This window comes from Cupriavidus sp. GA3-3 (genome assembly GCF_000389805.1).
GTDB classification, from domain to species: Bacteria; Pseudomonadota; Gammaproteobacteria; order Burkholderiales; family Burkholderiaceae; genus Cupriavidus; species Cupriavidus necator_D.
This window is the reverse complement of record NZ_KB944460.1, coordinates 339,087-395,274: the sequence shown is the minus strand read 5'-3', so window position 1 is coordinate 395,274 and position 56,188 is coordinate 339,087. Positions and strand designations below refer to the sequence as shown.

Annotated in this window: 52 protein-coding genes (1 of these 52 running past the window's edge); 26 read left to right on the top strand and 26 right to left on the bottom strand. The window is 67.3% G+C overall.

Annotated features, from left to right (window positions below; translation table 11 throughout):
- The first annotated feature begins 48 nt into the window (after positions 1 to 48).
- Both C265_RS01785 and C265_RS01780 read left to right on the top strand, forming a co-directional pair.
- The gene (locus C265_RS01785) at positions 49 to 666 is read left to right on the top strand and encodes a cysteine dioxygenase (protein WP_010810343.1); all 618 of its coding nucleotides are present in this window, start codon (positions 49 to 51) and stop codon (positions 664 to 666) included.
- Positions 663 to 2,285 (top strand): rhodanese-related sulfurtransferase, encoded by a 1,623-nt coding sequence (locus C265_RS01780; RefSeq protein WP_010810342.1) that lies wholly within the window; start codon positions 663 to 665, stop codon positions 2,283 to 2,285. Before C265_RS01785 ends, C265_RS01780 begins: the two co-directional genes overlap by 4 nt.
- Positions 2,286 to 2,299: 14 nt before the next feature.
- On the opposite strand, the gene C265_RS01775 is transcribed toward C265_RS01780, so the two are convergent.
- The 4 genes from C265_RS01775 to C265_RS01760 form a co-directional block, all read right to left on the bottom strand.
- Positions 2,300 to 2,761 (bottom strand): hypothetical protein, encoded by a 462-nt coding sequence (locus C265_RS01775; RefSeq protein ID WP_010810341.1) that lies wholly within the window; start codon positions 2,759 to 2,761, stop codon positions 2,300 to 2,302.
- Entirely contained in the window at positions 2,724 to 3,329 is a 606-nt protein-coding gene (locus tag C265_RS01770) for a nucleotidyltransferase domain-containing protein (RefSeq protein WP_168163301.1), read from the bottom strand. The genes C265_RS01775 and C265_RS01770 overlap by 38 nt, the downstream gene beginning before the upstream one ends.
- A 119-nt stretch (positions 3,330 to 3,448) precedes the next feature.
- Complete coding sequence (locus tag C265_RS01765) at positions 3,449 to 3,808, bottom strand: type II toxin-antitoxin system PemK/MazF family toxin (protein WP_010810339.1); 360 nt, start codon at positions 3,806 to 3,808, stop codon at positions 3,449 to 3,451.
- The gene (locus C265_RS01760) at positions 3,801 to 4,031 is read right to left on the bottom strand and encodes an antitoxin (protein WP_037023349.1); all 231 of its coding nucleotides are present in this window, start codon (positions 4,029 to 4,031) and stop codon (positions 3,801 to 3,803) included. The genes C265_RS01765 and C265_RS01760 overlap by 8 nt, the downstream gene beginning before the upstream one ends.
- 156 nt (positions 4,032 to 4,187) lie before the next feature.
- On the opposite strand from C265_RS01760, the gene C265_RS01755 reads away from it, so the two are divergent.
- From C265_RS01755 to C265_RS01740, 4 genes are all read left to right on the top strand, one after another.
- Positions 4,188 to 4,592 (top strand): hypothetical protein, encoded by a 405-nt coding sequence (locus C265_RS01755; protein WP_010810337.1) that lies wholly within the window; start codon positions 4,188 to 4,190, stop codon positions 4,590 to 4,592.
- 215 nt (positions 4,593 to 4,807) lie between these two features.
- Positions 4,808 to 6,262 (top strand): TolC family protein, encoded by a 1,455-nt coding sequence (locus C265_RS01750; protein ID WP_010810336.1) that lies wholly within the window; start codon positions 4,808 to 4,810, stop codon positions 6,260 to 6,262.
- 2 nt (positions 6,263 to 6,264) lie between these two features.
- Positions 6,265 to 7,425: an efflux RND transporter periplasmic adaptor subunit gene (locus C265_RS01745; RefSeq protein ID WP_010810335.1), complete on the top strand. Its 1,161-nt coding sequence runs from the start codon at positions 6,265 to 6,267 to the stop codon at positions 7,423 to 7,425.
- Between the two features lie 6 nt (positions 7,426 to 7,431).
- Complete coding sequence (locus tag C265_RS01740) at positions 7,432 to 10,548, top strand: efflux RND transporter permease subunit (RefSeq protein WP_010810334.1); 3,117 nt, start codon at positions 7,432 to 7,434, stop codon at positions 10,546 to 10,548.
- 160 nt (positions 10,549 to 10,708) lie between these two features.
- On the opposite strand, the gene C265_RS01735 is transcribed toward C265_RS01740, so the two are convergent.
- Both C265_RS01735 and C265_RS01730 read right to left on the bottom strand, forming a co-directional pair.
- Positions 10,709 to 11,062, bottom strand: coding sequence for a hypothetical protein (locus tag C265_RS01735; protein WP_037023445.1), 354 nt, complete (start codon positions 11,060 to 11,062; stop codon positions 10,709 to 10,711).
- A 115-nt stretch (positions 11,063 to 11,177) separates the two neighbouring features.
- Entirely contained in the window at positions 11,178 to 13,631 is a 2,454-nt protein-coding gene (locus tag C265_RS01730) for a DUF3772 domain-containing protein (protein WP_010810332.1), read from the bottom strand.
- Between the two features lie 446 nt (positions 13,632 to 14,077).
- On the opposite strand from C265_RS01730, the gene C265_RS01725 reads away from it, so the two are divergent.
- Positions 14,078 to 14,746, top strand: coding sequence for an alpha/beta hydrolase (locus tag C265_RS01725; protein ID WP_010810331.1), 669 nt, complete (start codon positions 14,078 to 14,080; stop codon positions 14,744 to 14,746).
- Positions 14,747 to 14,767: 21 nt separating this feature from the next.
- Here C265_RS01725 and C265_RS01720 read toward each other — a convergent pair whose 3' ends face one another.
- The 3 genes from C265_RS01720 to C265_RS01710 all read right to left on the bottom strand — a co-directional run bounded on the left by C265_RS01720 (position 14,768) and on the right by C265_RS01710 (position 18,675).
- The gene (locus C265_RS01720) at positions 14,768 to 15,493 is read right to left on the bottom strand and encodes a GntR family transcriptional regulator (RefSeq protein ID WP_010810330.1); all 726 of its coding nucleotides are present in this window, start codon (positions 15,491 to 15,493) and stop codon (positions 14,768 to 14,770) included.
- Between the two features lie 68 nt (positions 15,494 to 15,561).
- Positions 15,562 to 16,890 (bottom strand): MFS transporter, encoded by a 1,329-nt coding sequence (locus C265_RS01715; RefSeq protein ID WP_010810329.1) that lies wholly within the window; start codon positions 16,888 to 16,890, stop codon positions 15,562 to 15,564.
- 129 nt (positions 16,891 to 17,019) lie between these two features.
- Positions 17,020 to 18,675: a GMC family oxidoreductase gene (locus C265_RS01710; protein ID WP_010810328.1), complete on the bottom strand. Its 1,656-nt coding sequence runs from the start codon at positions 18,673 to 18,675 to the stop codon at positions 17,020 to 17,022.
- A 130-nt stretch (positions 18,676 to 18,805) separates the two neighbouring features.
- Here C265_RS01710 and C265_RS01705 point away from each other — a divergent pair, with 130 nt between their 5' ends.
- Positions 18,806 to 19,630, top strand: a complete 825-nt coding sequence (locus tag C265_RS01705) for an IclR family transcriptional regulator (protein WP_010810327.1) — start codon at positions 18,806 to 18,808, stop codon at positions 19,628 to 19,630.
- Positions 19,631 to 19,648: 18 nt separating this feature from the next.
- Here C265_RS01705 and C265_RS01700 read toward each other — a convergent pair whose 3' ends face one another.
- Positions 19,649 to 20,656: a LysR family transcriptional regulator gene (locus C265_RS01700; RefSeq protein ID WP_010810326.1), complete on the bottom strand. Its 1,008-nt coding sequence runs from the start codon at positions 20,654 to 20,656 to the stop codon at positions 19,649 to 19,651.
- 172 nt (positions 20,657 to 20,828) lie between these two features.
- Between C265_RS01700 and C265_RS01695 the strand changes: the two genes are divergently transcribed.
- The 3 genes from C265_RS01695 to C265_RS01685 are packed head-to-tail and all read left to right on the top strand — an operon-like array spanning position 20,829 to position 24,370.
- Positions 20,829 to 21,818 carry a tripartite tricarboxylate transporter substrate binding protein gene (locus C265_RS01695; RefSeq protein WP_010810325.1) on the top strand — a complete coding sequence of 330 codons (990 nt, stop codon included), beginning with the start codon at positions 20,829 to 20,831 and terminating at the stop codon, positions 21,816 to 21,818.
- Positions 21,819 to 21,844: 26 nt separating this feature from the next.
- Positions 21,845 to 23,344 (top strand): M81 family metallopeptidase, encoded by a 1,500-nt coding sequence (locus C265_RS01690; RefSeq protein WP_010810324.1) that lies wholly within the window; start codon positions 21,845 to 21,847, stop codon positions 23,342 to 23,344.
- A 33-nt stretch (positions 23,345 to 23,377) separates the two neighbouring features.
- Positions 23,378 to 24,370, top strand: a complete 993-nt coding sequence (locus C265_RS01685; protein ID WP_010810323.1) for a tripartite tricarboxylate transporter substrate-binding protein — start codon at positions 23,378 to 23,380, stop codon at positions 24,368 to 24,370.
- A 43-nt stretch (positions 24,371 to 24,413) separates the two neighbouring features.
- Here the strand turns inward: C265_RS01685 and C265_RS01680 are convergent, their stop codons facing one another.
- Together C265_RS01680 and C265_RS01675 are read right to left on the bottom strand one after the other, a co-directional pair.
- Positions 24,414 to 25,031, bottom strand: a complete 618-nt coding sequence (locus C265_RS01680) for a uracil-DNA glycosylase family protein (protein WP_010810322.1) — start codon at positions 25,029 to 25,031, stop codon at positions 24,414 to 24,416.
- Positions 25,032 to 25,044: 13 nt separating this feature from the next.
- Positions 25,045 to 25,803 carry an IclR family transcriptional regulator gene (locus C265_RS01675; protein ID WP_010810321.1) on the bottom strand — a complete coding sequence of 253 codons (759 nt, stop codon included), beginning with the start codon at positions 25,801 to 25,803 and terminating at the stop codon, positions 25,045 to 25,047.
- 178 nt (positions 25,804 to 25,981) lie between these two features.
- Here C265_RS01675 and C265_RS01670 point away from each other — a divergent pair, with 178 nt between their 5' ends.
- The 10 genes from C265_RS01670 (at position 25,982) to C265_RS01625 (ending at position 35,971) form a co-directional block, all read left to right on the top strand.
- Positions 25,982 to 26,761 (top strand): enoyl-CoA hydratase/isomerase family protein, encoded by a 780-nt coding sequence (locus C265_RS01670; RefSeq protein ID WP_011617503.1) that lies wholly within the window; start codon positions 25,982 to 25,984, stop codon positions 26,759 to 26,761.
- Positions 26,758 to 28,383, top strand: a complete 1,626-nt coding sequence (locus C265_RS01665) for a methylmalonyl-CoA mutase (protein WP_010810319.1) — start codon at positions 26,758 to 26,760, stop codon at positions 28,381 to 28,383. The genes C265_RS01670 and C265_RS01665 overlap by 4 nt, the downstream gene beginning before the upstream one ends.
- On the top strand, positions 28,380 to 28,796 hold the full coding sequence (locus C265_RS01660) for a cobalamin B12-binding domain-containing protein (RefSeq protein ID WP_010810318.1): 417 nt from the start codon (positions 28,380 to 28,382) through the stop codon (positions 28,794 to 28,796). The genes C265_RS01665 and C265_RS01660 overlap by 4 nt, the downstream gene beginning before the upstream one ends.
- A complete protein-coding gene (locus C265_RS01655; protein ID WP_010810317.1) occupies positions 28,793 to 29,920 on the top strand; it encodes a CaiB/BaiF CoA-transferase family protein in 1,128 nt (375 codons plus the stop codon). The genes C265_RS01660 and C265_RS01655 overlap by 4 nt, the downstream gene beginning before the upstream one ends.
- Positions 29,917 to 30,819 carry a methylmalonyl Co-A mutase-associated GTPase MeaB gene (gene meaB, locus C265_RS01650; protein WP_010810316.1) on the top strand — a complete coding sequence of 301 codons (903 nt, stop codon included), beginning with the start codon at positions 29,917 to 29,919 and terminating at the stop codon, positions 30,817 to 30,819. Before C265_RS01655 ends, meaB begins: the two co-directional genes overlap by 4 nt.
- Positions 30,820 to 30,856: 37 nt before the next feature.
- The gene (locus tag C265_RS01645) at positions 30,857 to 31,192 is read left to right on the top strand and encodes a hypothetical protein (RefSeq protein WP_010810315.1); all 336 of its coding nucleotides are present in this window, start codon (positions 30,857 to 30,859) and stop codon (positions 31,190 to 31,192) included.
- Positions 31,193 to 31,298: 106 nt separating this feature from the next.
- On the top strand, positions 31,299 to 32,471 hold the full coding sequence (locus C265_RS01640; RefSeq protein WP_037023437.1) for an ABC transporter substrate-binding protein: 1,173 nt from the start codon (positions 31,299 to 31,301) through the stop codon (positions 32,469 to 32,471).
- A 96-nt stretch (positions 32,472 to 32,567) separates the two neighbouring features.
- Entirely contained in the window at positions 32,568 to 33,668 is a 1,101-nt protein-coding gene (locus C265_RS01635; RefSeq protein WP_011617500.1) for an isopenicillin N synthase family oxygenase, read from the top strand.
- Positions 33,669 to 33,775: 107 nt separating this feature from the next.
- Positions 33,776 to 35,209: an aldehyde dehydrogenase family protein gene (locus C265_RS01630; RefSeq protein ID WP_010810312.1), complete on the top strand. Its 1,434-nt coding sequence runs from the start codon at positions 33,776 to 33,778 to the stop codon at positions 35,207 to 35,209.
- 9 nt (positions 35,210 to 35,218) lie between these two features.
- Entirely contained in the window at positions 35,219 to 35,971 is a 753-nt protein-coding gene (locus C265_RS01625; protein WP_010810311.1) for an SDR family oxidoreductase, read from the top strand.
- A 28-nt stretch (positions 35,972 to 35,999) separates the two neighbouring features.
- On the opposite strand, the gene C265_RS01620 is transcribed toward C265_RS01625, so the two are convergent.
- Genes C265_RS01620 through C265_RS01590 form a run of 7 tightly spaced genes read right to left on the bottom strand, consistent with a single transcriptional unit; the run spans position 36,000 to position 44,393 of the window.
- Positions 36,000 to 36,824, bottom strand: coding sequence for an IclR family transcriptional regulator (locus tag C265_RS01620; protein ID WP_010810310.1), 825 nt, complete (start codon positions 36,822 to 36,824; stop codon positions 36,000 to 36,002).
- A 37-nt stretch (positions 36,825 to 36,861) separates the two neighbouring features.
- Complete coding sequence (locus tag C265_RS01615; RefSeq protein ID WP_010810309.1) at positions 36,862 to 38,019, bottom strand: alpha-hydroxy acid oxidase; 1,158 nt, start codon at positions 38,017 to 38,019, stop codon at positions 36,862 to 36,864.
- 13 nt (positions 38,020 to 38,032) lie between these two features.
- Entirely contained in the window at positions 38,033 to 38,947 is a 915-nt protein-coding gene (dapA, locus tag C265_RS01610) for a 4-hydroxy-tetrahydrodipicolinate synthase (RefSeq protein ID WP_010810308.1), read from the bottom strand.
- Positions 38,948 to 38,958: 11 nt separating this feature from the next.
- Positions 38,959 to 40,728, bottom strand: coding sequence for an ABC transporter permease subunit (locus C265_RS01605; protein WP_010810307.1), 1,770 nt, complete (start codon positions 40,726 to 40,728; stop codon positions 38,959 to 38,961).
- Positions 40,725 to 41,816 carry an ABC transporter ATP-binding protein gene (locus tag C265_RS01600; protein WP_010810306.1) on the bottom strand — a complete coding sequence of 364 codons (1,092 nt, stop codon included), beginning with the start codon at positions 41,814 to 41,816 and terminating at the stop codon, positions 40,725 to 40,727. The genes C265_RS01605 and C265_RS01600 overlap by 4 nt, the downstream gene beginning before the upstream one ends.
- A 38-nt stretch (positions 41,817 to 41,854) precedes the next feature.
- Positions 41,855 to 42,940, bottom strand: a complete 1,086-nt coding sequence (locus C265_RS01595) for an ABC transporter substrate-binding protein (RefSeq protein ID WP_010810305.1) — start codon at positions 42,938 to 42,940, stop codon at positions 41,855 to 41,857.
- A 19-nt stretch (positions 42,941 to 42,959) separates the two neighbouring features.
- The gene (locus C265_RS01590) at positions 42,960 to 44,393 is read right to left on the bottom strand and encodes an FAD-binding oxidoreductase (RefSeq protein WP_010810304.1); all 1,434 of its coding nucleotides are present in this window, start codon (positions 44,391 to 44,393) and stop codon (positions 42,960 to 42,962) included.
- A 227-nt stretch (positions 44,394 to 44,620) separates the two neighbouring features.
- On the opposite strand from C265_RS01590, the gene C265_RS01585 reads away from it, so the two are divergent.
- Both C265_RS01585 and C265_RS01580 read left to right on the top strand, forming a co-directional pair.
- A complete protein-coding gene (locus C265_RS01585) occupies positions 44,621 to 45,814 on the top strand; it encodes an acyl-CoA dehydrogenase family protein (protein WP_010810303.1) in 1,194 nt (397 codons plus the stop codon).
- 41 nt (positions 45,815 to 45,855) lie between these two features.
- Positions 45,856 to 46,674: an IclR family transcriptional regulator gene (locus C265_RS01580; protein ID WP_010810302.1), complete on the top strand. Its 819-nt coding sequence runs from the start codon at positions 45,856 to 45,858 to the stop codon at positions 46,672 to 46,674.
- 17 nt (positions 46,675 to 46,691) lie between these two features.
- On the opposite strand, the gene C265_RS01575 is transcribed toward C265_RS01580, so the two are convergent.
- The 3 genes from C265_RS01575 to C265_RS01565 are packed head-to-tail and all read right to left on the bottom strand — an operon-like array spanning position 46,692 to position 49,441.
- Entirely contained in the window at positions 46,692 to 47,042 is a 351-nt protein-coding gene (locus tag C265_RS01575; RefSeq protein WP_010810301.1) for a hypothetical protein, read from the bottom strand.
- A gap of 9 nt (positions 47,043 to 47,051) precedes the next feature.
- Positions 47,052 to 48,407: an acyclic terpene utilization AtuA family protein gene (locus C265_RS01570; RefSeq protein WP_010810300.1), complete on the bottom strand. Its 1,356-nt coding sequence runs from the start codon at positions 48,405 to 48,407 to the stop codon at positions 47,052 to 47,054.
- A 38-nt stretch (positions 48,408 to 48,445) separates the two neighbouring features.
- Positions 48,446 to 49,441: a tripartite tricarboxylate transporter substrate binding protein gene (locus C265_RS01565; protein WP_010810299.1), complete on the bottom strand. Its 996-nt coding sequence runs from the start codon at positions 49,439 to 49,441 to the stop codon at positions 48,446 to 48,448.
- 187 nt (positions 49,442 to 49,628) lie between these two features.
- Here C265_RS01565 and C265_RS01560 point away from each other — a divergent pair, with 187 nt between their 5' ends.
- Positions 49,629 to 49,871: a hypothetical protein gene (locus C265_RS01560; RefSeq protein ID WP_010810298.1), complete on the top strand. Its 243-nt coding sequence runs from the start codon at positions 49,629 to 49,631 to the stop codon at positions 49,869 to 49,871.
- Between the two features lie 52 nt (positions 49,872 to 49,923).
- The gene (locus tag C265_RS01555) at positions 49,924 to 50,928 is read left to right on the top strand and encodes a tripartite tricarboxylate transporter substrate-binding protein (protein WP_010810297.1); all 1,005 of its coding nucleotides are present in this window, start codon (positions 49,924 to 49,926) and stop codon (positions 50,926 to 50,928) included.
- Between the two features lie 517 nt (positions 50,929 to 51,445).
- Here C265_RS01555 and C265_RS01550 read toward each other — a convergent pair.
- The 4 genes from C265_RS01550 to C265_RS01535 form a co-directional block, all read right to left on the bottom strand.
- Positions 51,446 to 52,450: a tripartite tricarboxylate transporter substrate binding protein gene (locus C265_RS01550; RefSeq protein WP_010810296.1), complete on the bottom strand. Its 1,005-nt coding sequence runs from the start codon at positions 52,448 to 52,450 to the stop codon at positions 51,446 to 51,448.
- A 70-nt stretch (positions 52,451 to 52,520) separates the two neighbouring features.
- Positions 52,521 to 53,603 (bottom strand): hydroxyacid dehydrogenase, encoded by a 1,083-nt coding sequence (locus tag C265_RS01545; protein WP_010810295.1) that lies wholly within the window; start codon positions 53,601 to 53,603, stop codon positions 52,521 to 52,523.
- A complete protein-coding gene (locus C265_RS01540) occupies positions 53,600 to 54,280 on the bottom strand; it encodes an RraA family protein (RefSeq protein WP_010810294.1) in 681 nt (226 codons plus the stop codon). Before C265_RS01540 ends, C265_RS01545 begins: the two co-directional genes overlap by 4 nt.
- Positions 54,277 to 55,452, bottom strand: coding sequence for an alpha-hydroxy acid oxidase (locus C265_RS01535; RefSeq protein WP_011617489.1), 1,176 nt, complete (start codon positions 55,450 to 55,452; stop codon positions 54,277 to 54,279). The genes C265_RS01540 and C265_RS01535 overlap by 4 nt, the downstream gene beginning before the upstream one ends.
- A 257-nt stretch (positions 55,453 to 55,709) precedes the next feature.
- On the opposite strand from C265_RS01535, the gene C265_RS01530 reads away from it, so the two are divergent.
- Positions 55,710 to 56,188, top strand: partial view of a LysR family transcriptional regulator gene (locus C265_RS01530; protein WP_010810292.1) — the 5' portion only. It continues 424 nt past the right edge of the window; 479 of the gene's 903 nt are visible here — the first part of the coding sequence; its start codon is at positions 55,710 to 55,712; its stop codon lies off the right edge, out of view.

The window sequence follows — 56,188 nt, the reverse complement described above, 5'->3', positions numbered from 1 at the left end:
CGCCCGCCGCGCCGGCAAACCAGAACGAGACACTCCGGAGTCATTCCCATGGGCAGCACCCCCACCCCCAACCCGCTCGCGCCGCTGCGCGACTTCATCACCGGCCTGGCCGCGCTGCTGGACCAGCAGCCGGACGAGCCCCGCATCCTGCGCGAAGGCGGGGCGCTGCTGGCAAGGCTGGTTGCGCGCGACGACTGGCTGCCCGATGCCTGGGCCCAGCCGCATCCCGAGTACTACCAGCAGCACCTGCTGCATTGCGATTCCGCCGAACGCTTCTCGGTCGTCAGCTTTGTCTGGGGACCGGGCCAGCGCACGCCCATCCACGACCACACCGTATGGGGCCTGATCGGCATGCTGCGCGGCGCGGAAGACTCGCAGCCATTCGTGCTCGACGCCGGCGGCCGGCCCGTGCCGCATGGCGACGCCGTGCGCCTGCTGCCCGGGCAGGTCGAGGCCGTGTCGCCCACGGTCGGCGATATCCACCGTGTCAACAACGTGCATGACGACCGCGTCTCGGTCAGCATCCACGTCTACGGCGCCAATATCGGCGCGGTGCGCCGTTCGGTCTATGCCGAGGATGGCACGCGCAAGCCCTTTATCTCCGGCTATTCCAACCAGACCCTGCCCAACCTGTGGGACCGCTCCCGCGAGGTTGCCCAGTCATGACCAAGATTACTGCTACGCAAGCTGCATCGGTTTTCCCGACCTATTCGCCCGAGGACGTGCGCAAGGCCCTGCTCAACCACGACGAAGTCGCACTGATCGATGTGCGCGAGGAAGACCCCTTCGCGCAGGAACACCCGCTGTGGGCGGCCAACTTCCCGCTGTCGAAGCTTGAGATCGAAGCGTGGGCGCGTATCCCGCGCCGCGACACGCTGATCGTCGTCTACGGCGAATACGCCGGCACCGACCTGGCGCCGCGCGCCGCGGCCGTGCTGCGCGAGCTGGGCTATACGCGCGTGCATCTGCTGGAAGGCGGACTGCGTGCCTGGATCGACGGCGGCGGCGAGGTGTTCCGCGACGTCAACGTGCCGAGCAAGTCGTTCGGCGAAGTCGTCGAAGCCAGGCGCCACACGCCGTCGCTTGCCGCCGAGGAAGTGCAGGCATTGATCGACACCAAGGCCGATGTGGTGATCGTCGATGCGCGCCGCTTCGACGAGTACCAGACCATGAGCATTCCCACGGCGACCAGCGTGCCGGGCGCCGAACTGGTGCTGCGCGTGCGCGAGCTGGCGCCCGATCCGAACACGCGTGTGATCGTCAACTGCGCCGGGCGCACGCGCAGCATCATCGGCACCCAGTCGCTGGTCAACGCGGGCATTCCCAACCCGGTGGCGGCGCTGCGCAACGGCACCATCGGCTGGACCCTGGCTGGCCAGCAACTGGACCATGGCGCCAGCCGCCGCGCGCCCGCCGCGGTCAGCGATGCCAACCGCGACAGTGCCCGCCGTGGCGCGCGCGAGATCGCCGACCGGGCCGGCGTTCGCCGCATTGCGCTGGCCCAGATCGAAACGCTGCAGCAGCCCGGGCGCACTGTGTACCGCTTCGACGTGCGCACGCCTGAGGAATTCGCAGACAGCCACCTGCCGGGCTTTGTCAACGCGCCGGGCGGCCAGCTGGTGCAGGAGACCGATCATTCCGCTCCGGTGCGCGGTGCGCGCATCGTGCTGGCGGATGATGACGACGTGCGCGCCAGCATGACCGGCTCATGGCTGGCGCAGATGGGCTGGGACGTCTGGGTGGTGGAACCGGCGACAGCGGCGGAACGTAGCGAAACCGGCGCGGTCAGCGCACCGGTGCCTGCGTCAGCGCCGGTATCGACCGTCACTGCAGCCGAACTGGCCAAATGGATTGACGCAGGCGATGGCAGCACCGCTGTCCTCGACTTCACCACCAGCGCCAACTACGTCAAGCGCCATATTCCCGGCGCCTACTTCGTCATTCGCGCGCAGCTTGCGGACGCGCTGCCGCGCATCCCGCAGCCCAGGCGCTACGTGCTCACCTGCGGATCGAGCCTGCTGGCGCGCTTTGCCGCGGCCGACCTGCAGCGCCTGACGGATGCGGAAGTGTTGGTGCTGGAAGGCGGCACCCAGGCGTGGATTGCAGCGGGGCTGCCGCTGGAAAGCGGGGAAACGCGCCTGGCCTCGGAACGCACTGACCGCTACCGCCGGCCGTATGAGGGCACTGACAACCCGCGCGAGGCGATGCAGGGCTACCTGGACTGGGAGTTCGGCCTGATCGCGCAACTGGAGCGCGACGGGACGCATGGGTTCAGGGTGGTGTAGGGCGCGGTGGCAGGTTATGTTTTGAGCATGCCCGGGTAGTGCTCTTGCAGCCAGTGGGAAGTGTCATCGAGGATGCGCCTGGCGTGATCCAATGCCAGGCGCATGTCGGGTGCTCTGACGGTGACGAACCCGGTGTATTTCTCATTGCGGATCGACAGCAGGCCGTCGAGTTCATCCAGCAGGAGCTGGCTGCCACCCAGGGATCCCACCAGGCCTTCCAGCGCCACACGGTGGTGCCCGTGCGCCGCGGTAATGCGGTAGCCTTGCGCGGCAAAGACGGCCAGCGCCGCAAACAGGATTGCATCGTAAGCGGCTTCGAACTTCGTCGGGTCTGAAACGCCCTGGACCGTTGTGTCCTGGAACTTCTGCACGGCGGCGCGCAGCAGTTCCTGCACCATTACCTTGTTCTGCATCCGCTCCAGGCGGACGACCTGCGGCTCATCGAGTGCCAGTTGTACCGGCTTGCGCGCTGCCATAGGCAAAGTCTCCTTTCAAGCCAATGATCGGCTGGCGCACCACGCCGAGCGCGAAGCCGTTCCCGTCTGCCAGCATTTGCTCGAACTCGGACCTGGAAAACACTGACGCATGGATTTCCCGGCCGTGCTCGCGTCCCACCGACTTCAGTGCCGCATTGATGCGGATGGCACTGAGTTCCTCGCCCAGCACCAACACGTCCAGGTCTGAGGCCGCCTTTTCCTCGCCGCGGGCAACCGAGCCAAATACGACAGCGATCTCTACGGATTCGGGTAGCGCATTTTTCACATCCTCGAGCAATGCGTCGCTGCGCCGCACGATATCCGTCAGGCCTGCGAGCAAGGGCGAATCAGAGGCGCGATACAGGACGTTCCGGCCATCCTGCGTCCGGACAGCCAGCCCAACGTCAGTCCAGCGCTTGAGCCAGTGCGTCACATTGCCCGTGTTGGATCCGGCCATCCGGGCCAGTTCGCTTGGGGCGAATTGCTTCCCGGGGGTGAGGTAAAGCGCGCGAAGCAGCGCGAGGCGCTTTTCGCCCCCGAACAGCTCGCCCAAAAGTACGTTGTGCATGGCTGCCTCCCCATCCATCGCTGCATGATGTGCAGTGTCGCTGCATATTATGCAGCAGCGCTGCATATCATGCACTGTCACTGCATGGTATGCAGTGGTGCATGGAGGCGAAAGGGAGCTCAAAGCTTAAGGAGGAGTCGCAATGCCTCCTCCACTTCACTCATGTAATCAGTCCCCAATCTCGCGACCGGCCGGCCGCCGATGAACTGGCGATTGGACACCGCTCGGACCTGATCGATCAGCAGGTCCGTCTCATAGGCCAGGCCAGGCAGCTTGCCCAGCGCGACCCGCAACGGAAAGCAATCCTCGCGCTCGATTTGTGATGTGCCCGGCACGATGATCGTGGTCGGGTGGCCGGCGTCGTTGAGCAAATCCGTCTGGATGACCAGCGCCGGCCGGTTGCGCTTGGCCGGCTCTTCCCGATGGGTCTGTGGGTTGAGGTCGACCTCCCAGATCTGCCCGCGCTTCAGCTCAGTCAAGCCCGTCTCCGGCCGATGCGTCCATTTCCTCGCTGGCGGCCAGGTGCTTTGCCGAGAGCTTGCGGGAAAGCACGGCGATACGGGAGGCCATTTCCCGTTCGTTCTTCTCGCGCACGGCGTCGCGGATGTAGTCGGAGGTTTTTTGTCCCGATGCCTTTGCCAGCGCGCGAGTCTGGTCGGCCAGTTCTTCGCCGGCGCGGAAGGACAAGGTCGTTCCTTGCAAGCCCTTTCAGGCGCCCGATCTCTCTACAGCAAGGGAACGAACGTAACGATTCCCTGTCAATCGTAATCGTTCAGTTACAATGCTGTCCTGCAGCATCCTGCCGGCCACGCCCCCGACTGGGGACGGCCGGCGGATGCCGTCAATGCCCCCGATTCAATGCGACTGTTGTTCCTGCTGCTGACTGCCATGTGCCTGTCGCTGCTCTCCTTCGGAGCAGTGGCGGACGCGCGCGCGGCGCTGCAGGCGCAGGCCAGCGTTGACCTGGTGGACCTGGCGGCGGCACAGCCTGTCGACGACCTGGGCCGCATCATCGTGCCCGGCGACGACGGCTTGCATGACGACGATATCTGCGACGACCCGCCCCCCGGGTATTGCAATATCTGGTCGGCGGACCTGCTCGACCCCCTCGACCTGCTCGACGAGATCGAGGAATCCAGTGCCCTGATTGCCTTGCCGCCAGTGAAGCTGCTGCTGCCCTCCGGCGATGTCGCCCAGCATCCGCCTGGCCGCGCCGAGCCGCCGCCTTCGGCCTTCTTCCGGCCACCCATTTCCCGCGCCTGAGCGTTTCCTGCGCCCGCACCGCACGCGCTGCAGCATGCCGCCTCCGTGCCGCGGGCCGCGCCCCCTTGCCTGATATCGCCAGCCTGCCTGTTGCCTGACCGCGCGGGCAAGCCGCTGCCGTTGTGCGTCCTGCCGTGATCGCGTCCAAGCGACCGCTCGCCCGGGGCGGGCGGCAGCATGGCGACAGGCAGCCGTATTGCTTGCTTTCCCGACTCATGACAACAACCAAGCTGACCCTGATCGCGTCGCTTTCGCTGATCGCGCTCGCCGCTGCACCGGCCCATGCCGGCGCACAAGGCGGGGTGTCCCCGAAGCCAACGGACGCGGCCGGTGCCGCGCCAGCCGCCCCCGCGCCCCTGACCAAACCTGCTGCCGCACCCATGCCGGGCTCCGCCATCCTGGCGGCTGCGGCGGTGCCGAAGCCCGCATCCGCCGCAGCGGCCGGCGCCCAGGCGGGACCCGCCTACTCGCTGCCCCAACTGCTCGAGCTGGCCCAGTCCACCAACAAGGGCGTGGCCGCTGCCGAGGCCGGTGTCGATGCCGCCAGCGCGGCAATCAGCAGCGCACGTGCCTATCCCAACCCGCAGGTGGAAGTGATGTACGGCCGCTTGTCCGGCAAGCAGCCGGGCGTGACCAGCGGCAATGCGCCCAGCTACGCCGTGGTGCAGAAGCTGGACTACCCGCACCAGCGCAGCCTGCGCGAGGCCATGGCCACCCGCGGGCTGGAGTCGTCGCAGGCCATGCGGCAAGGCTTCCGGGCCGACCTGGCCGCCCGCGTGAAGACTGCCTACTACGACGTGCTGCGCCGCGAGAGCGAGCTGCATGCCGCCGAGGAAGACCTGGCGATGATGCGCCAGATCCATTCGCGGGCGCGCCTGCGCGTGGAGGTGGGCGAGGCGCCGCGCTATGAACTGATCAAGGCCGAGACCGAACTGCTGGCCTCGCAGAAGAGCCAGCAGACTGCCGGGCTGCGTGTCAACCAGGCCAAGGCAGCGCTGCGCCAGCAGGTGGGCGGTGCCATGCCGGGCCAGTTTGCGCTGGCCGGCACCCTGGGCCAGTCGCCCGACGTGCCGCCGCTGCCGGTGCTGCGCGACACCATGACCGCCAGCAATGCCGAGCTGGTCCAGCGCCGCATGGAGCTGGAGCGCGCGCAGCTGGGCGTGAACTACCAGAAGTCGCTGCGCTGGCCCGAGGTAGCGGTGCGCGCCAGCACCGACCGCCAGCCTGACAACAACGTCTCGCAGATCGGGCTGGTCCTGACCATCCCGCTGTGGGACCGCCGCAGCGGCCCGGTGGGCGAGGCCACGGCGCAGGCCACGCAGGCGCGCAGCGCCCTGGAAGCGCGCGAGTTCGAGCTGACGCAGGAGCTGGAAGCCGCCTACCGCCAGTACGAGATCAACCAGGCCCAGGTGACGGCGCTCGAGTCCGGCATCGTGCGCGAGGCCGAGTCGGCGCTGGGCGTGGCCGAGTCCGCCTACCGCTTCGGCGAGCGCGGCATCCTGGACTACCTCGATGCCCAGCGCGTGCTGCGCGGTGCGCGCAATGACCTGATTGCCGCCCAGTACGACCTCCAGGTGGCCGCCATCCAGATCGAAAAGCTTATGTCGACCGCCCCGGGCGCTACCGCAGCGCCGGGCCTGCAGCCGACCTCCACCATCGAACAGAAATAACCATGCGCCCCAATTTCCTGCTTTCTCTGACGGCCGCTGCCGTCCTGACGCTCAGCCTGGCGGCCTGCTCCGACAAACCTGAGCCCGTCGCCGAAGCGCCCAAGCTGCCGCCGGGCGTGATCCAGCCCGAGGGCAACCTGCAGAAGGGGCTGAAGGTGGCGCCGGTGGCTACTTCCCCGTTCAGCGAGATGCTGCGCGTGGCCGGCCGCGTCGACTTCGACGAGCAACGCGTGGCCCGCATCGGCGCCAGCGTGACCGGCCGCGTGACCGACCTCTATGCCACCCTGGGCCAGGAAGTGAAGGCCGGCCAGGTGCTGGCGCGCCTGCACAGCAGCGAGCTGGGCGCGGCGCAGATGGCCTTCCTGAAGAGCGAGGCCCAGACCGAGCTGCAGGGGCGCAACGCCGAGCGCGCGCGCCAGCTGTTTGCCGCCGACGTGATCGGCCGCGGCGAGCTGCAGCGCCGCGAGAGCGAACTGGCGATTGCCTCGGCCGAGATGCGCGCCTACCGCGACCAGTTGCGCGTGCTGGGCATGTCGCAGGCATCGATCGCCGAGCTGGCCAGGAGCGGCAGCATCAACTCGCATTCGCCGGTGTTTTCCAGCATCAGCGGCACCGTGGTCGAGCGCAACGTGGCGCAAGGACAGGTGGTGCAGCCGGCCGATGCGCTCTACACCGTGGCCGACCTGTCGCGCGTGTGGGTGGTGGCCGAGGTACCCGAGCAGCAGGCCGCCCAGGTGGCCGAAGGGCAGAGCGTCGACATCGAGGTGCCTTCGCTTGGCAACGGTGCGGGCAGCAAGAGCATCACCGGCAAGCTGATCTACGTCGGCCGCACGGTCAACCCGCAGTCGCGCACGGTGCTGGTCCGCACCGAGCTGGAGAACCGCGAAGGCCGCCTCAAGCCTGCCATGCTGGCCAGCATGCTGATCGCCGGCAAGCCGGTCGACCAGCTGGTGATCCCGGCCGCCTCGGTGGTTCGCGACGGCAACGACGAGCTGGTCTATGTCGAGATGCCGGGCAACAAGTACCGCCTCACCAAGGTCAAGCTGGGCGCCGAGAGCGACGGCATGCGCGTGGTGCAGAACGGTGTGAAGGCCGGCGACCGCATCGTGGTCGATGGTGCCTTCCATCTCGACAACGAGCGCAAGCGCCTCGAGCAAGGGTAATCGGCCATGATGAAATCCCTAGTCGAAGCCGCCATCAAGCAGCGGCTGGTGGTGTGCGTGATTGCCGTGGTGCTGTTCTTCTTCGGCCTGCGCGCTGCCACCAAGCTGTCGGTGGATGCTTTCCCCGATGTCACCAACGTGCAGGTGCAGATCGCCACCGAAGCCGCGGGCCGCTCGCCCGAGGAAGTCGAGCGTTTTGTCACCGTGCCGGTGGAAATGGCCATGACCGGCCTGCCCGGCCTGGAAGAGATGCGCTCGCTGAACAAGGCGGGCCTGTCGCTGATCACGCTGGTGTTTACCGACGCCACTGACGTGTACTTTGCCCGCCAGCTGGTGATGGAGCGCCTGATCGAAGTGGGCGGGCGCATGCCGGAAGGCGTGTCGCCTGTGCTGGGCCCGGTTTCCACCGGCCTGGGCGAGGTCTACCAGTACACGCTGGACCGTGCCGACGACGGCAACCGCGAACTGACGCAGGAAGAGCTGGCCGAGCGCCGCATCGCCCAGGACTGGGTGGTGCGCCCGCTGCTGCGCTCGATTCCGGGCGTGGCCGAGATCAACTCGCAGGGCGGCTACGTGCGCCAGTACCAGGCGCTGGTCAACCCGGAACGCATGCGCCACTACCAGATCTCGACCCAGCAGGTGTATGAGGCGCTGGCGCGCAACAACGCCAACTCCGGCGGCGGCGTGCTGCCGCATTATGCCGAGCAGTACCTGATCCGCGGCGTGGGCCTGGCCCGCGGCGTGGATGACCTGGGCAGCATCGTGCTCAAGGAGATCAACGGCACGCCGGTGTACCTGCGCGACGTGGCCAACGTCACCATCGGGCATGAGGTGCGCCAGGGCGCGCTGGTCAAGAACGGCCAGACCGAGGCGGTCGGCGGCATCGTCATGATGATGCGCGGCGGCAATGCCAAGGAGGTGGTCAGCCGCGTGAAGGCGCGCGTGGCCGAGATCAACGAGCGCGGCATGCTGCCGGGCAAGCTGCAGATCGTGCCGTACTACGACCGCAGCGAACTGGTCGACTCCGCACTGTGGACCGTGACCAAGGTGCTGCTGGAAGGCGTGGTGCTGGTGGTGATCGTGCTGTTCCTGTTCCTGGGCGACGTGCGCTCGTCGGTGATCGTGCTGGCCACGCTGGTATTGACGCCCTTGCTGACCTTCATGGTGATGAACGAGGTGGGCCTGTCGGCCAACCTGATGTCGCTGGGGGGGCTGGCCATCGCCATCGGCCTGATGGTGGACGGCTCGGTGGTGGTGGTCGAGAACGCGTTCGAGCGGCTCGGCCACAAGGAGCCGGGCCTCACCAAGACCGAGATCCTGGTCAAGGCCGTGCAGGAGGTGGCCACGCCGGTGATCGTGGGCGTGGGCATCATCATCCTGGTGTTCCTGCCGCTGATGACGCTGTCGGGCATGGAAGGCAAGATGTTCGCGCCGCTGGCGTTCACCATCTCGATCGCGCTGGCGATCTCGCTGTTCCTGTCGCTGACGCTGTCGCCGGTGCTGTCGTCGTACCTGCTCAAGGGCGGCGCCGAGCACGACACGCATGTGATCGCCTTCATGAAGCGCCACTACCTGCGCCTGCTGCACTGGGCGCTGGGCAACAGCCGCAAGACGGTGATCTGCGCGGTGGCGGCCTTCGTTGCCACGGTGGCGATCGTGCCGCTGCTGGGCACCTCGTTCATTCCGGAGATGAAGGAAGGCTCGATCGTGCCCGCGCTCGACCGCGTGCCCAACATCTCGCTGGAAGAGTCGATCAAGCTGGAGAAGGAAGCCAACAAGCTGGTGCTGAGCGTGCCGGGCGTGAAGTCGGTGGTGTCCGGCGTGGGCCGCGGCGAAAGTCCGGCCGACCCGCAGGGCCAGAACGAGTCGACTCCGATCGCCAGCCTGAAGGACCGCGGCGAGTGGCCCGACGGCTGGACCCAGGACGATATCGCCAACGCCATCCGCGAAAAGCTCAAGGCCATTCCCGGCGTGCAGATCGTGATGGCGCAGCCGATCTCGGACCGTGTCGACGAAATGGTCAGCGGCGTGCGTTCTGACGTGGCGGTGAAGGTGTTCGGCGACGACCTGGACAAGCTGCGCGAGCTGGCGGGCGAGATTTCGCGCGTGGCCGGCGGCATCCAGGGCTCGCAGGATATCCGCATCGAGCGCGTGTCGGGGCAGCAGTACCTGTCGATCGAGATCGACCGCCAGGCGATTGCGCGCTACGGGCTGAACGTGTCCGACATCCATGACGTGATCGAGATTGCCATCGGCGGCAAGCGTGCCACGGACATTTTCGAAGGCGAGCGCCGCTTTGCCGCGGCGGTGCGCCTGCCGGAGGAGTTCCGCAACAACGAGCAGGCCATCCGCCAGCTGCTGGTGTCCACCCCCAACGGCACCCAGGTGCCGCTGCAGAGCGTGGCCAAGATCGAGGTCAACGACGGTCCGGCCCAGATCAGCCGCGAAATGGCCAAGCGCCGCGTGGTGGTGATGATCAACGTGAAGGACCGCGACCTCGGCGGCTTCGTGGCCGAGCTGCAGCAGGCCACCGACGCCAAGGTGAAGTTGCCCGAAGGCTACTACCTGGAGTGGGGCGGCCAGTTCCAGAACATGGAACGCGCCATGGGCCACCTGAAGATCATCGTGCCGGTGACCATCGCCGCGATCTTCTTCCTGCTGTTCCTGCTGTTCAACTCGCTGCGCTTTGCCACGCTGATCATCACGGTGCTGCCGTTTGCCTCCATCGGCGGCATCATCGGGCTGTTCGTCACCGGCGAATACCTGTCGGTGCCGGCCTCGGTGGGCTTTATCGCGCTGTGGGGCATGGCGGTGCTGAACGGGGTGGTGCTGGTGTCGTATATCCGCACGCTGCGCGACTCGGGTTTGTCGCTCGATGAAGCGGTGGTGCAGGGCGCGACCCAGCGTTTCCGCCCGGTGATGATGACCGCGACCATTGCGATGCTGGGCCTGGTGCCGTTCCTGTTCTCGACGGGGCCGGGCTCGGAAGTGCAGCGTCCGCTGGCGGTGGTGGTGATCGGCGGGCTGATTACGTCGACGCTGCTGACGCTGGTGATGGTGCCTACGCTGTATCGCTGGTTTGACGATCGCAAGCCGGATCCGACCAGGGATGTGCCGGTGTAAGCCAGCACAGACCTTCAAGTCCCGCTGGTTTGCTCCCTCTCCCGCAAGCGGGAGAGGGAGCACGCAAGTGGTCATTCAGAACCCTGCGCGCTTGCCAGCCGTTACAGACAAACGCCCCATGCTTGGCATGGGGCGTTTCTTTTTTGCACAGCCGCCTTATTCAATAGCCGTAATACGGCTGCTGCTGTTCGTAATACCCCGACGGCTGCGGGCCGCAAGGCACATAGGCACGGTCGTAGTCGCGGTAGCAATACCCCGGCGGCGCTGCCGGCGGTGCGTATGAGACGGGAGCCGGTGCGTACGTGACGGGGGGCGGTGCCGCCATGACCGGCGTCGAGGCCAGGGCCGCGCCAAAGGCCAGGCCGACCAGCGCGCCGACAGCCAGCACCGCTCCGGCATTCGAGCCGCCGCCGTGGTGGTGGTGGTGGTGGCGGCCGCGCGCGGACGCCGGGCCGGCTGCCACCAGCGCCACGCTCAGGGCAACCGCTGCAACGATTCGGGTGGAGGGGCGCATATCGGACTCCTTCTGATGCAGCTTGTGTGCATTCATGATGCACGCAAAGCGCCCCTCAAGGTGTTTCTGCGCGGCCGGCGACTTGTTAGGGTTGTAACGGCTGCTTTAATGCCGGTCAGCCGGCGGCCAGCGCGCGCTCGGGCTCCTGCCCGAATGGCGGCATGTTTTCCAGCCGCAGCGATTGCGGCACCGACAGCGAGATGTCCGCGGCGCGCAGGCGCTTGAGGATTTCGAACAACAGGTCGCTGCGCGTGTTGGCGGCGATGCGCGGGCTGCCGACATAGCCCGTCACCGACAGCGTGATGCCGTTGGGCGCCAGCTGGCTGAACATGACCGAGGGTGCCGGCACGTCCAGGATGCTCTCGTTCTCGCGGTAGACGTCCAGCAGCAGGTCGCGCAGCTGTTCGGGGTCGGTATTCAGGGGGAAGGTAAGTTGCAGCGCCGCCACTCCCTGGGTGCTGTTGCTCATGGTCACGTTGCGCAGGTTCTGCGAGATCAGCTGCGAGTTGGGCACGATCACGGTGGAGCGGTCGCCCAGCTGGATTTCGGTAGCGCGCACGTTGATGCGGCGGATATCGCCCTCCACGCCGGCAATGCTGACCATGTCGCCCACCTTGACCGGACGCTCGGTCAGCAGGATCAGGCCGGAGACGAAGTTCTTCACGATCTCCTGCAGGCCGAAGCCGATACCCACCGACAGCGCGCTGACGATCCACGCCAGGTTGTCCCAGCGCACGCCCAGCAGCGACAGCACCAGCAGCACCAGCAACACGTAGCCGACATTGCTGTACAGCGTAATCAGCGAGGCGCGCAGGCCCGGCTCCTTGCAGACCTTGGGCAGCAGTTCTCCATCGAGCCAGCGCCGCACCGAGCGCAGCAGCCAGATGCCGACCCCGAGAGCGACCAGCGCATTCAGGATGCGGTCGGGCATGATGTTGAGGCTGTGCAGCTTCTCGCCGCCCAGCACCATTACCAGGCTGTTGAGCAGGTCCGCGGGTGTGGTGCCGAAGCCGCCGGTCAGCAGCGCCAGCACCGCCACCAGCAGCAGCACGCTGGCGCCGATGCCTGACAGGATGGTGGAGGCCTGCTCCAGGTGCGAATCGTCCACGCCGAACAGCTGCTTGATGACACGGCCGCTGGCGTAGTTGGTCGAGAGCAGGCTTTCGCAGACGTCGCGCGTGACCTGGGTCAGCAGGTACAGGCTGCACAGCACGATGTCGAACCAGACCAGCTCGTAGGTCAGGAAGCGCGCAAAGCTGATGTAGCCGGCCAGCAGCGCCACCACCGACACCAGCACGATGACCGACACGCCGGCGTGGATCATGCCCGCCAGCGTGGCGCGCGCCTCGGGCCGCTCGCCGGCGGCCGCCAGCAGGTTGCGCACGCGGTTGGCGCGCAGCAGCGCGGCGCCGATGGTCAGCACCACCACCAGCGAGACCAGCCCGCGTCCCAGCAGCGTGACCTGCACGCTGGTATCGGCAATGCGGTTCAGCTGCTCGAGCGTGCCGGCCAGCAGCAACAGGCCGGCCAGCACGGCGGGGAACGGCTTCATCGCCAGCGCCACCGGATCGGCCAGCGCCGGCAGGCGCCAGGAGGGATGGCGCGTGCACAGCAGCGCGCGCCCCAGGCCCGCGATCAGCGCGCTGGTCAGCGTCAGCTTGAGCAGCTGGCCGTACAGCTCGACCAGGTCCGGCGGCAGTTCATAGCTGCGCGTGAAGGCGTTGTAGACCAGCTGCACCGCCAGCCCGGTGGTGCACACGGTGGCCAGCGTGGTGGACAGTGCCAGGGCGCTGCGGCGCAGGCGCGTCTCCGGCAGCTTGTGCAGGCAGAACCACGCCAGTGCCCGTTCCGCCAGGCGCCGGCCCAGGGTCCATACCGCCAGGGCCAGCAACAGCAAGGCGATGGTGGCGGCGCGCTGTGACGGCTGCCAGGCCAGTTGCGCCATCGGCACCACCTGGTCGGTAAAGGTGGCCAGGCGCGCCTGGTCTTCCTGTGTCGGGCTGACCAGCGGCTTCCAGAACTGCGGGTTCAGGATGCTCTCGGAGCGCAGCGCGAGCTGGTCCTTCATCTGGCCGCGCTGCAGCCGCGCCAGCTGGTCGCTCAGGTTGGCGATGTTCGCCTTGCTCTCTCCTGCCTGCTTGAGTTGTGCGTCAAGCTGGGCACGGCGCGCATTCAGATCGGCGCGCTGCCTGACCACCGCCGGCGCTTCCTTGGTGGTGGCGGCCGCCGGTGGCGGGCCCAGCACGTCCAGCTGCGCCTGCAGCTGCGCCCGCTGCGGCGTCAGCGCCGAAGACAGCTTGTCGACGTCGGCATCGAGCTTCTGCAGCGTTTCTTCGAGTTCATGCAGCCTGGTGTTGCCTTCCGGGTCGGAGGCCTGCTGCTTGATGCGGTCCTGCTCGGTCTGCAGGCGCTTGAGTTCGGCGGCGGCCTCGCCGTGGCTGATGGCGGGCGCCTGCTGGGCGCCGGCCTCGGAAGCCGCTTCTGATGCCGGGGCGGCCAGTGCTGCCGGCGTCAGGTGGCATAGCGCAGCGAGCGCAAGGCCCAGTGCGAGCCGTGAAACTTTGCTCATGGCGGAATCTCGTCGGATGGTGACTTGCGGCGGCCCCGGCATCGGCAACGGCATCGCGCTGGCACGCGTCGGGTGCGGCGGCGATGGGATGCGGGAACGGCCGGAGCACCGGCAATGAACACGGGAAGGGAGCCGCTCGCTGGCGCTCCCTTCAGCGAAGTCTGGTCAGGGCACGAAGCGCGGCGGGCTGCCTGGCAGGCCGGTGTGCGGGACACGGGACGTGCTGACCGATGGCGGCGGGACCAGAGGACACGAAAAACGGCCTTGCCGCGGTTCGCGAAATTATACGAAAGCGGATACGCCACCCAGCCGTTCCTTGTGTCGGATAGCGCACGGGGTGACATTTTGATACGGATACGCGCGCGGTGGCGCGTGGTCTGCGGGAATCGCATTACCATCACGGTCTTTCGGGCCGCAGGCGGCCCATTTCATTACCAGGAGATGGCATGGCTGTTCCGTCAGGCACGGAAAAGGCGCAGCTCGGCGGCGAGGCCGGGCAGATCGAAATGTTGGTGGACCGTCCCGCCGGCGCGCCGCGAGGCATCGCCGTGGTCGCGCATCCGCATCCGCTGCTGGGCGGCTCGGCCACGCACAAGGTGCCGCACCAGTTGGCCAAGGCGCTGGTGGCACGCAGCTTCCTGACCGTGCGGCCGAATTTCCGCGGGGTCGAGGGGTCCGCGGGGCAGCATGACCAGGGCAGCGGCGAGGCGCAGGACATGCTCGCCGTGGTCGCCCATCTGCGCGAGGCCCATCCCGGCCTGCCGCTGGCACTGGCCGGCTTTTCCTTTGGTGCGTTCGTCATGGCCAATGCCGCCGCCACGCTGGCGGCGCTGTCCGTGCCGATCCGCCACCTGGTGCTTGCCGGCACGCCTTACGGCACCGTCAAGGCGCACCGCAGCTATGACACGCCGGCCGTTCCCGCCGATTGCCTGGTGGTCCACGGCGAGCGTGACGAGCGCGCGGAACTCGGCGCGCTGTTCGACTGGGCGCGCCCGCAGGGGCTGCCCGTGGTAGTGGTGCCGGGGGCGGACCACTTCTTTACCGGCAAGCTGCCGCTGCTGGTCCGTATCGTCGGCGGCTACCTGGATCGTCCCGAGGCCGGGGCGGCCGCCTGACGGCTTAAGGGCGCCAGGCCCTCAGGCGATCGGCATCGCCGGTGCGCCGCCGATCGGGTCGGGATGGATCTGCATCAGCGCGGCGCGCTTCTCCAGCAAGTGCTGGCGCAGGATGGCCGCCAGCCGCTTGCCGTCGCGGGCTTCCAGCGCGTGGATCATCTCTTCGTGATCGTGCACGGCGCGGTCCCATTTGTCGGTCTGGTGGTTGGAGCGGAAACGCATCGCCTTGAGCCGCCGGTTGAGCGTCAGGTAGGTCTGCTGCAGCGTCTGGTTGCGCGCGGCACCGGCGATGCGGTCGTGGATCTCCTGGTTGCGGGCGTAGTAGCCGGGCAGGTCGTTCTGCGCGCGGCAGGCCAGCATGGCGTAGTGCAGCGCCTTGATCTCGGCCAGCTCCGGCGGCGTGATGCGCTCGCACGCCAGCTCCCCGGCAAACGCCTCCAGGCCGCTCATCAGCTCGAAGGCTTCCCAGGCCTCGGCCTCGCTCATCCGTGACACGCTCGCGCCGCGGTTGGGCGAGATCTCGATCAGCCCCTCGGCGGCCAGCACCTTCAGCGCCTCGCGCAGCGGCGTGCGCGAGATGCCCAGCGTTTCACACAGCTCGCGCTCATTGAGCTTCATGCCCGGCGGCAGCACCCCCTCGACGATAAAGTTGCGCAGGTGGTCGACCACGGTGTCGTGCAGCCGCTGGCGCACAACCCTGGGCAGGAGCGGGGCGGCGGCTGCACCGGTGCCGTCCGGAGTTTGCATGCAATGTCCCTGTTATTGGCGTTGCGCCATTCTAAGACATTGCCGGCGGGCGGCGGCCCGCTCCTCGCCTATCGCGCCGGACCGCGCAGCGGCATGCCGTTTTCACGCGGCGCCTGGGAGCCTTCGCCCCGTCCGATCAGCGCCACCGACAACGCCGACACCACCCCCGCAAAGGCAACGTAGGCGCAGATCTGCCAGGGCTTGCCGCCGCCCGACTTGAGCAGTGCCGTGGCGATGATGGGCGTGATGCCGGAGGCGAAGATTCCCGAGAACTGGTAGACGAACGAGATCCCGGTGTATCGCACCCTGGCATCGAACAGCTCGCAGAACAGCGCAGCTTCCGGGCCGTAGACCGCGGCGTAGAGGATGCCGAACGGCACCACGATGGACAGCCACAGCAGCATGGTGTTGCCGCCGCTGTTCAGCATCAGCCAGAACGCCGGGAAGGCGGACAGCGCCGTGATCAGCGAGCCCCAGAAATACACGCGGGTGCGGCCGATGCGGTCGGACAGGTGGCCGAAGAACGGAATGAAGAAGCACATCGCAATGGCCGCCGCCATTACGCCGACCAGCGCTTCAGTCCGGCTGATATTGATGGTCTGGGTCAGGTAGGTGATCGAGAACACGCCGAAGATGTTGAAGAAGACCCCGTCGATATAGCGTGCGCCCATGCCCTTGAGGATATTGCCCGGGTAGCGCCGCATCATGTCGACAAAGGGAATCTGGGTCTCGGCATTGCGCTGCTTGATCACGGCGAATTCAGGTGTCTCCTTGACGTTGAGGCGGATATACATGCCCACGAACACCATCCCCGCCGAGATCAGGAAGGCCACGCGCCAGCCCCACGCCAGAAACTGCGCATCGGTCAGGGTCAGCGACAGCAGCGCCACCACGCCGGATGCCAGGCACAGTCCGATCGCCAGCCCGATCTGCGGCAGCGACGCATAGAAGCCCCGTTTGCCCGGCGGTGCGTACTCATAGGCCATCAGCACCGCGCCGCCCCATTCGCCACCCAGGCCGATGCCCTGCAGCACGCGCAACAGCAGCAACAGGATCGGCGCCAGGATGCCGATGCTGTCATAGGTCGGCACCAGCCCGATCAGGAAGGTGGACACGCCCATGATCATCAGCGTGATCACCAGCATGCTCTTGCGGCCAACCTTGTCGCCAAAGTGCCCGAAGATCACGCCGCCCAGCGGCCGCGTGACAAAGCCCACCGCAAAGGTGGTGTAGGCCAGCATGGTGGCCACCAGCGGGTCATTGCCGGGGAAGTACAGCTTGTTGAAGACCAGGCCGGCGACCACGCCGTACAGGAAGAAGTCATACCATTCGATGGTGGCGCCGATCACGGACGCCAGCGCGACCTTGCGGATCGCCTGTTCGTTGGGGCTTGTCATGCTTGTCTCCTCTGGTGATGGGCGGCGTCCTCTGGAAGGATGGTTATGGACGCCGGATGCACTGCAGGGTTTGGCCTTGTTATGGGTGCCTGGCCTTGGTTGTTCGCAATCAGGATTGGCGCAGGCCGCTCAGGCGGCTGCTGCCATCTTGGTTGCCACGTCGACGGGATGCACTTCCCGCCGTGCGTCTTCGCGGATGAAGTCGGCCGCGCGCTCGGCCATCATCACCACCGGCACGTTGGTGTTGCCTGAGACCAGCGTAGGCATCACCGAGCAGTCCACCACGCGCAGCCCGCCCACGCCATGCACGCGCAGGCGCGCATCGACCACTGCCAATGGATCGGCGGCGGGCCCCATTTTCGCGGTGCCCGACGGATGGAAGATGGTGGCACCGTACTCGCGGCAGAAATGCAGGATCTCGTCGTCGCTGCGCACCTCGTCGCCCGGCCGGAACTCGCGCTTCATCAGGCCGCGCATCGGTTCGGCCTGCGCCACGCGCCGGGCGTAGCGCACCGCTGCCACGGTGCAGCGCCGGTCCAGCTCGGCCGACAGGTAGTTGGGCTGCATCGACGGCGGCTCATACGGATCGGTCGAGCGGATCCGCACCGTGCCGCGCGACTCGGGCCGCAACTGGCATACCGAATAGGTGCAGCCGGAGAAGGGATGTACCGTGCCGCCCGCCATGTCGGCGGACAGGGTCGAGAAATGGAACTGCGTGTCCGGCGTGGCGCTTTCCTGCGGCAGTGCGCGGCAGAACATCGCGCCCTGGTTGATGCCGATCGCCAGCGGCCCCTTGCGCATCAGCAGCCATTCCAGGCCCATGCGCGCCTTGCCCGTCAGCGAGCGCAGCTGGTCGTTGGTGGTGATCGGCTTGGCCACCTCGTAGATCAGTCGCACCTGCAGATGGTCCTGCAGGTTCTCGCCCACGCCCGGCAGGGCATGCACCACCGGTACGCCCAGGTCCTGCAGCAACGGCGCCGGGCCGATGCCCGACAGCTGCAGCAACTGCGGCGACTGCAGCGCGCCCGCGCACAGGATCACCTCGCGCCGCGCCCGCAGGATATAGGGCTGGCCATGCTGGGTGTAGCGCACGCCCACGGCACGCTTGCCTTCGAACAGGATCCCGGTGGTGTGGGCATCGGTCTCGACGCGCAGGTTCGTGCGCCCGCGCGCCGGGCGCAGGTAGGCCACCGCGGTGGAGCAGCGCCAGCCGTTGCGGGTGGTGAGCTGGTAATAGCCCACGCCCTCCTGGTCGCCACCGTTGAAGTCGGTCTTGCGGGGCAGGCCCAGCGCCTGGCCGGCGCCGATGAAGGCATCGACCAGCGGATGCTGCCGGTCGATCGAGGTCGCGTTCAGCGGGCCGTCGGTGCCGCGCGTGGGGCCGGCGCCAAGGTCGTTGTTCTCGAGCTTGCGGAAGTAGGGCAGGCAGTTGTCCCAGCTCCAGCCCGGATTGCCCAGCGTTTCCCAGTGGTCATAGTCCTCGCGCTGGCCGCGTACGTAGATCAGGCCGTTGATGGCGCTGCTGCCGCCCAGCGTGCGGCCGCGCGGCCAGTAGATGCGGCGATCGAGCATGTTGGGATCGGGATCCGTATAGAAGCCCCAGTTCACTTGCTTGTGGAACATGGTCTTGCCATAGCCGATCGGGATATGGATCCACGGGTAGCGGTCGGGCGGGCCGGCCTCCAGCAGGCAGACCGAATAGCGGCCGTCTTCGCTGAGCCGGTTGGCCAGCACGCACCCGGCCGAGCCGGCGCCTACCACGATGTAGTCAACGGTTTGCGACATCGTCGCTGTCTCCTTTTCTGGCCGGCAGGCACGTAGCCACCCGGCTTCGATCTATAATCTGAAACGTTCTGTTCCGGATTTTATTTTTCAAGGCCGGAATGGAAAGCTCAATCGCGAGGAGACGCCGGTTGTGAAACAGAACGTGCAATTCCCGTTTCAGAATCGCACTGCAGCAGAAGACGGGGCGGTGGAGGACGATGCACGCAGCCTCCGCGTGCTGATGGTGCTGTCCAGCCTGGCCAGGGCGCAGCACCCGCAGACGCTGTCCCAGCTTTCGCAGCGGTTGCATGTGCCCAAGGCGACACTGATGCGCCTGCTGGCCGCCATGGAGCGCACCGGCTTCGTGGTCCGCATGCCCGCCGAGCGCGGCTATGTGCCCGGCCCGGGCGCCGCGTCGCTGGCACTGCAGACCCTCAGGAGCCCGCCGATGCTGCGCGAGTGCCGCGCCATCCTGGCCAGGCTGGTGGCGAGCCTGGGCGAGACCTGCAACCTCACCGCGCTCGACGGCGACCGGGTCCTCTATGTGGAGCGGGTCGAGACGCACGAGCCACTGCGCCTGCAGCTGTCGCCCGGCATCCACGTGCCGCTGCACTGCACCGCCAGCGGCAAGCTGTTCCTGTCAGCGATGAACCGGCTGGAGCGCCAGCAGATGCTCAGGCGGCTGGACCTGGCCCCGCACACGCCGCGCACGCTGTCCGATGTGCCGGGACTCAACACCGAGCTGGACCGGCTGGGCGCGCGCGGCATCGGCGTGGACCACGAAGAATTCGTGCGCGGCATGTGCGCGGTGGCAGTGCCGGTGCGCGAGCCGGATGGAGAGGGTTCAGGCCGGGTGGTGGCCGCGATTGCCTGTCATGCGCCGACTGCGCGGGCTTCGCTTGAGGCGCTGCTGCAGGCGGTGCCGACGCTGCAGGGCGCGGCGAGGGAGATGGCTGCGGTGCTGTGCGCGCACTGAGCCGGGCCGGCTTCCCGTTCAGCGCTTGCGAACGCCGGCCGCCGCCACCGCGCGCGCGGCCAGCAACGGCACTGGCTCGGCCACGAGGGTCTCGCCGGCGCGACGCATGACGAGCTCGCGAAACAGGCGCGCCGGCGTGCGTGGCGTGAGTTCGTCGTTCCAGACCGCGACCACCGGCTCCACGCGGCTGCCGAGTTCGAAGCGAAGCACTCGCGCCACCTTGGCCAGGGTGAGCTGCGCGGCAATGCGCTCGGGGAACACCGCGAGGAAATGACCCGCCTGCAACAAGCTGGCCGTGGCGGCCACATCGCTGGTGCGGATGCCCAGCGAGGGCGCCGGCGCCCCTAGGGTATGAAACGCCGTGTGCAGCAGGTGAAGCATGCGCGAGCCGGCCACCGGAATGCACCATTGCTGCCCGGACAGTTCCCGCGCCGCCAGCTTGCGGCGCGTGAGCAGCGGATGGTCCAGGCTGGCGACAATCACCACCTTCTGCGCCGGGACTACCGGTGCCGTGCGCAGCGCGGGTAGCGACAGGCGCGGATCGTCATAGGCGAACAGCAGGTCCAGCGAGCCATCCACCAGTTGATCCGCCAGTTCGCCGATGCCGCCTTCGATCACGCTGATCTCCACGCGCGGATGGTCACGGTAGAAGTCGCTCATCGCCCGCGCCAGGAAGGGCTGCACCGACATCGTCCGGAACGCGATGCGCAACGCCCCCTGGCTGCCGGCACGCACTGCCTGCAGCGATTCGGCGAGCCGTTCGAGCTGCGCCAGCAAGACCGCCGCATGGGCTGCCATCTCCCGTCCGGGCTCGGTCAGGTGCAGGCCGCGGCGGCTGCGCTCGAACAGCGGCATGCCCACGATGTCTTCGATCTCGGCCAGGGTCTTGGACACCGCGGCGGGGCTGACATGAAAGCGCGCGGCGACGGCTGCGGCGGTTGGCATCTCGCTCAGCGCCAGCATGATGCGCAGGTGGCGCAGCTTGAGGCGGCCAAGCAAGGTATGGGCGAAGGCTTCGGCGGGCATGGGGGCAGGCGACGATCGGCGGGGCCGGGTGGCTCATTCTACAAGTTAACCATTTGCTCAACAAACAGCGATTTTTATTCGCTTTTGGTATCGGAACCGATCCCATATAGTCGGCGCATCACCTGATTCATTCCAAGCCATCACGAGGCAATCAGACCTCAGGAGGAGACCCATGGAAACCATGAGCCATTTGCGCTCGATCATGCGCGGCATGCTTGCCGGCGCAGCCTTGCTCGCAGCCACTTGCGCAACTGCCGCACCCGCGTGGCCCGACCGGCCGCTGCGCCTGGTGGTGCCGTTCCCGGCCGGTGGTTCCTACGACATCATCGGCCGCACACTCGCGCGCAAGCTGGAACAGCGGCTGGGGCAGCCGGTGATGGTGGAGAACATCGCCGGTGGCGCGACCGTGCCGGGTGTGTCGTCGGTGCTCAAGGAGAAGGCCGACGGCAACACGCTGCTGCTGGCCAGCGACGGCACGCTCAGTATCAATCCGTTCACGATCAAGGGCCTGCGCTATCGCCCCGAGACCGACCTGACGCCGGTGACCATCGTCAGCACCGTGCCGCACTGGATCATCACGCGCGCCGACCGCAAGGAGATGACGCTGGGCGAGCTGAAGACGCATATCCAGCGCAATCCCGGCAAGGTGTCGATCAGCATCAACGTCGTCGCGGGGGCTGCGCACCTCGGCCTGGCCGACTGGAAGCGCCGCAATGGCCTGGATTTCACCATCGTTCCATACCGCGGCTCGCCGCCGGCCATGGCGGACCTGATCGGCGGCCAGACCTATGCGCATGTCGATGTGATCGGCTCTTCGGTCAATTACGTCCAGGATGGCAAGGCCAGGCCCCTGGCCACGCTGCAGGCGGAGCCCGTCACGCAGTTTCCCAGCCTCGAAACGCAGAAGGCGGGCGGCACGGATGTGCTGCAGGTACGCGGCAACCTGGCGCTGGTGGTCAAGGCGGGTACGCCGGCCCCGGTCATCGACCGGCTCTACAGGGAAGTGAAGGCCAGCGTGCAGGAAGCGGACTTTGCCGCGCGCCTGCAGACGCTTGCCTATGAGCCGGTCCTTTCCACCCCCGAGCAGGCCCGCCGCTTCCTGCAAGCGGAAACGATCCGCTACGGCGCCATTGCGCGCGCAGTCGATCTCGAATCCAACTGAACCCTTCACGCTGTCGGAGCCAGTCCATGCGTTTTGTCATTGCCCTGATGCGGCATGAAACCAATACCTTTTCGCCGATTGCCACGCCATTGAGCGCGTTCAACCGCGGCAGCACCGCTGGCCCGCTCTACGGCGACGACGCGGTGCGTGCGTGCCAGGGCACCAACAGCGCCGCGGCCGCGTTCATCGACCTGGTACGCCGCCAGGGCGACGAGTTCGTGATGCCCCTGATGGCGAACGCGGTGCCCAGTGGCATGGTGACCGCACAGGCATTCGAGTCGATGGCGGCCAGCATTGTCGAGGCGGTGGGCGCGGGCTGCGATGCCGTGATGCTGGACCTGCACGGCGCCATGGTGGCCGAGGGCTATCCGGATGCCGAAGGCGAACTGCTGGCACGCATCCGTGCCGCCGCGCCCGAGGTGCCGATCGCGGTATCGCTGGATTTCCACGCCAACTTCAGCGCTGCGCTGGTTGACAATGCGACCGTGATCGCCGGCTACTGCACCTATCCCCACGTGGACGTGTACGAGACCGGCGCACGCGCCGCCCGTACCCTGATGGCGGCGCTGCGAGGCGAGGCCCGCCCGGTCCTGTTGTGGCGCACGCTGCCGATGCTCACCCACATGCTGCGCCAGACCCCGCGCGCGCAACCCATGAAGGACATCATGGAGCGTGCGATGGCGGCCGAGCGCGATGGCGAGGTGCTCAACGCCTCGGTGTTTGGTGGTTTTCCGCTTGCCGATATCCCGCATACCGGCCTGGCCGTGGTGATCGTGGCGGATGCCGCCAGGGTCGACGCAGGGCGGCGCCTGCTCGACGAGCTCTGCGGCATGGCGTGGGAACGCCGGGCTGATTTTGTTTTTCCGATCGAGCCGATGGAGGAATCCATCGCGCGCGCCAAGACGCTCACGCAGGGCCCGGTCGTGCTGGTCGACCATGGCGATAACTGCGGCGCTGGCGGGCCGACGGATGAAATGACGGTGCTGGGCGAAGTCCTGCGCCAGGGGCTCGAAGGCGTGGTCGCCGGGCCGTTCTGGGACCCGGGCGCGGTGGCGGAACTGATTGCCGCCGGCGTCGGGCAGTCCGTCACACTGGATGTGGGCGGCAAGACCGACATGCCCGCGCTGGACTTGAAGGGCCGTCCGCTGCGGCTGAGCGGCCGGGTGCAGTGCATTACCGACGGCAACTACCAGGTCACCGGCCCGATGTTCACAGGCATGAAGCTGAGCCTGGGCCGCACCGTGGTGCTGGATGTCGCCGGCACGCTGGTCGTGATCTGCGAGAAGCCGCAGGAGCCGTTCGATACCGGCGTGTTCACGCATGCGGGCATCGACCTGTCGCGCCGCAGGTACATCCTGATCAAGTCGCGCCAGCACTTCCGCGCAGGGTTCGAGCCGATCGCCAGCGAGATCGTGCTGGTGGCCGGCCCCGGAGTCTGCAGCTCTGACTACAGCCAGTTCCCGTTCCGCAACCTGCGCCGCCCGATCTATCCGCTGGAAGTGCACACTGCGCTCGAGGCCGCCTGAGCGCATCCGCCGCCGTCAACCGGAGTAATTCGTATGCTATTTCCGAACCCCTTGCGACGGCTGGCTGCCGCGCTGGCATTGGCCCTGGGTGCCAGTGCCGTTCCTGCCATGGCTGCCCCCGCCAGCGGCGACGCGCCCGTGCGCATCGTGGTCGGCTTCGCGGCCGGTGGCGCGCTGGACATCTTCGCGCGCGCGCTTGCTGAAAAGTTGCGTGTTTCGCTCGATACGCCTGTCCTGGTCGAGAACCGCCCCGGCGCATCGGCGCGGCTGGCGCTGGAGAACGTCAAACGCGCGCCGCCAGACGGCAAGACGGTGTTGATCTCGCCCGCGCCGCCGTTCACCATCTTTCCGCTGACCTACAAGCGCCTGGCCTATGACCCCGACAAGGACCTGGTTCCGGTCGCCTACCTGGCCGACGTGCCGCTGGTGGCGTCCGCCAGCGTCAACCAGCCCTATCGGACCATGCCGGAATACCTGGCATGGGTGAAGCGCAACCCGGACAAGGGCGGTGTCGGGCTGGTCACGCTCGGCGGCAGCATTCATTTCGGGGTGCTGTCGCTCAGCAAGTCGATTGGCGTGCCGTTGCTGCCCACTGCCTATCGCGGCGCCGTCATGATGCTGACCGATGAGATCGGCGGCACGCTGCCGCTGGGTATCGATGCGGTGGGGGGCCAGATGGAGCTGTACCGGGCGGGCAAGATCCGTTTCCTCGGCGTCACCGGGACCCGCCGGTCGGCGCTGCTGCCTGATGTGCCAACGCTGGCGGAGGCGGGCGCGCCGGGTTTCGAGGCGGCGTCAGGCTGGTACTCGGCCTTTGTGCCGGCGGGGACGCCGCCGGCTGCGGTGGCGAGGATCGAGAAGGCGCTGCTGGACGCCGTCAAGGACCCCGTGGTGCGCGACAGGATGTCGGCGCTGGGCATGGAGATGAACGGCAAGCCGGGGGATGCCCTGCGCAAGCTCATCCAGGCGCAGCGCATGCAGTGGGGACCGGTGGTCGCGGCTTCGGGCTTTACGGCCAGCGAATGAGGCGAGCGGGCCAGGCGACGGTGGCGCGGGTATCGCTTGCTGCCTACCCTGATTGCGCAGGGCCGTGCCGCAACAGCCGGCCAACCCGCTCACGCAACATCGGCAGCACCTCGTCCTCAAACCAGGGATGCTGCTTGAACCACGGCTGGTTGCGCGGTGACGGATGCGGCAACGGCACGAAGCCGGGCGCGTAGTCCTTCCATGCCCTGACGGTCTCGGTCAGCGTCGGCTTGCGGCGCGCCCCGAGGAAATGGCGCTGCGCGTACTGGCCGACCAGCAAGGTCAGCTCGATCGACGGCAGTTGCGCCAGCAGCCGGTCGAGCCACAATGGCGCGCACTCGCGGCGCGGCGGGTTGTCGCCGCTCTTGCCGCGTCCGGGATAGCAGAACCCCATCGGGATGATCGCGAACTGCGATTCGTCGAGGAAGGTGGCGGCATCGACCCCGAGCCACTGCCGCAGGCGGTCGCCGCTCGCATCGTTCCAGGGAATGCCGGTTTCATGCACGCGTATCCCCGGCGCCTGGCCGACGATCAGGATGCGCGCGTCGGCCCCGACGCGCACGATCGGGCGCGGGCCCAGCGGCAGGTGTGGCGCACAGGCGCGGCAAGCCCGTACCTCGGTCAGCAGGGTATCGAGCGAGGCGTAGCGGAGCCGGCTCATCGTCACTGCGCCATCACGCGTGGTTGCCTGCCACCTGCCGCGACAGGAAGCTGCAGGTGGCCACCAGCACTTTCGCGCACTCAGGGATGCACGTCTCCATCCGGTTCTTCGGCCCTGCCACGGCAATGGCCAGGGTCTCATTGTTCAACGTGAGGAAGGTCGCGACGGCCCAGACGTCGCTGACGTTCTCGCCGCGCGTGACGAAGTAGCCGGCGCGCCGGCTTTCCTGGATGTCGCGCACGAGGGCCTCTGGGTCGGTCTTGGTGGCCATGGTGATGGCGGGCAGTTCCCGGCCGGCCAGCCAGCCGCGCAGCTCCTGCTCCTTCAGGCCGCCCAGGATGGCCTTGCCGATGGAGCTCGAGTGCAGCGGCTTGAACTCCCCCGGCTTGGCCGTGTAGCGGATCGCGTGCACGCCTTCGATGACCTGCAGGTAGATCACGGATTCACCCTGCCGCTTGCCAAGGATCACGGTTTCCCGCGTGGCGTCGCGCAGCCGCTCCAGCACCGGCGTGGCGCGTTCCACGAACGGGTCTTTCTCGGTGATGTCGCGCGCCACGTCATAGATGCGCCGGGTGGGATAGAGCGCGCGCGGACGGGTGAGGGAATAGAGGTAGCCGCGTGCCATCAGGGTCGAGACGATGGCGTGGCAGGTGCTCTTGGGAATGTCTATCGCCTCCGCCAGCTCCGTCAGCGACAGCGGCCGCTGGTTTGCCTGGAAGGCTTCAAGGATATCGATCACCCGCTCGATGGCGGTCACCGTGACGCCGGACATAGTCCCCTCCTTTCGCTTGCACCTGGCTGGAAGAAATTCGGCCGGCTGAACAAACGCCGGCGGCGTGGCCGTATTCCGCTGCATTGTACTCATTTGTTCGAGATACGGAACTAGCGTTCTTGTGCCGGAATAAACCCCCGCCTAGCATCCATTCAAACCAGTCGGGAGGCAGAACAGCGTGTACGCAGCTAAGGACATCACCGTGGAGGAGCGCGCCGGCGGCGCGCTATGGATCACGATCGACCGGGCGCAGAAACACAATGCGCTGGCCCGCCACGTGCTGGCGGGATTGGCGCAGGTGGTGAGCGCCGCGGCGGCGCAGCCCGGGGTGCGCTGCATCGTGCTGACCGGCGCCGGCCAGCGCTTCTTTGCGGCAGGCGGCGATCTGGTCGAGCTGTCCGGCGTGCGCGACCGGGAGGCTACGCTGGCCATGAGCGAGCAGGCGCGCGGTGCCCTGGATGCGGTGCGCGACTGCCCGCTGCCGGTGCTGGCCTACCTGAACGGCGATGCCATCGGCGGCGGCGCCGAGCTGGCATTGGCCTGCGACATGCGGCTGCAGTCGGCGAGCGCGCGCATCGGCTTTATCCAGGCGCGGCTGGCCATCACCTCGGCCTGGGGCGGCGGCCCCGACCTGTGCCGGATCGTCGGCGCGGCGCGGGCCATGCGCATGATGAGCCGTTGCGAGCTTGTCGATGCGCAGCAGGCGCTGCAGTGGGGCTTGGCCGATGCGGTGGTCACGGACGGACCCGCCGGCAAGGACATCCACGCCTTCCTGCAACCGCTGCTGGGCTGCGCCCCGCAGGTGCTGCGCGGCATCAAGGCGCAGACCGCGGCCAGCCGGCGCGGCGAGTCGCATGACGCTGCCCGCACCATCGAGCAGCAGCAACTGTTGCATACCTGGCTCCATGCGGACCATTGGAACGCTGCCGAGGGCATCCTCTCCAGGAGGGCCCAATGAGCAACGCTGAGCTGTCCATGACGGATGCGGGCGCCGAGCCGGCCTTGCGGCCGGTCAGCCAGAGCGGCATCGAGGTTCCGGCGAGCGTGGATGCGGCGGCGGTCCATCCGGACAGGATCGGGGACCCCGGCAGCTACCCGTTCACGCGCGGCATCTTTCCCGATGGCTACCAGGGCCGGCTGTGGACCATCCGCCAGTACTCGGGATTCGGCACCGCGGAGGAGTCCAACGAGCGCTACAAGTTCCTGCTGGCGCAGGGCCAGACCGGCCTTTCAGTGGCGCTGGACCTGCCGACCCAATGCGGCTTCGATCCGACCCACCCGATGGCCCGGCCGGAAATCGGCAAGGTCGGCGTGTCGCTGTCGAACCTGAGCGAGGCCGAGATCCTGTTCGACGGCCTGGACCTGTCAAGGATCTCGACCTCGTTCACCATCAACGGCACGGCCGCGATCGTCTATGCCATGTACCTGGCCGTCGCAGACAAGCAGAACGTGCCGCGCAGCAAGCTGACCGGCACGATCCAGAACGACATCCTGAAGGAGTACGTCGCGCGCGGCACCTGGATCTTCCCGGTGCGGCCGTCGATGCGGCTGATCGCCGATTCGATCCTCTATTCGAACGAGGTCTCGCCACGCTTCAACCCCATCAGCATCGCCGGCGCCCATGTGCGCGACGCGGGGGCCACCGCGGCCGAGGAAATGGCGTACACCCTGGCCAACGGACTGGCCTATGTGGACGAGCTGCGTGCCCGGGGCGGCGACGTGGAGAAGTTTGCCAAGCGCCTGTCCTTCTTCTTCTACGTGCACATGGACTTCTTCGACGAGATCGCCAAGTTCCGGGCGGGCCGCCGGCTCTGGGCGCGCCTGATGAAGGAGCGCTATGGCGCCAGGGATGCGAAGGCCCAGCATTTCCGCTTCGGGGTCGTCTGCGGGGGATCGTCGCTGGTGGCGCCCCAGCCTTACAACAACGTGGTGCGGGTGGCGGTGGAGACCATGGCCGCGGTGCTGGGCGGGGCCCAGTCGATCTTCACCTGTGCCTTCGACGAGGCCTTCCAGATCCCGACCGAGTTCTCCGCCGAGCTGGCCGTGCGCACGCAGCAGATCATCGCCTATGAAAGCGGCATCGGCCGGACCGTCGATCCGCTGGGCGGCAGCTACTTCCTGGAGCAGCACACCGACCGGATGGAGGCGCAGATCGTCCACGTGATGGACGAGATCGAGGCGTACGGCGGCGTGATCCCTGCCATCGAGGATGGCTGGATCCAGATGCGGCTGGCCGAGCGGGGCCTGCAGCGCAAGCTGGACACCGATTCCGGCCAGACCGTCATCGTCGGCCAGAACCACTTCAGGAAGGAGGGGGAGGAGATCCGGGTCGGCGAGGTGTTCACGCTGGATCCGACCGTCGCGCAGCGGGCCCTGGAGAAGTTCCAGCGCGTGCTGGATACGCGCCAGCAGTCAGCCGTGGACGCATCGCTGGCCCGGCTGACGGCCGCGGCCGCCAGGGACAGCGAGAACGTCATGCCCTATCTGGTGGATTGCTGCCATGCCTATGCCACGGTCGGAGAGATGGTGGCTTGCCTGAAGCAGCAATGGGGCGAATTCAAGGAGCCGGTGAACCTATGAACACCTTGCAAGCCGCCGGCGCGTTGTCCGGCAAGCGGATACTGATTGGCAAGCCCGGCCTGGACGGCCACGATATCGGCGCGAAGATCATCGCGCTGACGTTGCGCAATGCCGGTGCCGAAGTCATCTACACCGGCCTGCGCCGCAGCCCATTGCAGATCGCGCAGGTCGCTGTCGACGAGGGCGTTGACGCAGTCGGCCTGAGCATCCTGTCTGGCAGCCACAAGGAGCTGGTGGGGGAGGTCATCGCCCAACTGCGCGAACTCAATGCGCATGACATCAAGGTCTTTGTCGGCGGCACCATTCCCGCCGAGGACCAGCCCTTCCTGCGGACGCTGGGGGTCACCGCTGTGTTTACCGCCGACATGCCGCTGGAGACGGTGGTCAGCAATCTGGGCAGGAGCCTGGCGTGAGCGCGCCCCTTGCCGGCATCCGCATCATCGAAGTCGGCCACATGCTTGCCGGGCCCTACTGCGGGCTGATGATGACCGACCTGGGCGCCGAGGTGATCAAGATCGAGACCCCGGAAGGTGATATCGGCCGCACCATCAGCCCCCATTTCATCGGCCCGCACAATGCCTACTTTGCCAGCCTGAACCGCAACAAGAAAAGCGTGGTGCTCGACCTCGCCAGCGAGGCAGGGACGCTGGCACTCGGGCGGCTGTTGCGGCAATCCCATGCGCTGGTGACCAACCTGCGTCCGGCGGCGGTGCGCAAGCTCGGGCTCACCTACGAGGTGCTGCGCCAGTGGAATGAGCAGCTGGTCTGCGTGGCCGTCACCGGCTACGGCCTTGACGGCCCCTATTCGGACAGCCCGGCATACGACTATGTGATCCAGGCCATGACCGGGGTCATGGCCTTGACGGGAGATCCGGCGGCACCGCCCACCAAGGCCGGCTACTCGGCGGTGGACAACTCGGCTGGCCTGGTTGCCGCAGTGGGCTTGCTTGCGAAGATCGTGCAGGGGCGGGGTGGGCAGGTGGACGTGGCCATGTACGACGTGATGCTGTCACAGCTCAACTACCTTGCCGGGGCCGCCCTGAACGCGGGGGAGACCATCGAGCGGCTGGCCGACTCGTCGCATCCCTACCTGGTGCCCGCACAGATCTTCCCGACCGCCAAGGGCTGGCTGACGCTTTTCATCACCCATGACCGCTTCTGGAAGACCTTCTGCGAGGAGGTGGACCGGCCGGCGTGGACCACGGATCCGCGCTTTGCCACCATGGCGGGCCGCCGCGCGCACCGTGCCGAGGTGATACCCGAGATTGCCGAGGTGCTGCGCTCCGCCCCGGCGGCGCAATGGGTGCGGCGCCTGGGGCCACAGGGCGTGGTGGTGTCGGAGGTGGGCACATTGAATGAGGCGTTGGGCAGCGACATCACCGCTGCGCGCTCGCTGATCGTGGCGCTGGGGCAGGGCGAGTTGCCGCTGCGCGCGGTGGCAAGCCCGATCCGCTTCTCGGATTACGAGCCGAGCTATGGCCTGCCGCCGTTGCTTGACGAGCATCGCGATGAAGTCCTGGGCAAGGTGGCGCCATGAACCCGTCCTCGCTCGACCGGGGCGCGCTGGGCCGGACGCTGACCCGCATCGCCAACGCCACGCCCGCGGAGCTGGTGCAGCGAGCGCAGCGGGATACCCCGCTGCATCCGGCCAGGCGCATCGGCATGACCGGTGCGCCCGGCGCGGGCAAGAGCACCCTGTTGGGCCACCTCGCCATGGCGCGCGCGTCTAAGGGGCGCCTCGGCGTGCTCGCGGTGGATCCCAGCAGTCCCAGGAGCGGCGGCGCCATCCTCGGGGACCGGATCCGCATGGATGAGCTTGGCACCAGCCCGGAACTCTACATCCGCTCGCTGGGCTCGCGCGGCACCTCGGATGGCCTGGCTGACAACCTCCCGGAGATGCTGGATGCGATGGATGACTTCGGCTTTGCCGAGGTGCTGCTGGAAACGGTCGGTGTCGGCCAGACGGAATACGCGGCGCGCGCGCAGGTCGATACGCTGGTGCTGCTGTTGTTGCCGGACAGTGGGGACATGGTGCAGGCGATGAAGGCGGGAATCATGGAAATGGCCGATATCTTCGTCGTCAACAAGGCAGACCTGCCGGGCGCCCAGCGCATGGCCACGGATATCCGGCGCATCGGCGCCATCACGCGGCATGCGCAGGGCGCGTGGGTTCCGCCGGTGCTGCTGACCGCGGCATCGCGTCCCGCCTCGGTCAGTGCCCTGTCCGATGCCATCGACCGGCACCAGGCGTGGCTGGCTGCCGCCGGGCGGCAGGCGGCCTTGCGCAGGCAGCGGGCCCGCTACCGGCTGAAGCGCCTGCTCGAGGTCCAGGTCGCCGAGGTGGTCGCCAATCAGGACGATGAATTCCTGGCCCTGCCACTGCGGCAGCAGCTGTCCCAGGCCTGGACCCAGCTGGGCAAAGCCATTGGCGCGTAGCGCTGCCAGTCCGAACAACGCCGGAGCCGCAAGCACCATGTCGCGCGAAAGAATCAAGGCACTCAAGAAAACCATCCGCACCGCCGGCCGCGCCGAAACCCCGGCGCACCAGGTGCCAGATGTGCGGGCGGCCGCGCTGGCGCTGCTGCGGCACAGCGTCAGGATGCGGCACGAGCGGCTGGCGGTAATCCGCCTGCTGGACGCGATCAGGCTGCGTGCCGACATAGACGGGGAACTGTGGCGCTATTTCGAAACGGTGGAAAGCGTGCGGGCAAATCCGGGGCAGTTGCGCAGGCTCAGGAAAGCGCACCTGTCCGCATTGGCCAGCCCGGCCGGGGCAGAGGCAGCGCCACCAGGCGGGATGCGGGCGTGAACGGATGCAGTGCAATCTGTCGACAGGAGGGGAGATGCGGATAAATAGAAAACGAGTGCCTGAAGGCCGGGCAAGGCGGATCAGGTGGCCGGCTGCGTTGCTGGGCATGGCCGGCCTGGCCCTGGCCGGACCGGCTGCGGCCCAGTTCAGCGACGAGTCGGTGAAGATCGGCGTGCTGGCGGACATGTCAGGGCTTTACTCTGACATGGGCGGCAACGGCCTGGTCGAGGCAGTGCGGATGGCGATTGCGGATGCCGGCGGCGAGATCAACGGCAAGCGCATCGAGCTGGTCCACGCCAACCATGCCGGCAAGCCCGATACCGCGGCCACGCAGGCCCGCGAGTGGTTCGACCGGCAAGGGGTGGACATGATCATCAGCGGGCCCAGTTCCGGCACCAGCCTGGCGGTGGCCAAGGTCGCAGCGGAAAAGCAGCGCCCGGTCATGGTGACCGGCGGCGTGGCGGCGCAGCTGACCAATGAGGAGTGCTCGCCCTATACCATCCACTATCTCTATGACACCGTGGCCCTGGCCAGGGGCACCGGTGCCGCCATGACCAGGCAGGGCGGACGGTCGTGGTACTTCCTGACGGTGGACTATGCCTTTGGCGCCTCGCTGGAGAAGGAGACCGCGGCGGTGGTCACCGCCGGCGGCGGCAAGGTCCTGGGCAGCGTCCGGCATCCTTTGTCCGCCTCCGATTTTTCCTCCTTCCTGCTGCAGGCCAAGGCATCGCGGGCCCAGGTCCTGGGGCTGGCCAACGGCGGCGGCGACACCATCAATGCGATCAAGGCGGCCAACGAATTCGGCATCTCCAGGTCGATGAAGATCGCGGGGCTGATGCTGTTCATCACGGATGTGCACGCCCTCGGCCTGGGACTGACCCAGGGCATCACCCTGACCGAAGCCTGGTACTGGGACCAGAGCGATGACTCAAGGAAGTGGGCAGGGCGGTTCCAGGACAAGATGAAGAAGAAGCCCACCAGCATGCAGGCGGCCAGCTACTCGGCGACACAGCACTATCTGCGCGCGGTGAAGGCTGCCGGCACGGACGCCGCCGCGAAGGTGATCGCCGGCATGAAGGCCACCCGCATCAACGATATGTACGCCCAGAACGGCTATATCCGCGGAGACGGACGCATGGTGCACGATCTGCGCCTGATGGAAGTGAAGAGCCCGGCTGAATCACGCCAGCCGTGGGACTACTACAAGGAGGTGCAGCGGATTCCCGGGGAGCAGGCCTTTGCTTCCAGGGCGGAATCCCGATGCGCGTTCTGGAAGTGAGATGTGTGCAGTGGAAGTTTGATCAAGCCGATCCACCGTATCGGCGGGCAAGGCAGCACGTTCCCCGTATCAGTCAAACCATAGGAGACACCGATCATGACAGCAATGCCATCCCGGGCTGCGGCCCAGCCGTTGCAGGCCGCTCCCTCAGAGCAGGTGCGCGCAGCCATAGCGCGCGGGACCGACCTGCCCATTCTCGACCTGGGCCCCTACCTGGCTGGCGTGCCCGGCGCGCTTGAGCAACTGGCCGCCGACGTCAAGCTGATCCAGGAGGAGCTGGGGTTCTTCTCGGTGATCAATCACGGCATCCCGCACGCCCTGATCGACGAGTCGTTCCGCCAGACCGCCAAGCTCTTCGAGATCCCGATGGAAGAGAAGCTCAGGCACCGGGTCGGCTATCACCACCAGGGCTACCTGCCGCCGAAGGCATCCATCCTGAAGTCCGAGGCGATCCGGACCAAGATTGCGGAGAACACCAAGAAGGATACCAATTCGGCCTGGCTTTTCATGCGCAACCGCACCGAGGACGACCCCAAGGTGCGGGCCAATGTGCGTCATCGTGGCCTGAACCAGTGGCCGGAGAGCCTGCCGGAGTTCCGCCAGACGCTGTACGACTACCAGTTGTCGATGGAGCGCCTGGCGCTGAAGTTCCTGCCCATCTACGCCAGGGCGCTGGAGCTGCGCGCGGACTATTTCGACAGCATGTTCAAGGCGCCGGAATACTACCAGCGCTGCGCCTACTACCATCCTGAGGAACACCTCGACGAGGGCCAGTACGCGCTGGCGCCGCATTCCGACGGCAGCTTCCTGACCTTGCTGCCGATGACCCCGGTGCCCGGCCTGCAGGTCATGACCCCGTCGCGCGAGTGGCTGAGTGTCAGCTACGTCAAGGACGCGCTGATCGTCAACACCGGCCAGATCCTGAACCGCCTGTCCAACGACCGCTTCATCGCCACGCCGCACCGCGTGGTCAATCCGCCGATGAAGCGCTATGCGCTGACCTTCTTCTTCTACCCGGACGATGACGCCAATGTCGGGCCGATTCCGGAATGCGTCAGGCCCGGGGACGAGATCAGGTATGACTCGCGCTCGTTCTATGACTTCTTCGTGCCCTACCTGGACGATCTCTATCACTACAACGACGCGGAGTTCATGAAGGAGTCGGAGTCGCCGGGCTCGCTTGCGCGGAGCCAGTAGGGGAGCAGACCGATTTCCATGGGCTGAGGCGGTACCGCTGGCCTGCGCGAGGCGCACAGGCCGGGAGTGGCCGCGGTGACGATAGATGTGCTGTTCAGGAGCGGCGGGTGAAGACGTTACTCATCGGAGGGAAATGGCTCGGCGCCATCGATGGCGAGACCATCGACGTGATCGATCCCAGTGACGGCATGGCGTTTGCGAAGATCAGCCGCGGCCGCGCCGCGGATGTGCAGCAGGCGGTGAGCGCGGCGCAGGATGCCTTACAGGGCGAGTGGGGCAGCAAGACCGCGACCGAACGCGGGCGCATCCTGCAGCGGCTGGGACAAGGCATTCTCGATCACGCGGAAGAGCTGGCGGCAATCGAGGCGCAGGACACCGGCAAGCCGATCTCGGCCGCGCGCGCCGATGCCAGGGCGGTGGCCAGGTACTTCGAGTTCTACGGTGGCGCCGCCGACAAGGTCCACGGTCAGACGATTCCGTACCTGGACGGATACAACGTGAGCGTGGTGCGCGTCCCGCATGGCGTGACCGCCCACATCATTCCCTGGAACTACCCGGCGCAGATGATGGGGCGCACGCTGGCGCCGGCACTGGCGATGGGCAATGCGGCGGTGCTGAAGCCATCGGAGGATGCGTGCCTGAGCGTGATCCGGATTGCCGAGCTTGCCATGGAAGCCGGGCTGCCGCCCGGAGCCCTCAACCTGGTGACCGGGTATGGCGCGGAGGCAGGCGCCGCGCTGACATCGAACCCCGGCATCCATTTCGCCACCTTTACCGGCTCGCCCGAGGCCGGCGCCCTGGTGCAGCAGGCAACCGCGGCCAACCACGTCCCCTGCGTGCTTGAGCTGGGCGGCAAGTCGCCGCAGATCGTCTTCGACGACGCGGACCTGGACAAGGCGGTGCCGGCCGTGGTCAAGGCCATTGTCCAGAACGCCGGGCAGACCTGCTCGGCGGGCAGCCGGCTGCTGGTGCAGCAAGGCATCTACGATCGCTTCGTCGGCATGGTGGCGCAGGCCTTCCGTGCCCTGCAGGCGGGCGTGCCGGCCGCCGATCTGGATTGCGGGCCGATCGTCAGCGAGCGGCAGTACCGGCGTGTGATGGGGCTGGTGGAGGCCGCGCGGGACAGCGGCGTGCCGGTTATCGCCGAAGGCGGGTTTGCGGCGGATTTGCCCCGGGGTGGGTACTTCGTCAGGCCGGTCCTGTTCGGTCCGGTGCCGCGCGACCACGCGCTGGCGAATATCGAGGTATTCGGGCCAGTGCTGTCGGTGATGCCGTTCACGGACGAAGAGGATGCCATCCGGCTGGCCAATGCCACCGACTACGGCCTGGTCGCCGGCGTGTGGACCGAGAACGGCAGCCGGCAGATGCGGGTCAGCCAGCGGCTGCAGAGCGGGCAGGTCTTTATCAATTGCTACGGTGCCGGCGGTGGGGTCGAACTGCCCTTCGGCGGCGTCAAGAAGAGCGGGTACGGCCGGGAAAAGGGCTTCCTCGCGCTGGAAGAGATGAGCACCACCAAGACCATCGTGCAGCACTACCAATAGGGAGACGACATGTCGGAGCTATCAGACCAGGTTGCCATTGTCACGGGCGCAGGCAGTGGCTTTGGCGCCGCGATTGCGCGGGCCTTTATCCAGGCGGGAGCGAAGGTCGTGCTGGCCGATATCGATCGCGATGCCGTGCAGAGACTGGCGGACGAGTTGGGGCCGAATGCCAGTGCGGCCGCGTGCGACGTCACCAGCCCGGCGCAGATCAACGCCGCGGTGCAGCACTGCTGCGACCATTTCGGCGAGCCGGACGTGGTCGTCAACAATGCCGGCACCACGCATCGGAATCAGTCGATGCTGGAAGTCGACGAAGCGGTCTTCGACCGCGTCTTCGCCGTCAACGTCAAGTCGATCTACCACATGGCACGCGCGGTCGTGCCGCTGATGAAGCAGCGCGGCAAAGGCGTGATCCTCAATATCGGCTCGGTCGGCAGCCACCGGCCGCGCCCGGGGCTGACCTGGTACAACAGCTCGAAGGGCGCGGTGAGCGTGATGTCGAAATCGATGGCTGTTGAACTGGCCGCGCACGGGATCCGGGTCAACCTGATCTCGCCCGTGATGGCGGCGACCGGGCTGCTGCAGGACTTCATGGGGGTTGCCGACACCGCCGAGAACCGCGCCCGCTTTGTTGCCACCATACCGCTGGGGCGAATGTGCGAGCCGGCCGACGTGGCCAATGCCGCGGTCTTCCTGGCAAGCCCGGGTGCCCGCTTCCTTACCGGCATCGACATGCCCGTTGACGGAGGCCGGGCCATCTGAGCGAAGCCGGCGGCGTTTCCGGCATCGCTCATGCCGTCTGGAAACTCATCCGCTTTGCCTGCGAGATCGACATGGCCGCCACTTGCACATGCGGGGCCAGCTTGGCCTGGGCGGTTTCCAGCGTCCAGCGCGTGGACGGGACTGAGATATTGATGGCCCCGACCGGCAGCCCGCGGTGGTCGGTGATTGCGGCTGCGACGGAGATGTCGCCGACCACGGTCTGGTTCATGGCCACGGCATAGCCGCGTTCACCGGCCTCGCGGATCGCCGTCATCAGCTTGTCGGGGTCGGTTTCAGTGAACGGCGTGATGGGGTTCAGTGCGGTCGCCCGCACCACCTCCAGGCGCTGCGCTTCGGGCAGCTTCGACAGGATCGCAATCCCGGACGCGGTGTACACGGCCGGGAGCCGGTACCCGACCCCGAAATCGACGTTGATCAGGTGCTGCCCGGGGAAGCGGGCCAGGAACACGATTTCGTGCCCGTCGAGTTCCTGCAGGTTGGCGGTTTCTCCCAGCGTGCGGCTGATATCGAGCAGGTAGGGCGATGCGCGCTCGACCAGGTCGTTGGAGCGCAGGTAGTTGTACGACAGGCCCAGTGCCTTCGGCGCAAGCCCATACATCGCCGAATCGGGCAGGCGCCGGATGTAGCCCAGCTGTTCCAGTGTGTGCACCAGCCGCTGGGTGGCGCTGCGGTCGAGATCGGCCGCCCGGGCGATTTCCGCCATCGACATCAGGCGGCGGTCCGGGCCGTGGAAGGCTTCCAGCACCTGGAAGGCCTTTTCCACCGAACCGACGAACAGGGACGAACGCTCGCGCCTTGTGCGCAGCCCGTTGCCTTCATTACCTGAATCCACACAACCTCCTGCTCGTCCTTGTCATTGTTTTCATGGCTTACAGTGCGGCCAGCCGCGCGGCATGGTCGTCCGAGAGCGCGGCAGCGTCCAGCCTGGCTGCCTGCGGAACGCCGAGCAGCCGCAGCGTGGTCTCGAATTCTCCACGCAGGATGGCCAGGACTTCCGCCACGCCGCGGGGACCGCGCGCCGCCAGCCCGTACAGCGGTGCGCGCCCCACCAGCACGCCGCGGGCGCCCATTGCCAGCGCCTTGGCGATGTCGGCGCCGCGGCGCACGCCGCCATCGACGAATACGTGCATCCCGCCCGCCGCCGCGACGATGGCGGGCAGCATCTCGACCGCGCTGGGCGCGCCTTCCAGCTGGCGGCCGCCGTGGTTGCTGACCACGATGCCATCCAGGCCCTGGCGGGCGGCGATTTCCGCGTCGGCCGGCGTAAGGATACCCTTGATGATGACGGGCCCGTGCCAGTGCCGGCGCAGCCAGGCGATGTCGTCCCAGCACAGCGACATGTCCATCTGCCGGCTCAATCCCGCCGCCTGCGCCTTCAGGTCGTTGGCCATCCCGCTGCTGCGGGCCAGGTTGACCAGCTGCGGCGAGCCGCCCTGGCGCAGCATGCGCAGGCACCACCGCGGATGTGCCGCGAGGTCGGCCAGCAGCCGCGGCGTCCACGGCACCGGCATGCGAAAGCCGTTGCGGATGTCATGGTCGCGCTTGCCGTGCACCATGGTGTCGACGGTCAGCATCAGCGTGCTGAAGCCGGCGGCGCGTGCGCGCGCCATCATGCTCTCGGCGATGGCGCGGTCGCGCTGCACGTAGAGCTGCAGCCACAGGTCGCCGTCGCTGGCTGCGCGCACGTCTTCGATCAGCGAGGTCGATGCAGTCGACATCACGAAGGGCAGTCCTTCAGCGTGTGCGGCCCGTGCCAGCGCCTCTTCGGCCTTCGGCCAGTACAGTCCGTTCAGCCCCGTGGGGCCCACCAGCAACGGCAGGCGGTACTTGCGGCCGAAGATCTCCATGCCGGGATCGGTCTCCGTGACGTCGCGCAGCACGCGCGGCCGGAACAGCAGTGCCTGGTATGCGGCCAGGTTGCGTGCCAGCGTGCGCCCGTCCTCCGCGCCTCCCTCCAGATAGTCGAAGGCGAAGCGCGACAGCCGGCGCCGCGCCAGGTCCCGATAGTCCTTGATGGCCGGCAGCATGATCGTCGGCGCCTCAGGCGAGGGCGGCCTCGGCTTGCAGCCGCTGCGTCAGTTCGGCACGCAGCTGTGCCTGCAGCCCGGGTGCCGGCGCTACCAGCGGTGCCAGCACCTTAGGCGCGGTCACGCCCACCAGGTCGAGCACGGATTTCAGCGGCCCAGGATTGGTTTCGGAGAAGGCCAGGTCCAGCAACGGAATCAGCTGGCGGTGCAGGCGTACCGCTTGCGCGGTGTTGCCGGTCACGCCGAGCTCATAGATGGCGCGCCAGGTGCGCGGCAGCACGGAGGCGGTCACGACCACGCCACCCCTGGCACCCGCCGCCATGTGCAGCGGGAACAGGCTGTCCTCGCCGCTGAACACGCTGAAGCTGTCGTCGACACCCGCCACCACCTTGAGGAAGTGGTACATGTCGGTGTTGCAGGCTTTCATGCCGATGATGTTTTCGTGGCGCGACAGCTCGTGCAGCACCTCCGGCGCGATCGCGATCCGCGTGCGGTAGGGGATCTCGTAGATCATGACCGGCACCGGCGAGGCGTCGGCATAGCGCAGGAAGTAGTCGCGGATGCCTTGCTGGGTCGGCGAGGTGTAATAGGGCGTCAGCACCATCAGGGCAGAGGCGCCGACGCCGGCAAAGGCCTTGCCCGCATCCAGCGCATCGTGGAACCCCGGGTCGAGCACGCCGGGAATGACGGGAACCTGGCCAGCCGCTGCTTCGACACAAAGGGCTGCCATGCGGACCCGCTCCTCGCGCGACAGGGCACCGTATTCGCCGGTGCCGCCCAGCGGCACCACGCCGGCAACGCCGTTGGCCAGCAGGTAGGCCATCAGCTTGCGCGTGGCGTCCTGGTCGATCCTGTCGTCGGCCGTCACGGGCGTCGGGATGGCGGGGAAGATGCCGCGCAGGTCGGCGGCGGTAAGCTTGTTGTTCATGGATAAGGTTCTCAGCGCCCGGCGCTCTTGCGGCGCAAGCGCTCGGCGCAGGTGATCAGGAGGGTAACGAAGACGAACAGGCAGGTAGACACCGCGGCAATCACCGGTGAAAGCTGCAGTGTCACCTCGTCCCAGAACTGCTTGGGCAGGGTGGCGCTCAGTCCGCCAGAGGCAAACAGGGCGATCGTCAGCTCATCGAACGAGGTGGCGAAGGCGAACAGGAAGGACGAGAACAGGCCGGCGGCGAGGATCGGCAGCGTCACGTAGCGCAGCGTCTGCCAGGGCCTGGCGCCCAGGCTTTGCGCCGCCAGGTCGAGCCGCGTGTCGTAGTTGCGCAGCACCGCCATCATCGTCATGACGACGTAGGGCACGGCAATGACGGTGTGGCCGATCATCAGGCCGAGCGAGGTGCCGACCAGCCCGACCCTGGCGAAGAAGTAGAACATCCCCACCGCGATGATCATGCGCGGGATGATGATCGGCGACAGCACGAACGCCAGCAGCAGCGACTTGCCCCGCATCTGCGAGCGCGCCAGCAGGAACGCCACCGGCGTGCCGACCAGCAGCGCCAGCACCGCGGCGCCAAGGCCTACCAGCAGCGAGCGCAGCCCGGCCTGCATCCACAGCGGCGACGCCAGCATGTCCTGGTAGTGCTGCAGCGTGAAGCCGCGCGGCGGCCAGTTCAGGCCCGACTTGCCGGCGAACGACAGCGGGATCATCAGCAGCGCCGGTACGCTCAGGAACAGCAGCACCAGCAGCACGATCGTGCGCAGCGGCAGCGAGTCGCCCGGCTGCGGCTCGCGCCGGCCGCGCGGCACCAGTGCCAGCAGCTTGTCGCTGACCGCTCCCAGTGCGCCCAGCACGCTGTCACCGAGCCGATGCAGCACGCCATCGTGCGCGGCCGCGGAGCGGGTGCGTTGCTCCGCTCCGCCTGCCATCGACGAGAGCCCGAGCACCTTGTCATACAGGGCGAACACCGCCAGCACGACCAGCAGCAGCAACACCGAGATCGAGCCGGCGAAACCCCAGTTCATGGTCTGCTGCACCTGGTCGATGATCAGCTGGGCGACCATGATCTCTTTGCGTCCGCCCAGCAGCGCGGGCACGATAAAGAAGCCGACGGCGGTGACGAACACCATGATGGCGCCGGCCGCCACGCCCGGCATCGAGAGCGGGAAGTAGACGCGCCAGAACGCCGTGCCAGGCCGTGCCCCAAGCGTAAGCGCCGCGCGCGGGAGGTTGCGGTCGATGTTCTCCATCACCGACAGCATGGTCAGCACCGCCAGCGGCATCAGCGCGTGCACCATCGCCACCAGCACGGCGCCGAGGCTGTACAGCAGGTTGGAAGGCGCATCCTGGATGCCGGCGGCGCTCAGCAACTGGTTGACCACGCCGTTGCGGCCCAGCATCACGATCCAGGCAAAGGCGCGCACCAGGAAGCTGGTCCAGAACGACAGCAGTACCCAGAACAGCCACTTTGCCTTCCTGTCCTTTGACAGCGAGGAGATCAGGTAGGCCACCGGATAACCGGCGACCACGGAGAGCAGCGTGGTCCAGAGCGAGATCTTCAGCGTGATCAGCATCACGTCGACGTAGACCGATGACGCAAACAGCTGGCGGTACTTGGCCAGCGTGAAGGCACCGTCGCTGTAGACGCTCAGCAGCAGCAGCTGGCCGACCGGGTAGACCAGCAGCACCACGAACAGGAGCACCAGCGGCGCGGCCAGCAAGGCGGGCCGCAGCCAGGGTAGGGGTCGGCGTTGCAGGGCGACGGCGGTCATAGCGAATCCGGGACGGCGACAGCGTCGCTGCGCTGCCAGGTAAGCGTGACTTGCTGCCCGACCGCATGCCGGGAAGCGCCCATCGAGGTGGGGTAGGACAGCACCACCGGGGCCTGGCCGGCGGCATCGGATTCCACGTACAGCTTGGTCAGGCTGCCGGTGATCATGCTGTCAAGCACTTTGCCGCTGACCGCATTGGCGGCGGTGACGCCGTTGGCCATGGCGATGTTCTGCGGCCGCACCATGACCCGCACCTTGCCCCCGGCGGCCACCGGCGCATTGGTGACCGCGTGGGCGACGGCGCCGCCCTGTGCCAGCGCCACCTCCACGTGGTCGCCGCGCACTTCCGTGACGGTGCCCTCGAACAGGTTCGATTCGCCCAGGAAGTCGGCCACGAACAGCGTGCGCGGGCGGAAGTACAGGTCCGACGGCGTGCCAAGCTGCTCGATCTTGCCGCCGTTCATCAGGCAGATGCGGTCAGACATCGTCATCGCCTCTTCCTGGTCGTGGGTGACATAGACAATGGTGGTGCCCAGCTCGCGGTGGATGCGCTTGATCTCCAGCTGCATGTGGTCGCGCAGCTTCTTGTCCAGGGCGCCCAGCGGTTCATCCATCAGGATGATCGATGGCTTGTAGACCAGGCAGCGGGCCAGCGCGATGCGCTGCTGCTGGCCGCCCGAGAGTTCCTTCGGGAAGCGCGCCGCGACGTGGGGCAGGCGGACCATCTCCAGTGCTTCCAGTGCCTGGCGCCTGGCCGTGGCCGCGTCGACCCGGCGCATCTTCAGCGGGAAGGCGATGTTCTCCGCGATCGTCATGTGCGGGAACAGCGCGTAGTTCTGGAACACCATGCCGATATCGCGCTCGTAGGGGGCGCCAAAGGTCACGTCCTTGCCATTGATCAGCAGCTGGCCGCCGTCCGGCACGGCCAGCCCGGCGATCAGGCTGAGCAGCGTGGTCTTGCCCGAGCCCGAAGGGCCCAGGAGGGTAAGGAATTCCCCCTCGGCCACTTCAAGGTCGGTCGGGGCCAGCGCGACGAAGTCGCCATAACGCTTGGTCAGCCCGGAAATCTTGAGTTTGAAATTCGGCATCGTGTCGTTGCTTGTGGTGTCTGGTGAAGAGGTTCAGATCACTTGAGGATCCAGCCGTTGAACTTCTCCATTACCGCGGCCTGGTTGTCGAGCCAGTACTTGGCGTTGATCTGCACGCCCGACTTGATGTTGTCGGGGTGGGTCGGGCAGTTCTTCGCAACCTCGGGCTTGATGTACTTGAAGGCATCCGGCTGGGTCACGCCTGCCGGGAAGTACTCCACCAGCGAGGCCATGCGCTTGGGGTCGGACGCGAACTTGATGAATTCGCGGCAGGCTTGCGCATTCGGCGTGCCGGCCAGGATGGACCAGTTGTCCACGCCCCACAGGTTCTGGTTCCAGACGATGCCGACCTGGGCACCGGAGGCGGCCGCGCTCTGTGCGCGCGACACCCAGGTGGCCACCATGTCGACCTCGCCGGACTTGAGCATCTGCTCTACCTGGGCGCCGGAGTTCCACCACACGTCAACGTTGGCCTTGATCTTCTCCAGGTTGGCGATGGCCTGGTCGACATTGAGCGGATAGAGCGCGGAGGTCGCCGTGCCGGCGGCCATCAGCGACTCTTCCAGCGTGTCGAACGGGTGCTTGCGCAGGGCGCGGCGGCCGGGGAAGTCCTTGACGTTCCAGAAGTCGGCCCACGACGACGGTGCCTTGCGGCCCTTGAAGGCGTCGGTGCGATAGGCCAGGACCGTGCTGTAGACGTTGGTGCCCACGCCGTAGGGCGACATGAAATGCGCCGGAATGGTCTTGATGGTGGCGTCGCCCTCCAGGCCGTGCTTCTCCAGGTAGACCTTGCCGCCCTGCGTCAGCAGCAGGATGGCCGGCTGGCTGATCTTGGCCATGTCCCAGGTGTAGTTCCTGGTCTCGACCATGCTGCGGATCTGCGCCACCGGTTCGGCGTTGGCCTGCACGCCCACGACCTCGATGCCGGTCTTCTCGGTGAACGGCTTGTAGTACACCGCGCTGTAGGCCTTGGTGTAGATGCCGCCGTCGTCGCGCACCACGATGCGCTTGGACTGCGCGCGCGCATGTTGCAGCACTGCGGGCGCGGCAAGCGTGCCAAGGCCGGCAGCGGCGACCTTGAGGGCACGCCGGCGAGAAGAGTTGATGGGGCTGTGGTCGTTCATGCGAGCTCCTTGATTGCCGTTATTGCTGGGAAGATGGGGGCGGCAGCAGCCGGCCGGGGTTGAACAGGTCGCGCGGGTCGAGCATGCGCTTGATGCCGTGCATCATGGCGATCTCGACCGCCGGCTTGAACTGCGCCATTTCCTCGGTCAGGACCTGGCCGATGCCATGTTCCGCGCTGAAGGTGCCGCCCAGTTCGTAGGCCACCTGGTCGATGGCGTGCTTGATGCGGGCGGCCACGGCATCGCGCTCTGGCAGCGCTTGCCACTGCGGGAAAGGCACCAGCGGGATGAAGTGGACGTTGCCATCGCCCAGGTGGGCCACGACGATGATCGGCAAGTCCGGCAGGACCGCATGCGCCGCCGCGGTGGCGCGCTCAATGAACTGCGGCACCGCCGAGACCGGCACGGCGCAATCGGTGTTCAGGCCCAGGCCCGCCTTCTTGTTGCCTTCGGAGACGCTATGCCGCACCTGCCACATGGCTTCGCGCTGCGCGCCGCTGGCGGCCACCACGGCATCGTCGACCAGGCCTTCGGCCACGCCTTGCTCCAGCACTTCCTGCAGCACCTCGTCGAGCAGCTCGCGCCGGCCGGTGTCGGCAAGTTCCACCAGCACGTGCCAGGGATGGCTGGCAGGCAACGGCGCACGGCGGCCGGGCACGTGATCGAGCACGATCTGCAACTGCACGTCATTGAGCATTTCAAACGCGGACAGGGTGGCGCCACAGCGCTGCTGGAAGCGTCCCAGCATCTCCAGCGCCGCCTGCGGCGTGCTCACCGCCAGCCACGCCATGGTGTGCGCGGTGGGCAGCGGGTGCAGCTTGAGCGTGGCGGCGGTGATCACGCCCAGCGTGCCTTCGGAGCCGATAAACAGGTGCTTGAGATCGAGGCCGGTGTTGTTCTTGCGCAAGCGGTACAGGCCGTTCCAGACCTGGCCGTCGGGCAGGACCACTTCAAGGCCGAGCACGTTGTCGCGGGTGTTGCCATAGCGCAGCACGCCGGTGCCGCCCGCATTGGTGGCGATATTGCCGCCGATCTGGCACGAGCCTTCGGCGCCCAGGCTCACGGGATAGAGGCGCCCCTGTTCCGCCGCCGCCTGCTGGATCGCGGCCAGCACGCAGCCTGCCTCGACTTCCATCGAGTTGTTGGCCGCATCGATGGCGCGGATGCGCCGCATGCGTGCCAGGCTGATGACGATGGGCGGCGTGCCGTCCGGGGCCGGCACCGCGCCGCCGCACAGGCTGGTATTGCCGCCTTGCGGCAGCACGGGCACGCTGGCCTGGACCGCGGCCTGCACCACCGCGGCGACTTGCGCGGTGGAGGCCGGCAGCACCACGCACAGCGCCGGGCCCTTATAACGGCCGCGCCAGTCCTCGATGTAGGCGGCTACGTCCGCGGGTTCGGTGAGAACCGCATCGGGTCCCAACAGGTCTTTCAGCTTCAATACAAGTGACATCGCTTTGTGCCCTCGTGCTCGATTGAAGCCATACTAGTCGATTGTCATGAGCATAGGTATAGGTGAAATCCACATACTAGTAATCGCAATGCGATTACTTTGTCGATCGACAGGCAATGGGCTGCAGACCAGATGTCGGGGGTTCCTTGTGCGAACGGCCTTCCGTGACAGCGGCCCGGCGGCGTGCCGCCCTACAATCTGATCCTGTCCTGACAACGAGGCTCACCATGTTCACCGCCTGTCCCACAGAAAGAAGCCGTGTCATTGCCGATCGCGTCGAGCGCTTTGTCCGCGACGTCGTGGTGCCCTATGAGCGCGACGTGCGCTGCGAAGCCCATGGCCCGACGGCCGGGCTGGTCGCCGAGCTTCGCGACCTGGCGCGCGCGGCCGGCGTCATGACGCCACATATCCTGCCCGACGGCTCTCACCTGACCCAGCTCGAAACCGCGGCCGTGCTCAAGCGCTCGGGCTTGTCGCCCCTCGGGCCGGTCGCGGTCAACACCATGGCCCCGGACGAGGGGAATATGTTCCTGCTGGGCAAGGTCGCCACGGAGGCACAGCAGCAGCGCTTCCTTGCACCGCTGGTCAGCGGCGAGGCCCGCTCCGCATTCTTCATGACCGAACCGGCGGAAGAAGGCGGGGCCGGTTCCGATCCGTCGATGCTCCAGACCACCGCGGTCAGGGACGGCGACGAATGGGTGATCCGCGGCCGCAAGAAGTTCATCACCGGAGCCGAAGGGGCCAGCGCCGGCATCCTGATGGCGCGCACCGGCGATGGTGAGCGCGCGCAGGCCACCATGTTCCTGGTCGACCTGCCGCATCCGGCGATCCGCATCGAACGCCTGCTCGACACCATCGACAGTTCCATGCCGGGCGGACATGCGCAGGTCCTGATCGACGGCCTGCGCGTGCCGCAGGACCAGGTGCTGGGCGAGGTGGACGAGGGCTTCCGTTATGCGCAGGTTCGCTTGTCGCCGGCGCGGCTGTCGCATTGCATGCGCTGGTTCGGGGGTGTGGCGCGTGCCGACGAGATCGCGCGCGCCTACGCCACCACGCGCAAGGCTTTCGGCAAGCTGCTGATCGACCACGAGGGCGTGGGCTTCATGCTCGCCGAGAACCTGATCGACCTGCAGCAGGCCGCACTGATGATCGACTGGTGCGCCGGGGTGCTCGACGGCGGTTCCCTGGGTACGGCCGAGAGTTCGATGGCCAAGGTGGCCGTGTCCGATGCCTTGTTCCGCGTGGCCGACCGCTGCGTGCAGATCCTCGGCGGCATGGGCGTGTCGCGCGACACCATTGTCGAACAGGTCTTCCGTGAAGTGCGTGCGTTTCGCATCTACGACGGCCCGACCGAAGTCCACAAGTGGTCGCTGGCAAAGAAGATCAAGCGCGATACCCTGGCAGCATCGCATCATGGCTGAGCGCCGCCCTGGCGCCGGGCCTGCCTGAGGGGGCCCGGCAGGTGCCATCGCGCCCATCCCCGATCCAGCGCGCCCTGGCCGTGCTGCGCGCGCTGTCCGATCCGGAAGTGCGCCGCATGAGCGACGTGGCGCGCGCCACCGGGCTCGATCCGGCCACGGCTTCGCGCATGCTCGACCTGCTGGTGCAGGAGGGGTTCGCCACGCGCGACCAGGCGCGCCGCTACGGCATCGGGCCCGAGATCTTCCAGCTGGCAGACGTGGCGCAGCGGCGCGTGGACTTGCGCAAGCTGGCGCGTCCGGCGCTGGAACGGCTGGTGGAGGCGTTCGAGGATACCGCCGTGCTGACCGAGGCCAGCCGTGGCGAGGCGGTGTGCACCGACCTGGAACCCGGCACGTATGCGATACGGGCGAACTACGTGACGGTCGGCACGCGCCGGCCGCTCGGCGTGGGCGCCGGCAGCCTGGCGGTGCTGGCATGGCTGCCCGCGCCCGAGCGCGCGCGCCGGCTGCAGCAGACCACGCGCAAGCTTGGCAAGCACCCGCGGCTCGATGCCGCGTGCATCGCCGCGGAAATCGAGGCAGCCCGGGCGCGCGGGCATGTGCTGTTTCTCGATTGGGTGGTCGACGGCATGGGCGGCATTGCGGTGCCGATTCTCGACTATGAGGGCCGGCCGATCGGTGCCTTGAGCGTGGCGGCGACGAGCGCGCGTATCCGCTCGCGCGAGGCCGCGCTGGCACGCAAGCTCAAGCAAGAGGCGCGACGCATCACCAGCGCCTGGACGCGCACCGTGATACCGCCGCGGGCCGACGCATGCACCGACGGCCGGCGTGCCAGGGGGCGCCAGTCCGGCGGTGGCTGACGCCTACCCCGGCGAGCCTATGACGCCGGCCCGCGCAGCAGGCCGGCCAGCGCGTCAGGTATCTCGACTTCGAAACGCAGCACGGCACTGGCCAGCGCCTTGCCGTAGTTGTCGATCGCGAGGCTGCGCGACACACCGCCGCCGAGCGCGCCCTCCGCGACGAAGTTGAGCACCTGCAGTCCATCCACTTCATGGCGCGTGACCGCGCCTGTGATCAGCGTGCCGTACAGCGCCTTGAACGCGGGTGCCGTCAGCTGTGCCTTGATATGCGGGTAGAACTCCGGCGCGTAGGCGATGACCGCCGTGTTCGAAGTATTGCCCTTGTCGCCGGAGCGGCTGTGTGCGAGACGTCGCAGTGGTACACGCATGGCGAATCCTCAGAGATAGTGGACCTGGGAGGTGATCAACGCGCGCGGCACCAGCGCCGACCAGACGCCGATGATCTCGCGCGTGCGCTCCTGGTGCGGCACGCGCTTGCCGGTGGAGGCCAGGCCGCAGACCGCCATGCCGTCGATCTCGCGGCCAACCTTGGCGGCTTCGTCGCGCGTGCGGGTGCGCGCGGCGACGCGGACCGCGATTTCGTTGGGCTCGCAGACAGGTTCGGGCGAGGCCGCGCCGTGCACGGCGTTGACGCCGAGGAAGTCGATGCGCACCTCATCCGCCTGCAACCTTGCCATGGCAAAGCGCGCTTCGAGGATGCGTTTGGCCAGCCTGGCCTTTTCCAGGCAACCCGGCCCCGCGTAGAAGAACATGTCTTCACCGATATGCCCTTCGGTGCAGCCCAGCGACACCTTGAGCGTATCGGTGCGCGGCTGCCCGCTCACACCGCTGATGCGCACGCGGTCCGGCCCTACCTGTTCGAGCACCGCGGTCGAGAAGTCGACCACCACGTCCGGCGTGATGTAGCGGCGCGGGTCGTGGACCTCATAGAACATCTGCTCCTTGACGGTCTGCTGGTCGATGCGTCCGCCGCTGCCATCCACCTTGCCGATCACGGCGCTGCCGTCGGCCTCCACCTCGGCGATCGGGAAGGCCAGGTTCCATGGTTCCGGCACATCCTTGTAGCCGGGGTCGCCGAAATATCCCCCCGTCACCTGCGCGCCGCACTCGAGCAGATGGCCGATGGCGCTGCCGCGCGCAAGCCGTGTCACGTCGTCCGGCGACCAGCCGAAATGATGGATCATCGGCGCGAGGAACAGCGACGGGTCGGCCACGCGCCCGGTGATCACGATCTGCGCGCCCGCGCGCAATGCGGCGACGATCGGTTCGGCGCCTTCGTATGGTTCGGCGCTGATCAGGGTTTCACGCAGCGAGGAAACCGGTGCGCCGCTTTCCAGCAGGGTGAGATCCAGCTCGCAGATGCTCCCGGTCAGGTCCGTGGTGGTGACCGCGGCGATTCTGACGCCGGGCAGGCCCAGTTCCTCGCAGAGTTCGGCCACGCGCCGGGCCGCGCCGAGCGGATGAATCCAGCCCTGGTTGCTGATGATGCGCGTGCCATTGGCGATGCACGGGGGCAGCACTGCGCGCATGCGTTCGTCGAGATAGGTGTCGTAGCCGGCGAAGGCCGGGTCGCGCCGCTTGCGCACCTGCGCGGCGGATACCGTGGCCTCGGCCATGGTCTCGAAGCACAGGTAGTCGAGCTTGCCCAGGCGCGCCGAACGCTCGGCCGGCTCGACGCGGTCGCCCCACCAGCCCGATCCCGAGCCGATGCGAAGGGTGTTGGTCTTGGTCATGATTGTCCTGTATCAGGGGTTGACGCTGCCCAGCCGCGTCATTGCGGCTTGATGCCGGCGGTCTGGATCACGCGCGACCATTTTTCCGTATCGCTCCTGATCTGCGCCGCGAACGCGGCGGAGCCTTCGCCGCCCGGCTCGGCGCCAAGCTGTTCGATGCGCTTGCGCACGTCGGGCGTGGCCAGCACCTTGTCCACCGCCTGCTGGAGCCGGCGCACGCGCTCGGGCGGCGTGCCGGCCGGCGCGAGCAGCCCGAACCAGGAATTGACTTCATAGCCCGGCAGCCCCGACTCGCGCACGGTCGGCACGGAAGGCAGCACCGAGGCCCGCCTGGCACTGGTGACCGCCAGCGCCGTCACCTTGCCAGCCTGGATCTGTGCGAGCGCGGACGGCAGGTTGTCGAACATCAGGTTGACCTGGCCCGCGAGCAGGTCCGTCATGGCGGGGGCGGCCCCTTTGTACGGCACGTGCTGCATGCTGACGCCCGCCATCATGTTCAGCAACTCGCCTGACAGGTGGGGCGACCCGCCGGTGCTGGTCGAGGCATAGTTGATCTTGCCCGGCTCGCGCCTGGCCAGCGTCACCAGTTCGCCCACCGACCTTGCGTTCAGCGTGCTGTTGACAAGCAGCACGTTGGGGGAATTGGCGACCAGCGTCACGGGCACGAAGTCCCGGGTGCTGTCGTACGGCATGCGCGGGTAAATGAACTGGTTGGTCACCTGCGTGCCCAACGTGCCCATCAGCAGCGTATAGCCGTCAGCCGCACTGCGCGCCACGGCCTCAGCGCCGATGTTGCCGCCCGCGCCCGGACGGTTGTCGACCACGATCTGCTGGCCCAGCGCCTCGCCGGCCTTCTGCGCAACCAGGCGCGCCAGGATGTCAGTGGTGCCGCCGGGCGTGAAGGGCACCACCAGCCGGATCGGACGCGAAGGAAATGCCTCTGCCGCGCAGGCCGGTGCGGACCAGGCGCACAAGGCAGGCAGGGTGGCGAGCGCCGCAACTATGGCACGCCGCTGGCGGGAATGACGCTGCATCGGGTTGTCTCCTGGGCGCGAGGCGGTGCGCGCGCATCTGGTTTCGTTGAGGGAAACTATGTGCGGGAGATCTTAGGGAGGGGAGCGAACGAGCGTCAAACGAATGCCATATATTTTCATTGGTTGAAAATTTCAGGCGATTTCAAGCGGACCAGTGCCGTGGGCGCGTGGCGATGGAGAGCTGAACATGAAGCCTCGACCTGCGCCGGAAGATGCGCCATGGTGGCGGGCGGATGCCGCCATCTGCAAGAGTGACCAGCGCAGCAAGCTTGTGTCGTCCATCGCCATGCTGGTCCGGGAGACCTGCGACTTCGGGCAGAAGTTCCCGACCGGGTGGTCGGCTGGCGTGCGTTCGGCCTGGCCGTATGGCCCGTTCGATAAATCCGGATTGTCCTTCGGTGCCGCTATCTCGCACTCTAGCGCTGTTTGATAAACCGATCGGCGCGACACAGTCAGCGTGCCGGCGACATGGAGACGGTGATATGTGCGTTCAAGCGGGCAAGGCCACGCTGGCCGGTATGAAGTGGATCACGTGCGGAGCGCTTGGACTGGCGTTTTCCGCGGGGGCGCTGGCAGCGGATGCCTATCCGTCCAAGCCCATCACGCTGGTGGTGCCGTTCTCGGCCGGCGGCCCGACCGATGTGGTGTCGCGGGCCCTTGGCCAGGCCATGTCGAAGGATCTGGGACAGAGCGTTGTCGTGGAGAACAAGCTCGGCGCCGGCGGCACGGTGGCGGCCGCATTCGTGGCGCGGGCGCAGCCCGACGGCTACACCATCCTGATCCACCACAATGGCATGGCGACGGCGCCGGCGCTGTACAAAAAGCTCTCCTACAGCCCGATGAAGGACTTCGAGTACATCGGGCAGGTGGCGGATGTGCCGATGACGCTGCTGGGCCGCAAGGACCTGCCGCCGGCCAACGCGGCGGAGCTGATCAAGTATGTCTCGCAGAACAAGGAGAAGGTCTCGCTGGCCAATGCCGGCCTTGGCGCGGTTTCGCAGCTATGCGGCCTGCTGTTCGAGGAGGCAGTCAAGGTCAAGATGACTTCCATTCCCTACCAGGGCACCGGCCCCGCGCTGACGGCATTGCTGGGCGGGCAGGTGGACCTGCTGTGCGACCAGACCACCTCGACGCTGCCGCATATCAATGCCAACCGGGTCAAGCTGTACGGCGTGACGACGCCTAGCCGCATCAAGGCGCTGCCGAATGCGCCGACGCTGCAGGAAGGCGGCCTGAAGGGCTTCTCGATGAAGGTGTGGCACGGGATCTATGCGCCCAAGGGCACGCCGCCCGAGGTCACTGCCAGGCTGACCAGGGCGCTGCAGCAGGCACTGAAGGATCCCGCCGTGGCCAAGCGGCTTGACGACCTGGGTGCGGAGGTTGTGCCGGTAGACAAGCAGACGCCGGAAGGGCTGCGCACCTGGCTCAAGTCGGAAAGCGACAAGTGGCAGCCGCTGCTGAAGACGATGAAGGTGGAGGCCGACTGACATCCTGCAGGCGGCAAGCGCGCCAGCGCTTGCGTTCCGTTGCACCCTGAATGTACGCCGCGCGACGATGGCTGCGCGGCGTACTTGCGCTTACGCGGCGCCCGCGGACCAAGCTTCGGGTTAACACCGCAGTAGAAGCCCCAGGCATGCCGCCCCTTGATAGCAGCAGCGGAATTTTCTATTTCACCGTCGCCACGGTTGCTCGCTACCATCGTTTCAAAGGGTGTCGACGCGCAATGCGCCACCCAATCAAAACTATCTTCGTGGAAGAGACATGAAACGCTTGCTTGCTCAAGTAGGGATCGGTGCGCTCATTTCGTTCAGCGCGCACGCCTAGGCTGCTTATCCTGACCATCCCGTCCGCCTGGTCGTACGCTTCGCCGCCGGCGGCAGCACCGACGTGGTGGCGCGCATCGTGTCGAACAAGCTCGGCGCCTTGCTCGGGCAGCCAGTCGTAGCCTGGAGATTCCGGCGGAGAACCTGATCGGCGAGGAACCCCCAGCGTTTGCAGCAAAGCTCAGTTCTCCTGCCACGGCATCTCTTTCCACAGCTGACGGAAGCCCGTCTCCCCGCGCTCCAGCTCCGCGCTGTAGGCGGCCGGCGCCAGATAGTGCAACGGCGCATACATCGCTTCGGCCTGCTGGCGGAACTGCGGATCCGCGACCACGCGCGCCATCGCCTCCACCAGTTTCTTCCTGACCGGCTCAGGCAGGCCCTTGGGCGCCGCCAGGCCGCGCAGCGAAGCCAGCTCAATGTCGAAGCCCTGTTCGCGGAAGGTGGGCACGTTCGGGGCCAGCGTTGCCCGTGTTGCGCCCATTTGGCCAAGGAACTTGATCGGCGAGCCGCCTTTCTGGTACTGCAGCGCTTCGCCCACGTTAATGGCCCCGATGGTGAGCTGCTGCCCGACCAGCGCCGCACGCACGTCGCCTGCGCCCTTGTAGCCGACATGGGTGAGCTTGACGCCCGCGGCCCTCTCGAACAGCAGCATGGCGAGGTGGTCGTCCGAGCCGACGCCGGTGGTGCCGACTGACACCTCCCCCGGATGCGCCTTGGCATGGCGGATCAGCGCGGCCAGCGAGTCGATGCCGTTGCTGTTGTGCACCGTGAAGCCGCCCGGATCGTCGACCAGGTTGCCGATCAGGTCGAAGCTGCGCCAGGTGAAGGTGGTCTTGCGCTCGATGGGAATGGTCAGCAGGTTCGGCGTATTGATAAAGCCGATGGTGTAGCCGTCCGGCGCGGACCGTGCCAGTTCGGCGAAGCCGATGGCGCCGCCCGCGCCGGGCTTGTTCTGCACCACCACCGTGGCGCCGCCGAGTTGCTTCTCGAGGTGGCGGGCCAGCAACCGTGCCACCAGGTCCGTCCCGCCCCCGGGACCGTAGGCCACGATCATCTGGATAGGGCGGTTGGGATAGGGCGCCTCTGCCTGTGCGCCGGTCGCGGCGGCGAGGCCGCAGGCCAGCGCGAGCGCGCCGGCCAGGCGAAGGGGAAAGCGCCGGCGCCATTGGTCTTGGGTCGGGTGCATGGTTGGTGTCTCCTCGCCGGTCTGGTATGCCAGCGTGTTATGTGTAAAGAATAGTCTGCGGAATCGCGGGCTAAGGTGTGACCGATGACAGGGCGGCAGCCTGCATCACCGCCGCAATGCGCAGGCGCGCTCGCGGCCAGACTTCGGGATTGACCAGCCGCTCGGGCCGCTCGCCACTGGTCAGCAGCGTGACGATTTGAGTGGCGGCCAGTTCGGCGTTCCTGCGCCGTGCCTCGTGAGTAACGCCAGCGGTGTGGAAGGTGGCGACGACGTTGTCCAGCGCGAGCAAGGGGTGGGCGCGTGGTGGCGGCTCCTGGTCCCACACGTCCAGACCGGCGCCGGCAAGATGGCCGCTGGCCAGCGCCGCATGCAGCGCGCCCTCATCGTGGATGCCGCCGCGCGCGGTGCTGACGAAGATGCTGCCCGGCCGCATCGCGGCAAAGGCGGCGCCATCCATCATGCGCAGCGTGGTGGCATCGCGCGGGCAATGCAGCGAGACGATGTCGGCACTGCGCAGCAATTCCTCGAAGGACACGGCCTGTGCGCCGCGTGCGGACAGCTCCGCCGCATCCAGCGCCGGGTCGCACCCGATCACGCGCATGCCCAAGGCGCGGCCGAGTGCGGCGACGCGGCGGCCCGCGTGGCCCACGCCGACCAGGCCGAGCGTGCGGCCGCGCAGTTCGTGGCCCATCAGGTCCTCACGGCTCTCGCAGTTGTGCGCGCGCAGGCTGCGGTCGGATTCGGCGATGCGGCGCAGTACCGCGAGCATCAGGCCCAGCGTCATCTCCGCCACCGAGTCGGCGTTGCCGCCGGCCTGGTTGAGCACCGCGACGCCGGCCTCGGTGCAGGCATCGATGTCGATGGTGTCGCAGCCGGAGCCGCTGGACGACACCGCCAGCAGGTTCGGGCAGCGCGCCAGCAGCGCGGCGTCGGCGAACCAGCGGCGCGGGATCTCGTCCTTGGCGGCCGAGATCTGGTAGACATGGGCGCCGGACAGCCGGTCCCAGGCGGCCGCGTCGGCGCCTTTGCGGGCGCAGGTGTGCAGCGTCAGGCCTGGCGTGGCCGTAATGATGCGGTCAAAGGCTGCGTCCAGCCAGTGGTCGAAACGGACCACCGTGCCGGCGGCAGGCATCAGCAGGACGGGCGCGTTCATACGACCGCCCCCTTTTCGCGCAGCGTGCGCTCGACCCAGCTCCGATCGGCGCGGCCTTGCGCGATCGACTCGAGCACCGCTGCTTCGGTGCGTTGTACGTTCTCCACGCGCGCGGCGATTTCCTCGGCATCCTCGGCCGCAACGACCAGCAGGCCGTCGCCATCGCCCAGCACCAGGTCGCCGGGGCGCACCACCATGCCGTCGATGCAGACGGGCACATGCAATTCGCCGGGACCGTCCTTGTAAGGACCGCGGTGCGAGACCCCGCGCGCATACACGGGCAACGTCTCCTTGCCGATCGTATCGCTGTCGCGGATCAGGCCGTCGATGACGAAGCCCGCTGCGCCGCGCGCGATCGCCAGCGCCAGCATGATCTCGCCGATGATGGCATTGGGACCGGCGCCGCCGGCATCGACGACGATCACATCGCCGGGTCCGCAGAGGTCGAGGGCCTTGTGCACCATCAGGTTGTCGCCCGGGCGCGTGCGCACGGTGAGGGCGCGGCCGGCCATGACGCCATCGCGCCGGTGATAGGGCCGCAGCCGCGTGGTGCCGACGGTGCGGCACATTGCGTCGCTGACATTGGCCACCGGGAAGCTGCGGTAGCGTTCCAGCAGCGCGTTGCTGGCAGTCGGCGCCGGCTTGGGGTGGATGCGAAAGCCGTGAAGCGTGCTCATCGATAAGTCTCCGGGTGAGGGGGCATGTGGGGTAGTGAAGCGGCAGGCCGGATGCAGGCAGGGCCGATGTCTGCCAGCCGGGTCAGGCCGAGCATTGCCATATCGCGCGAGATCTCGGCCTGCAACAAGTCGATGGCGTGCGCCACGCCGGGGGTGGACCCGACCGTCGCCGCATAGGCGAACGGCCGGCCGACAAAGACGCAACGCGCGCCGAGCGCGAGCGCCTTGATTACGTCGGTGCCGCGGCATACGCCGCTGTCGAGCATCACCGGCAGGTCGGGCACGGCGTGCACGATCTCAGGCAGGACGCGCAGCGGCGCGATGGCGCCGTCGAGTTGCCGGCCGCCGTGGTTCGAAACGATGACCCCGTCCACACCGTGCCGACGCGCCAGCAAGGCGTCTTCCGCGGTCAGGATGCCCTTGACCACCAGCGTGCCTTGCCAGCGCCGGCGGATGGCTTCAAGGTGCGTCCAGGTGAAATGCGCGCGGTCGGAGAAGTCGCGCAGCACGCGCGATGACAGGATAGGCGCGCCGCGGTGCGCATAGGCGTTCTCGAAGTGCGGCATGCCGTGCCGCAGCAGCGTGCGCGCAAAAGTGCCGAGCAGCCAGCGCGGATGCGTGATGCCTTGCCATGCCAAGCGCAGGCTTGGCCGCAGCGGTGTCGAGAAGCCGGCGCGCACGTTGTTCTCGCGATTGCCCGCAACGGGCGTATCGACGGTGATCACCAGCGTCGATACGCCTGCCGCCTCGACGCGCGACAACAGCCCGTCGATCTGCGCCACGTCGCCGGGCAGGTAGGCCTGGAACCAGGTGCCGGGCGCGGCTGCCATCACTTCTTCCAGCCGGATCAGCGATGAACCGCTCATGATCGCCGGCACCGCGGCCTGCTGCGCGGCCTGCGCGAGCACGATATCGCCGCGGTAAGCGAACAACGCGGCGATGCCCATGGGTGCAACGCCGAAGGGGGCGGCATAGCGCCTGCCGAACAGCTCGAAGTCCAGTTCGCGCGTGGCCACGCCGGCAAGCACGCGTGGCCGCAACGCGATCTCGGTGAAGGCGCGGCGATTCTCCGCCAGCGAGACGCTGTCCTCCACCGCACCGCTGACGTAGGCGTACAGCGGCCGGGGCAGGCGGCGGCGGGCGAGCGGTTCAAGGTCGTTCAGCGAAAGCACTTGGCGGCGCAAGGTACCTGCGCCGCTTGCGCTTGCAGTCGTCACGCGCGGCGCGGAAGCGGTGCCGACGGCATCTGTGGCGCGGTCAGCGGCGTTTTCTGCAGCAGGGGCATGAAGAGCTGACATGATCGATAGGGGGCCAAGGCGACGACGAGGCTTCAATCTAGCAACCGCAGGGAATCGATAAAAGCGAAAAATAACGAAGCTATAATTTCGCTTTTAGGAAACTAATAATCGCCGCCCGCGGCGCGGATCCCATGACCCTCAAGCAACTGGAAGCCTTCTACTGGGCCGCGACCTGCCTCAACTTCTCGGTAGCCGCCGACCGCTGCCATCTGTCCGTGTCTTCGCTGTCCAAGCGGGTGGCCGAGCTTGAAACCTCCCTCGGCGTGCAGCTGTTCGACCGAAGCGGCCGCCGCGCCGAACTGACGGCGCAGGGCGAGCAGATGCTGCCGCGCATCCGCGAATTGCTGCGGGTCGCGGCCGAGTTGCAGCAGTCAGCGGGGCAGAGCCGTGGCCTGCAAGGCCGTTGCCGCGTGGGCCTGGGCGAACTGAGCGGCCTGACCTGGCTGCCCCGGCTGGTACGGCAGACGGCCATCCGGCACCCCGAGCTTCAGCTCGAGCCCTACGTCGATATCGGTCAGGTGCTGGAGCAGCGCCTGGAAGATGGCGAACTCGACCTCGCGGTGATCGCCGGGCCGTCATCGCGCAGCAGCCTCGCGTCGGAGCGGATCGC

Excerpts from the sequence above, each read along its gene's own strand:
- C265_RS01745 (WP_010810335.1), top strand. The coding sequence starts at position 6,265 with ATGCGCCCCAATTTCCTGCTTTCTCTGACGGCCGCTGCCGTCCTGACG.
- C265_RS01715 (WP_010810329.1), bottom strand. The coding sequence starts at position 16,890 with ATGACAAGCCCCAACGAACAGGCGATCCGCAAGGTCGCGCTGGCGTCC.
- C265_RS01700 (WP_010810326.1), bottom strand. The coding sequence starts at position 20,656 with ATGCCCGCCGAAGCCTTCGCCCATACCTTGCTTGGCCGCCTCAAGCTG.
- dapA (WP_010810308.1), bottom strand. The coding sequence starts at position 38,947 with ATGAACAACAAGCTTACCGCCGCCGACCTGCGCGGCATCTTCCCCGCC.
- C265_RS01615 (WP_010810309.1), bottom strand. The coding sequence starts at position 38,019 with ATGCTGCCGGCCATCAAGGACTATCGGGACCTGGCGCGGCGCCGGCTG.
- C265_RS01775 (WP_010810341.1), bottom strand. The coding sequence starts at position 2,761 with ATGGCAGCGCGCAAGCCGGTACAACTGGCACTCGATGAGCCGCAGGTC.
- C265_RS01555 (WP_010810297.1), top strand. The coding sequence starts at position 49,924 with ATGTGCGTTCAAGCGGGCAAGGCCACGCTGGCCGGTATGAAGTGGATC.
- C265_RS01690 (WP_010810324.1), top strand. The coding sequence starts at position 21,845 with ATGCGTTTTGTCATTGCCCTGATGCGGCATGAAACCAATACCTTTTCG.
- C265_RS01560 (WP_010810298.1), top strand. The coding sequence starts at position 49,629 with ATGAAGCCTCGACCTGCGCCGGAAGATGCGCCATGGTGGCGGGCGGAT.
- C265_RS01665 (WP_010810319.1), top strand. The coding sequence starts at position 26,758 with ATGAGCAACGCTGAGCTGTCCATGACGGATGCGGGCGCCGAGCCGGCC.
- C265_RS01640 (WP_037023437.1), top strand. The coding sequence starts at position 31,299 with ATGGCCGGCCTGGCCCTGGCCGGACCGGCTGCGGCCCAGTTCAGCGAC.
- C265_RS01545 (WP_010810295.1), bottom strand. The coding sequence starts at position 53,603 with ATGAACGCGCCCGTCCTGCTGATGCCTGCCGCCGGCACGGTGGTCCGT.
- C265_RS01625 (WP_010810311.1), top strand. The coding sequence starts at position 35,219 with ATGTCGGAGCTATCAGACCAGGTTGCCATTGTCACGGGCGCAGGCAGT.
- C265_RS01675 (WP_010810321.1), bottom strand. The coding sequence starts at position 25,803 with ATGTCCGGCGTCACGGTGACCGCCATCGAGCGGGTGATCGATATCCTT.
- C265_RS01550 (WP_010810296.1), bottom strand. The coding sequence starts at position 52,450 with ATGCACCCGACCCAAGACCAATGGCGCCGGCGCTTTCCCCTTCGCCTG.
- C265_RS01590 (WP_010810304.1), bottom strand. The coding sequence starts at position 44,393 with ATGTCACTTGTATTGAAGCTGAAAGACCTGTTGGGACCCGATGCGGTT.
- C265_RS01680 (WP_010810322.1), bottom strand. The coding sequence starts at position 25,031 with ATGAGCCGGCTCCGCTACGCCTCGCTCGATACCCTGCTGACCGAGGTA.
- C265_RS01575 (WP_010810301.1), bottom strand. The coding sequence starts at position 47,042 with ATGCGTGTACCACTGCGACGTCTCGCACACAGCCGCTCCGGCGACAAG.
- C265_RS01540 (WP_010810294.1), bottom strand. The coding sequence starts at position 54,280 with ATGAGCACGCTTCACGGCTTTCGCATCCACCCCAAGCCGGCGCCGACT.
- C265_RS01660 (WP_010810318.1), top strand. The coding sequence starts at position 28,380 with ATGAACACCTTGCAAGCCGCCGGCGCGTTGTCCGGCAAGCGGATACTG.
- C265_RS01780 (WP_010810342.1), top strand. The coding sequence starts at position 663 with ATGACCAAGATTACTGCTACGCAAGCTGCATCGGTTTTCCCGACCTAT.
- C265_RS01600 (WP_010810306.1), bottom strand. The coding sequence starts at position 41,816 with ATGCCGAATTTCAAACTCAAGATTTCCGGGCTGACCAAGCGTTATGGC.
- C265_RS01770 (WP_168163301.1), bottom strand. The coding sequence starts at position 3,329 with ATGCACAACGTACTTTTGGGCGAGCTGTTCGGGGGCGAAAAGCGCCTC.
- C265_RS01725 (WP_010810331.1), top strand. The coding sequence starts at position 14,078 with ATGGCTGTTCCGTCAGGCACGGAAAAGGCGCAGCTCGGCGGCGAGGCC.
- C265_RS01570 (WP_010810300.1), bottom strand. The coding sequence starts at position 48,407 with ATGACCAAGACCAACACCCTTCGCATCGGCTCGGGATCGGGCTGGTGG.
- C265_RS01735 (WP_037023445.1), bottom strand. The coding sequence starts at position 11,062 with ATGCGCCCCTCCACCCGAATCGTTGCAGCGGTTGCCCTGAGCGTGGCG.
- C265_RS01585 (WP_010810303.1), top strand. The coding sequence starts at position 44,621 with ATGTTCACCGCCTGTCCCACAGAAAGAAGCCGTGTCATTGCCGATCGC.
- meaB (WP_010810316.1), top strand. The coding sequence starts at position 29,917 with ATGAACCCGTCCTCGCTCGACCGGGGCGCGCTGGGCCGGACGCTGACC.
- C265_RS01645 (WP_010810315.1), top strand. The coding sequence starts at position 30,857 with ATGTCGCGCGAAAGAATCAAGGCACTCAAGAAAACCATCCGCACCGCC.
- C265_RS01710 (WP_010810328.1), bottom strand. The coding sequence starts at position 18,675 with ATGTCGCAAACCGTTGACTACATCGTGGTAGGCGCCGGCTCGGCCGGG.
- C265_RS01565 (WP_010810299.1), bottom strand. The coding sequence starts at position 49,441 with ATGCAGCGTCATTCCCGCCAGCGGCGTGCCATAGTTGCGGCGCTCGCC.
- C265_RS01720 (WP_010810330.1), bottom strand. The coding sequence starts at position 15,493 with ATGCAAACTCCGGACGGCACCGGTGCAGCCGCCGCCCCGCTCCTGCCC.
- C265_RS01730 (WP_010810332.1), bottom strand. The coding sequence starts at position 13,631 with ATGAGCAAAGTTTCACGGCTCGCACTGGGCCTTGCGCTCGCTGCGCTA.
- C265_RS01685 (WP_010810323.1), top strand. The coding sequence starts at position 23,378 with ATGCTATTTCCGAACCCCTTGCGACGGCTGGCTGCCGCGCTGGCATTG.
- C265_RS01635 (WP_011617500.1), top strand. The coding sequence starts at position 32,568 with ATGACAGCAATGCCATCCCGGGCTGCGGCCCAGCCGTTGCAGGCCGCT.
- C265_RS01755 (WP_010810337.1), top strand. The coding sequence starts at position 4,188 with ATGCGACTGTTGTTCCTGCTGCTGACTGCCATGTGCCTGTCGCTGCTC.
- C265_RS01740 (WP_010810334.1), top strand. The coding sequence starts at position 7,432 with ATGATGAAATCCCTAGTCGAAGCCGCCATCAAGCAGCGGCTGGTGGTG.
- C265_RS01605 (WP_010810307.1), bottom strand. The coding sequence starts at position 40,728 with ATGACCGCCGTCGCCCTGCAACGCCGACCCCTACCCTGGCTGCGGCCC.
- C265_RS01750 (WP_010810336.1), top strand. The coding sequence starts at position 4,808 with ATGACAACAACCAAGCTGACCCTGATCGCGTCGCTTTCGCTGATCGCG.
- C265_RS01595 (WP_010810305.1), bottom strand. The coding sequence starts at position 42,940 with ATGAACGACCACAGCCCCATCAACTCTTCTCGCCGGCGTGCCCTCAAG.
- C265_RS01695 (WP_010810325.1), top strand. The coding sequence starts at position 20,829 with ATGGAAACCATGAGCCATTTGCGCTCGATCATGCGCGGCATGCTTGCC.
- C265_RS01785 (WP_010810343.1), top strand. The coding sequence starts at position 49 with ATGGGCAGCACCCCCACCCCCAACCCGCTCGCGCCGCTGCGCGACTTC.